Below are 52687 nucleotides of genomic sequence, written 5' to 3' on the forward strand. Positions count from 1 at the left end.
TGGGTATGGAAGTAATGCACGAGCGTAACGCTCACAACTTCCCTCTAGATTTGGCTGCTGGTGATGTTGCTCCTGTTGCTCTTACCGCTCCTGCTATCAACGGTTAATTCTGAAGCTTAGCTAAGTTGAAAGACGCTCTCCCGAAAGGGGGGGCGTTTTTGCGTTGGGTTAATTGCTACGTTAAGTCTGACACTGGACACTTTTTTGAAGTGCAAAATTAAACGGCTATAGTTGAGAACTTAGGCAATAATTATCAAAAAGTAAATTTTACGGGTAATAATTGCTAGCAGCGCAGATAATTGCCTCAAAGCTCAACTAATAAGGAGAAGCCAAGAATGATTTTACACCGTGGGCGTAGGGTAGTAGCCGCTTTCTTGCTGTCGGTAATGATACTGACAACGGCCTGTACTCCAAAGACACCTGGACGTTTTGACCAGGTGCAAAAAGAAAGCACTCAACAAAAAAAGGGTCTTGCAGTTGCTAAGAATGCAACTCAGGGTAGCGAATTTAATAAATTTTTCCCTGATGCAGGTGGTGGCTACCAGCGCGTCTATACCCAAGAGAAAAAAGGTTTTTCGGAAGCGAAGTTGAAAAAAGGCGGTAAAGAACTAGCGTTACTGTCTATTTCTGATACCACCAGCACACCTAATGCCGCAGCAAAGTTCTCAAAGAGTACCAAAAAAATTGGTGGGTATCCGGCAATAGAAGTTGGTAAAACGCAAACTGCAATTTTGGTAGGTAAGTACCAAGTAAAAGCACTTTCTCGTGATTCGTCATTTAAAGCTAGCGATCGCGCAGATTGGTTAGAGAAGTTTAATCTTAATGCTCTGGCTAACCTGAAATGAGCCAAATTACTGACATTAAAGATAATAAACCCTAAATAAGGAGATTTTTGTGAGTAAATCGATTGTTGATTTGGTTGATCAATTACCAACCGGCGGCTTGACTGTTTCTCTGTTAAAGTCCCTAGATTTTGTTGCACCTGGTGAGTGGCAAAATACCGTCGGCTTTGTCAACACTATTAAGACTGTCACTGGCGAAGACGACGAAGATTTAATTCAACAAATTGGCGAAAGAGCGATTTATCTATTCAACGACAAATCTCAAGGATACCAAACAGCTTTGTGGTTATATCAAACCGTTGATGCTACAGATAGAGCGCTTGGTGCAGCAGCTTTAGCTAACAAAGTCGGCGAGAAAATTCCTCTGTTGGGTTTTTTAAACTCTGTCACTCCCAAACCCGATAAAGCTCAAACCATCGATCTGACATTAAAATTAGTGGCTGAGTTGGTAGCCTTCTGTCAAATTAACGGCATTCCTGGAGACAGTATTGGAGATTTTGTCGCCTCTTTAGGTGAGTATAGTGGTGAGTCACTGATCCGCATGGTGGCATTAGTTTGCGTTGATGGTTTGATACCTCTGGGCCCCGACTTCATCAGCAAAGCGATATCGGGGCTTAATCAAACAAATCCACAGGAGTTAGAAAAAAACTCGACTTTCCAAAACATCAAAGATGTGATTCCAGGGAATAATTCTGCTGGAAAACTCAACTTTATCGGCGAAAGCTTTGACTCAGTTAAAGGTTGGATGAGTGGGCTAGTTAGCGCCAATAATTTAACACCACAAAAGGTTGTCCACAATTTGCAAAGTTTTGCCGATATTGCTGATGACAAGTTAGATTATCTCGCGGCGTTCCTGGATGTATCAACAAATTATTATGAACACACTGGTACGCAAACTTTAGCGCATCGCTTAATAGAACGGGCGGTAGCTGAGATTTAGGTTGATGGGGACTGGGGACTGGGGAAGAAGGAAATTTTACCCAATACCCAATCCCTATTAAGGTAAACGCAAATCTGCGGCGATCGCATATAAGTAAGGTTGAAAAATAGCCAAGTTTTCCAGTTTCTCAAATTTACCTGTTTGCGTATCTGTGTCAAATGCAGTAGTAATTACGTAAAGTTTAGTCCCATCAAAGGCAACATGACCGATATGTTGCTCTTGTACTCCGCCTTGTTGCTTAAGTCCAGTGAACCCATAGCGGATTCCCTGAAGCTTGCCAATAGGTACTGGTTGGGGTGGATAGGTTGAGAAGGTAATCTCTTTTCCATATTTACCCTGACGATCTTTTGCAAAGGCGGCGTAGTGATCTGCAACCCAAGCTTGGAGTGCTGCTAATACCTGAGTTTGGTATTTGGAACTTTGGTAGTCAACTTGAGAACCAGTTGGAATACCAGCTGCTACAAGTTTCTTTCGGAAATCCTCATTGTTGGCTAGTGGGTAAACGTTAATCTCAACTGTACCCAAACGTTTCCCGCCAGAGGAGATACACAGCAAGGGTGCATTTCCCTCACAAGGAGCAACTTGCCAGTTAGTTGGAGCAGCAGCATTTACTAAGATTTTCTGCCAGATATTTCCCTCATTAGGGTTGGGAAGTTTTGCAACAGCAGGAGGTTTTACCGCTTTGGGTGGGGGAGAAAATTGGGGGAGAACAAATTTTGCTCCCAGAGATATTGACACCAGCAAAATAGAACCTAGTAATAAATGATAAAGTCGTAACATTTTTTTGAAAATCCAGAGCCAAAGATTGCAGACTAACGATATCTACAATACTTCATGGGTATAGAGGAAGAATACATTTATATTGCTGCAAGTTTCGCGCGAAGTTGAAATCTGTTGTAAAGGAGAGGGAAGCTAGAGACAGGATGAAGTTTTGCATCTTATTTAATTCACGTTCATTAGGGACTGACAAATCAAAAAATATTCAATTAGCTCTTGTGGGGTGGGCGACACGAGAGCCATATAAACTGGGCGGGCAGACGCTCACCCTACAATATTGGACAATTTATTTCTTGGAGTTCCCTTAGTAGCGCTGAAAGCAAATACAGCGCTACTATGAACAGTGTTGTTTATCGATATATGCCTAATTACTTGCTTGTACTTTGCCGGAAGTATGGCAATGATGAAGAGATGCTGGTTAAATTTCAAATCGAAGGGCAAACTTGCTTGGACTTTTTAATTGAAGCGAGAACGTAGTGTACTTCGTAGTTCTGGTGACTATACCATGACTAACTGTTTTAAAAGCAAACAAAATTAAAAAATATTCATCTTCAAATATTCCATTAGCTCTGGTCAAACTGCGCTAAAATCTTTTCTGCTTCCTGACATAGCAATTCGTGATATTCACCATTACTAGCCAGTAAGCCTCCCCATTGATTAATATCACCAGTGTTGTACTGCAACGGAGTACCATCGAAGTGAGTAAATTTACCACCAGCTTCCGTTAAAATTAATTCTGGGGCTGCTATATCCCAATCTTTGGGCGCAGACTTACCGGAAAGAGAAATATAGATATCTGCATCTTGCTCGACAATGGTGGCGATTTTACAGCCTACACTACCCACAGATTTATGATTTTGAGAGGGTAAGTTTTGTAATAAGTGATCTAAGCGTTGGTTGCGGTGCGAGCGACTAACAACTAAGGTTAAATCTTCAACTCGTTTGCCTGACGACACTCGTAAAGGAACACATCCATCACGGGTTTCTACAAATGTACCTCTGCCTTTAGTAGCGTAATATAACTTTTGAGTCTCTGGTACTGCCACTACTGCTAATACTGGGCGTGTTTCCTTGACTAAAGCAATGTGAACTGCATAATCCCCGGTTTTTTCGATAAAGTCTCGTGTACCATCCAAAGGGTCAATGATCCATACCCAAGGAGAAAAACGTGTATCAATAGTTGATGATTGATAAGTTTCTTCACTGATATAAGCAAAATCTTCGTTACCTAAAGTTGCTTGTAGACTCTCCAAAATGTATTGACTTACGGCGACATCGGCAACGGTGACAGGCTCATTCTGCTTGTATTGTACTTCTAGGTTCGGGTCTTTTGCAGTGCCGTGATAATACGATCGCAGTATTTCTGCTGCACCCCAACCTACCTCACGAGCGATCGCTAATATTTCTTCTAAATCTTTCATTAATTTGAATCCATCCAGTGCCGTGTACCAAAAAATTTACAAGAATCAGCAGCAATATTAGCTGCTAGTCCTAATGCATTAATAAAACTTTCCCTTAAAATGTAATGACAGAAAGCACCGTGGAAAATATCTCCAGCCCCTAAGGTATCAACCGCTTGAATCTGCGGCACATCTACGATACCAGTTTTAGTGCAACTCAAGTATTCAATTGGGTTTTGTCCGTGGGTAATGGCGATGTGAGGAATGTCAAATCCACTGAGATAAGCAAAAACATCTTCTCTAGTCTGGCAGTTGGGGGGATAAAAATTAGCTGAACAGATGGCATAATCCACAAATGGCAGAATTTGCTCAAATCCAGGCTTCCAACTACCAGCATCAATTACTATTGGAATATTCTTGACTTTAGCCATTTGGACTAGAGCATAACTAACCGCTATCTGATGCCCATCAATCAGTAATATATTGACATTTTGCAAAATATCTGCTGGTATAGATGCGCTGGTAACTTGAGTTTTGACAGCATTGATGGAAATCACAGATCGTTCACCTGTGGCTTGGGTGACAATAATTGAAGATACAGGCAGGGCTAAATCAGTGGTAGGCTCAAGGTCTGCGATCGCAACTTTATAATTTGCCAAATCACCTCGAATTAGCTGCGTCATCGGGTGAGAACCCACTACACCCAAAACTGTAGCTTGATTACCTAAATGGCTGAAAGTCACAGCCGCGTTGGTAGCTGGCCCTCCTGCCGCTACAGTATAGTCAGTAGCAACAATCTTCTGGTTACTCTTAGGGGCAGACTCAGCAAGGTAAATCAAATCCAGGGTTACTAAACCCACAAATAACCCACGATCCGATTTTGGATTTTGAATTTTGGATTTTGGATTATCCATTTCTCATATATGTTCTTAATTATTTTTAACTCTTGTACAGACGCGATAAATCGCGTCTCTCCTGTCTCTCCGGCACAGACGCGATGAATCGCATCTCTACAAACTCCTAACTCTTGCTCATGCAAACCGATCCAAAACCAGGAACACTTTACGTTGTCGGCACACCAATTGGCAACCTGGAAGATATAACCTTTCGGGCGGTGCGAATTTTACAGACTGTGGATATCATTGCGGCGGAAGACACCCGTCACACAGGGAAATTGCTACAGCATTTTCAAGTTAAGACACCCCAGGTAAGTTACCACGAACACAATCGTACTAGCCGCATCCCAGAATTATTAGAGCATTTAGTTAATCATAAAGCGATCGCTCTGGTGAGCGATGCTGGGATGCCAGGTATTTCCGATCCTGGATATGAACTGGTGAAAGCCTGTATTGAGGCGGGAATTCCAGTAGTTCCCATTCCTGGCGCTAGTGCAGCAATTACCGCTTTGAGTGCAGCCGGATTACCAACGGATCGGTTTGCCTTTGAAGGCTTCCTCCCGTCTAAAAGTCAACAGAGACAGGAACATTTAGAATCTCTGCAAACAGAATCTCGCACACTAATTTTCTACGAATCGCCCCACCGCTTGCGAGATACTTTAAAAGACTTAGCAGAGGTTTGGGGAAGCGATCGCCAAATTGTGCTAGGACGGGAGTTAACTAAATTGTATGAAGAATTTTGGCGGGGGACAATTGCTGAGGCGATCGCTCACTACACCCAACGGGAACCCCAAGGTGAATATACATTAGTAGTAGCAGGAATTCCACTCAGTCAGCCCCTACTGACAGAAGAGGAGTTGATAGCCGAATTGAAACAGTTAATTAGTCAGGGAATATCGCGATCGCAAGCTAGTCGTCAGCTAGCAAAAGCTACTTTTCTTCCCCGTCGTCAACTCTATCAACTAGCTCTTTCTATAGTTTTTAGTCCTGAATCTTGAAGAAGAATTCTGACTCCTGAATTCTGTTTTGTTAACTTCCTCAAAATAAACGCACAGGTTTTATTTGCAGCTTAGAACTAATCGAGCTTACCCGATCAACAACAGAAATCATGTATTTGTAATTTGGTACTTGTCCATTGGGTACATACCCCACTTCTTGAGCTAAACCTGAAGGCGAATCACTCATCACTTTGCGGATAAACTCTTGACGGTTAAGTTCTATATTAGGCCCAATCAAGACCACGCCTAATGGTACATAGTGCGGGTCTTTAAATAGTATGCGAAATTCAGTCGGGCCCAACTGCGAACCGTAGAGACTTAATTCCGCCTCCGAAACGGCACAGGCGATCGCTTTTCCTTGAGCAACCAATTCCAGCGCGGCTTTTGGTGTGGGTGCAAATACTATGTCAGCTAGTGTTGTACCATAAAGATTGTAAAGAGGGAAATAATATCCTGTTGCTGAACCTAACTGTCCTAAAGCTACTGTTTGATTTTGTAACTGTTTCAACTCAGTTATCGGATTGTCTTTGCGAACAACGAAGATGGAACGCAAATTACTAATACCTATTAAAGGAAATAGGGGAACATATTGGTAGCGTGCGATCGCGATCGCAGCTAAACCCGGTGGAGCAAATACCAATGACCAAGCACGAGCCTCAAGGCGCTCAACCGCTCTATTTTCATTAAAAACAGGCTCTAGCTGAATATAGGCATTTGTCTTTTCACCTAAATAAGTATTGAATTTAGCATACTGGTTAATTATCTGTTCCCCTCCACCATAGTTAATCACACCAACAGTTAACGTACCTTCAAAGTCTTTGTCTTTTTTTGCTTGGCAGGCAGCAAATGTCAAACCCAGCAGATTAAACAGAAATAAACGACGAGGAAATCGCAAAAACATCACTAATTATGGTTAAGAAAAAGTAACTTGGCTTTCAGGACTAATTTAGATAACTTAGATAAGTTTGACTACTGCCTAAATAGTTTGCATTACAGTCAAAAATAAATATTTATTAATATTTATTTAGATATTGTTGAGATGCTTTCTAACAGGTTTAAATAAATAATTAAAATTAAACAAACTCAATTATCACCTTCATTGTTTAGATTATGTTAAATAAAATTACGTTAAATAACTTAAAAATAGGTGCTAAATTTAACTTACTTTTAATATTAGTTTTCATCATCAGTATTTTGGGAAGTGGCATTGCCTTATCCAGTGTACTTCAAGGGAGAGCGCAAAATGAAGTAACTTCTCAAGCGCAGATTCTCATCCAAATGGTGAACGCAGTTAGAAACTATACACAAAATCGTATAGATCCCCTATTAGAACCTAGACTAGATACTAATCCAACGTTCATGCCTGAAGTAGTACCAACTTTTTCATCTAAAGAGGTTTTTGAGAATTTTCGTAAAAAGCCTGAATTTAAAAACTTTTTTCATAAAGATGCAACACTTAATCCAACTAATTTAGCGGATAAAGCTGATAACTTTGAAACTCAACTTGTCGAACGTTTTCGCAACGAACCCAATACTCTAGAAATTACAGGCTTTCGTAAATTGTCAGAAGGCGAAGTATTTTACATTGCACGACCACTAAAGATTACACAAGAGAAATGCTTGCGATGTCATTCTACACCAGATCAGGCTCCTAAGAGTCAGTTAGTAAATTATGGCTCAGAAAATGGTTTTGGCTGGCAACTCAATCAGATTGTTTCTGCCCAAATAATCTCTGTTCCTTCTCAAGAGATTTTTGCTAATGCCAAACGGACTTGGATATTGATTATGGGACTTTTAATTACGATCTTTGCGATCGTAGTTTTCTTAATTAACTTCTTAATCAAAAAATATGTAATTCAGCGGATTAGAAGAATAGAGAAAATTGCCCAAAAAGTTAGTGTCGGTGATATGACCGCTGATTTTGAAGAAAGCTCTAATGATGAAATTGGCGGATTAGCAGAAGCATTTAATCGAATGAAAGCTAGCTTAAAAATAGCTATGGAAATGCTGAATAATCAAAGCTGATACCATTTTGGATTATGAAAGAGTCATAATTTAAAAAATCAAGAAAGTAAGCGTTGCTCAAATTGCAAAGCTTTTTGAGGTTCGGGAATTTGTGATGCTAAAACTTTCACAAATTCTGCTCGAGAAATGTGCCCAGAAGATTTAACAGCTTTTTGGACTATAAACTTAGCTATTGGGCCAATAAAATTAGCTAATTCTCGCTCGCATTGATGTACAAAACCGTCACTGATTACTTGAGGTTCTTGAATTGGTAAATTATTGGACTTAATTTCAATCTTAGTAGTAAGCTCCTGTAGGAGAGTAGGTTTCTCTAGTAGAAACATTGTTTTCTTCTTAAAATCAATTTGTTGATTTTCTCGAAGATAAAGGGCTAATTGACTAACTAATTCTTCAAAATTGGATGCTGATGCTGCAACTTGTCGTAATAATCTTGAGGCAACAGGGCCAACAAATTCCACAAGAATCGTTTCTAAGCGGTTATAATTTTCCGCAGACAGGATAGAAGCTGACGAATAACCAATTGAGTTTGGTTGAGAAAGTGAAGCTTGAGGCGGTTGTGTAAAAGATGGTGGTTGAAGTGATTTTGCTAGCACCTGTAGAACTTCAGCCGCAGACTGGTAGCGCTGTTTAAAGTGGTGTAGCACCATCTTAGATAGCACAGATGCTAACCCAAAACTGACGTTAGCTTGATGCTGCCAAGAAATTTCTCCTGTATCTGGATCTTCCTCAAAGTTTATCGGATGTACCCCCGTCAGCGATTGAATACCAATAATACCCAAGGAATAAATATCGCTGTTGGGGCGGGGCTTACCTTGGCCCTGTTCTGTAGACATATATCCTGGAGTGCCAATGATAATAGTAGCCCCGGTTTGCCCTGGAATTGTCAGCAGTTGAGTTTGGACTTGTTTAACTGCGCCAAAGTCAATCAGCACTAACTTACCGTCTTGTTGTCGTCTAATTATATTGTCCGGCTTGATATCTCGATGGATAACGTTGTGGCTGTGAATAAATTGCAGAATACCTAGAACCTGTTGGAGCAGTTGAATTACTTGATTTTCTGTCCAAGGTTGATTGGGTAATAGTTCTGCTTTCAAAGTATGCCCTTCAATGAACTCTTGCACCAAGAAAAACTCTTGGTTATCTTCAAAATAGGCTAAAAGCCGAGGAATCTGGTCATGGTTGCCCAGTTGCTCTAGTGTTTCTGCCTCACTGCTAAATAGCCGTCTAGCAGTTTCGAGAAATTCAGGGCTACGAGTGACGGGCTTAAGGTGTTTGACAACGCATTTCGGGAAACCTGGTCGATGGGTATCTTGGGCTATGTAGGTTTGACCGAATCCACCTCCACCTAGAACTTGGACGACTTGGTAACGTCCGTCTAATAATTGTCCTAACATTGTGTCACAAGCCTTAAGTCCTCAAATTAATCTTGGCACAACTACTAGCTTTGGCAAGGTTGGTTGAGACAAAAACTAGGTAATGCTAAAATTTCGAGGTTTGTTGAGGATTTTACTACAATCTCTCGGAGCCATATTACTATTGAAGCTTTAATTCTTTAGAAGTCGGCAGTATCTCAATTTTTGAAGTAGTTACTGGTTGAGAGACTATGCTAACTTCTCCTAGTGAAGTTTTATTTACAAAATAGGTGATTCCCCGAAAGCTCAATTTATAGGTTACGGGTGTTATGGGAAGTTCTGCTGATTTAGTATTTGGATCAACAAAATAGTTAACGCCACGATACATCAGATTATAAGCTGGCCCAATTTGAACAACTGGTTGAAACGGCTGTTGTGTTTTTTTGCTGCCAGTTTTGTTTGGGTCGTATTCGTAGCTCAGACCACGATAGTAAAGTTTCATATTTTTCGCCTCCTGAATAACTCTTGTTCAACAATGCCAATGAATTATCAGAGGTTAATTGAAGAGTTATGCATGAACTAATGTAAACCTACACTTTTTAAGGAACTGGTTAAAGGATTAAGCGTCTAAAGTGAAGAGTTATTGGGCATTGGGCATGGTTATTTTCCTTGTCACCCTGCTCCTCTGCCCCCTTGCTTTCTACCTCCCGTATGCTTACCCTTTTCATTCGGGGGTTACGTGGTTAACAATGGGTTGAATGTTTTTTAAATAAAAAATTCAACCTTATGGCTAGAACTGCAAATGAATATGCCGTATTCCTCCTACTGGAAAGCGGCCACCGGGAAGAAGTACGTTTTCCGACTATTCAAGAGTTTCAGAAATGGTATAGTGGCGAACTTGTGCCAAAATCTGCTTCTAATGACTTTATTAGCGTGCCGATTAAAAATATTCAAGGGGAATATATGGTAATACGCCCTTCTCGGATCGTGGCAATCCGGGTAGAACCCGTTTTTAGTTCCAGTGTTGAAAGATTCAACTAAATGATGAAAAAAACCCTTGCTTTCCTTTCCTTGAGTCTGGGAATTGCCCTTGTAAATCCTCTCTGGTCGGCTGTTGCTCAGGTTCCTAACTTACTGCCATTGCCAATACCGACTACTCCCGATTTTTCGCCTATACCAATCATTCCTGAAGTAACGCCGCCCCTAAAACCAATTGCTATCGGCAGCAATTGTACGCTGCGGCAGACTTGCTTGGGCTGGGATGAGCAACTTTGGGGTCAAAGAGGTAAAACAGGCGATCGCAATGCGTTGTTGGCTTCTATTGACAACAGTTTGCTTTACCTAACAAAAGGTGAGGCGATCGCAGCATATCAAAATTATCCAGTTAAGGAAATTACCCTCGATCGCGTCCGTCGGAGTTTGGTACGCTTCCGTCAACTGGTTGTCAGTTCTAAGTCAGCAGCGCAATTACAAGCGGCTGTCCGCCGTGAGTTTGTCTTCTACCAGTCTGTGGGTAACGATGGCAAGGGTACTGTTAAGTTCACCGCTTACTACGAACCTGTTTATACTGCTAGCCGCGTCAGGACTGCAATATATAAATATCCTCTTTATCGTCTACCACCTGATTTCAGCCAATGGTCTAAACCTCACCCAAAACGAATTGATTTGGAAGGAAAGGACGGTTTACAAGGGAATAAGAGCAAATTGCACGGTTTAGAACTGCTATGGTTCCGCGATCGCCTAGACGCATACATGGTACATATCCAAGGTTCTGCCCAAATTAAATTAACTAATGGCAAAACAACATCAGTTGGCTATGCAGGTGGAACTGATTACCCTTGGACTAGTATCGGCAAAGAAATAGCCAAAGATGGCAAACTTCCACTAAATGGATTGACGTTACCACGTATGGTTGCTTTTTTCCGGGCAAAGCCGCAGGAGTTGAGCAATTATCTACCACGTTGGGAACGATTTATTTTCTTCCAAGAAACTTCTGGTAGGGCAGCTACAGGCAGTATTCATGTGCCAGTGACAGCAGAACGTTCAATTGCTACAGATAAGTCTCTCATGCCACCGGGAGCGCTAGCGTTGATTTACAACTCATTTCCCTATCCTGCTGGACTTGGCAAACTAGAGAATCGTACCGTCAGCCGCTTTGTGCTTGACCAAGATACAGGAAGCGCCATCAAAGGCCCGGGACGGGTGGATTATTTCATCGGGTCTGGTAAACTAGCAGGCGATCGCGCTGGCATTACAGGCGGCAATGGTTCACTATATTATTTGCTGCTCAAGGAATAGGTATGGGGCATTGAAAAGAGGCAGAGGGGCAGGGAGCGGGGAGCAGAGGGGAAAGAGGTATATTATTATTCTCCCCCTTTCCCCCTGCCCCCTGCTCCCTTGCTTCTTCCCAGCCTTATCTAATACGGTGGATAAGCGAAATCATCTTCATCAGCATAAACGTAAGAGTTGGAAACTCCTGCCATTGCCAATTTAGGCGTTTCTGATTTGACAGGTTCCTTACCAAAATCTTTGTATTCTTCAAAAGTCTTACAAATCATTGCAGACTCAAGAGCATCAGAAGCAATTAAATATTGCGTTAAAGTCCCCACTGTGGGATGTTTGTAGTCTACAGTTGAGGCTACCAAAACTGTATTTGGTTCAATACCTCTTTCTTCACACTCAATGATGGGGCAAAAAATTCCGTGAGCATGGAACAAAGGCCCCTTTGGTGCTAAAGGTTGTTTACGGTGGACTGCATAAGCTCTTTCTAGTTCAGCAACAAATCCATTAACTACTTTGCCTTGTTGATATTCGCAATAGGTTTTGCTGAAACTTGCTCCGGCAGCACCATTAAGAGTTAGTTGTAGTGGTGATTCATGTAAAAACTTTTTATTCTCACCCACTATAAAAATTAAATAACGAGTAAAGGTTTTAAATTTAAGTTTGTCGGCTAAAAAAGCATCATAATTCTCTTTGAGCGTACCTAGTTTTAGACCACTTTCCCGGTCTTTGACAGATAATGGCCCCCGACGCACTATAACCAGGCGTGGAGTAGGGGTAATAAATACCGTTTCGACTCCAGAAGTAAATTCATGCTCCACTTGCTGCCAATTCTCATCTGGCACAAAGCCAACAGCATTAGCATTATCTAGCTTAATCGCCAAACCGTGGGATTGTATGCCATCTGTGCCATACCGAGGATTAATCATCTGACACCAGGGAAGGACTTGAGAAGGCGGTGCATTGAATTTCTCGTCTTCAAAGTCGAAATTAGCAGATGCTTTCATCGTTTTAGGCTATCAAAGTGTTTTATTGAACAAGTTTATCGGCAGAGTGCTGATCTGGGGAACCAGAAGCAGAGCGTTGGTACGATCTTCACTCGTTCCTGACGCGTTGCAGGAGGAAGATACCGTCAAATTAGTGTGGTAGTTTTTCTAGATTAAGACAGAACCAATCTATGTTGCAATCCCCGTTTCCTTTGTAACGACAGATCATCATCGAAGCAGTGGTGGTACTCAGCACTTATGACTCAGTATTATTTTGGAGAAACCAAAGCGGCAAGAGTCTTTAAATCAGGTACTTCTAAGTCAGGTTGACTTACTGCTGATCTTGTGATGCCAACTATATTTTGGTCTGCTCTACGGTTTACCCAGACTGTTGATATTCCTAGAGATTTGGCTGTAACGATATCATGATATAAACTAGCAGCAACGTGTAATATCTGCTCTAACGGCAAATTAATTCTTTCAATGGCAAATCTGAAATTATTTAACGAGGGTTTGTAGCTTTTTACCTGTTCTGCTGTAATTATCCGATCGAATTCCACTTCCAAGTGCTTTGCTGAAAAAGCAAAGAGATCGTCATTAACATTTGAGATAATAACCAGCTTAATTTTTTGCTTTAAAGCTCTAAGTGCCTCAACAGTATCAGGGAAAGGTAGCCAATGCTGAATCGAATCAGCAAGTGAATTTAGTTCGTCAGCAGTTGGCTCAAAGCCAAATCTTTCACCAAATTTCTGGACTATTCTCTTCAAAACTTCTCGATATTTGATATATTCCCCTTTTTCTAGTTCTGCTTCAAATTCCGCAAAAATTTCCAGAATTTGTTCGTTATCCAAATTAGTGTTGTATACCCGCAGAAGTGGCTTTAGCGCGCCTAAAATGCCGTTTTCCCAATCAATCAGGGTTCCGTAACAATCGAAAGTTAAAGCCTTATACTGATTGAAGTTTATCACCTTTTTATACTCCCAAATTTGATGAGTTGTGCTCAGTTTTCATAAACTACGATCGCTGCGCCGCATCCGCCATTATTAAAGTCTCTAAATATTTCTTCTATAGGTTCTTAACTGCTCAAAGATTGTCAAGGGAGCGTTTTTTACCCCTTATCACCTGCGCTAAAGAGCAATCATAACCAGTGTTCTATAGGTATTATCTAAAAAATTGATATTGTTAAGTTTAGTGTATGGGATAATATAACTTCACAAAGGAAATTATACCTAAGTATAGTTTGTATGGATGTTAAATCTCAGGATACACAAACGAATACCACTGAACAATTAAACTCAACTAAACTGCTATTTGATAGCAAGCCATCTGTAAGTTTTTCGGTAGCAGAGGCAGTGGTAAAAATCCTGGGAGATATGGGGGTGCAGTATGCCTTTGGTGTATCGGGAGGTGCGATCGCTCCAGTGTGGGCTGCCTTACACCAAAGTCCCATGCAGGTGTTACACTTTCGCCACGAAGCTGGAGCAGCTTTTGCAGCTATTGAGGCGTATTTTGCTAGCGATCGCCCAGTTATGGTATTCACGACTACAGGGCCGGGGATCACCAACGCTTTGACGGGCTTATTAGCTGCCCGTTGGGAGGGTGCTAAGGTGATTCTTGTGTCAGCCTCAACTCCAGCATCACAGCGGGGACGTTGGGCTATCCAGGAAACTAGTACATATACTATGCCCAGTGCAGGTATTTTTACTTCGGGGCAAATATTCGATTACGCGACGACTCTCGAATGTAGCAATGAACTTCCAGAGATTTCTCAAAGACTGGCTCTGGGATTGGCACAACCAGGAGGATTCATCGCCCATCTCAGTATCCCGACAAATATCCAGACAAGTTTACTAAAAACTTCGTTGCTACGAGTAACTTTATCTCGTGCGATCGCAACAGTAAGTGAAGAAACAATCGCAGAATGTGTCCGTTTACTCTCTGAAGGCCCTTTTGCCATCTGGGTCGGTTTCGGAGCCAGGAGTGCAGCCAAAGAGATTCGCCAACTTGCCGAGAAAACGGGGGCTGCTGTCATCTGTTCACCACGAGGTAAGGGCATCTTTCCCGAAGACCATCCTCAGTTTGTTGGTGTCACTGGCTTTGGTGGACATCAGTCAGTTTTAAAGTATATGCAGGAGCAACGTCCAAGACGCGTGCTAGTTTTAGGAACACGCCTTGGTGAATTTACCTCCTTTTGGAATCCGACAATGATTCCCTGGCAAGGCTTTCTGCATGTTGACATCGACCCAGAAATACCGGGAACTGCATATCCATCTGCCGAGACTTTCGCTATCCAGTCCGACGTGAAAATCTTCTTGAAGAACCTGTTGAAGAACTTCAGAGAAAATATCGATCCCTCAAGAATAATGCTGCCTCGATTTCAACGCGATGTCATTAAGCCACGCATGACCGGTTTAGTGCGACCAGAACTGCTGATGAATATGATTCAACAAGTGATTGTTGATGGAAGCGATGCAGTAGTAATGGCAGAGTCAGGTAACTCATTTGCTTGGGTAATTCATCTACTGCGATTTACCAGACCAAATCGTTATCGGATTAGCAACGGATTTGGTTCTATGGGGCATTTTGTCACAGGCGTAGTGGGTGCTGCTTTAGCTCAAAATGGTAAGGCTGTTGCCATTGTCGGAGATGGTGCCATGCTGATGAACAGTGAAGTAAACACAGCTGTAAAATATCAAGTTCCTGCCGTCTGGATTGTACTCAATGATGGACGCTACAACATTTGCCAACAGGGAATGGCGTATCTAGGGTTCAGTGAAGCGGATGCAACGATTCCGCAGGCGGATTTCGTCAAAATTGCTCAGGGAATGGGAGCAGAAGGTATTCGGGTGGAAAGGGAGTCTGATGTTCAGATAGCACTAGAAAAAGCGATCGCCGCAAAGGGGCCATTTGTGGTTGACGTAATCATTGACCCTACCCAGATCCCACCATCTGAGAGTCGCAATCAGAGTTTGATGTCACAAGTCGCGACAAATTATTAAAAGCTAATCATATATGATTTATTCTTCAGTAGGTATTCGCTCACTTGCTTTGAGTCTTCCCAGTATCAAACGCACAAATGACTATTACATAGAAAAATACCCTGAGCTAGTTGCTTTAGCTGAACAAAAAAGCTTTGCAAGATTCTTTTCGCTCACTGATACCCCCAGTAACGAGTTTGATCGGGAGATGTTACCTTACCTGTCAGATCCCTTTCGCGGTACTACTGAGCGATGGGTACTTGGATCTGGTGAATCTTCCCTGACACTAGAGTATCGGGCTGCGATCGATGCCCTCAATGCGGCAAAGCTTTCTCTTGAAGACGTTGAACTTATAATTGTTGCCTCAGTGTGGCCGGAACAAATTGGATTTGGCAATGCCGCTTTCCTTGCCCGCCAACTAGGTTTTCAGGGCGCTGCCTGGAATATTGATGCAACTTGTGGAAGTACTCCGGTTGCTCTTCAAACTGCCTGTGCTTTGGTAAAAGCAGGAGAATATCGCAATGTGCTAGTAGTGATTTCCTGTACGTACTCCCGCTTTTTTGACGATGATGATACATTCCGGTGGTTTACTAGTGATGGTGCTGGGGCTTTTGTTGTTGGTTCACTAGAGCCTAATCAGGGTATCCTTGGCACAAAGACCGTTCATACTGGTGCATTGTGTGAAGTTCTCTTTGCTGAACTCACACAAGACGAGCAAAAAAATCCGCAAATCCGTATGCAAACGGGTAAGGGCGCAAAAGCTTTAGGTCAAACGGCAGCAGAGTTTCTTCGTCAATGTTGTGAGGGTGCTGTTGCTGCTGCTGGTGTAACCCTCGAACAAATAGACTTTTTTCTTTTTAATACACCTACGGCTTGGATAGCAAGCTTCTGCACGCACATACTGGGTATTGACCCAAAGCGTACAATCAACCTTTACCCTCAATACGCAAATATTGGCCCAGTACTCACTGTGGCCAACTTGTATCATGCTGCACAGTTGGGCAAGATTCGTGAAAACGATCTGGTTCTCATTTATGGTTCTGGGGCAGTAGGTGTTGCCTCTGCAAATGTGATGCGCTGGGGAAATGTAGCGCTGGGTTCTGATCCCCTGAATAAAAATGACTCGACAGTAGAAGCTGCTAAAAATAAGAGCTTTCTTTCTTGTTAAAATTCTCTATTAAAGCCCAATACGCTTGGGTTAAGGGCTACTGGCAAAAAGTTTGGGTTTTTTAGACGCGATGAATCGTCGTCAAGACAAGTGTTTTGGGGTTATCTGAACTGTATTGTATTAAAGCCTAGAAAGCATCTTTAAAAGATAAAAATGAAAAAACAAATTTTAGCAACAGGAATTTTTTTATCTATCTTATTTCCGTTTAAAGTCTCGGCACAAAATTATAGTGATATTTATGTCTTCGGGGACAGCTTCTCTGATACAGGTAATGTCTTTAATGCCACGAATGGAGCTATTCCCCCAAGTCCCACCTACTTTAATGGACGTTTTTCCAACGGCCCAGTCTGGGTAGAATATCTCGCATCTGATTTAGGGTTAAGTTACAATCCCAAAACTAACTTTGCTTTTGGTGGCGCGACTACGGGAGATCAAAACATTGGACTAGCTAGTTTACCTGGATTACAACAACAGATCAACAGCTTTACGTCAGCAAATCAATTTGCCAACCCAAATGCCCTTTACATTATTTGGGCTGGTACTAATGATTATATTAATTACTTTTTCGGTACAGTTCCCAACCCTACCCAGGCGATCACAAATATATCAGAGGCAGTAAAATCGCTAGCTGATGTGGGTGCTAGAGATATTATGGTAGTTAATTTACCAAGCCTAGACAGGTTTCCAGTTACAGGTGGCAATACTCAAATTTCCAGCTTATTTAGCACTTTTACATCTGCCCATAACTCCGGCTTGGCCAACAATCTTAACTTTTTGAACCAGCAACTCAGCCCCGATATAAATATTATTCCTCTTGATGTTAATTCTCTATTCAATAGAATCATTGCCCATCCAGCAGAATTCGGATTCACGAATGTGATTGACTCTTGTGTTGGAGATTTGTCAGTGATACCTATAAATATTTCCACACAGCCAGTTACCTGTACTCCAGATAAATTTTTATTCTGGGATCAAATTCATCCAACAACAACTACTCATAAGCTAATTGGAGACTTAGCATTTTCAGTACTAAATAAATCGTCTGTACCTGAACCTTCTGTTCTATTGGGGTTATTGGCATTAGGTACTTTAAGTGCAATTTCGTCAATAAGATATAGATAGCAATTTAGAAAACACCATTTCAGACTGCTACTTCATTTTTATTCATAATTCAATAGCTCCTAAAATTTTTAGCGTAGATTTCTGAGCTTCAGTCAAACCGAATATACCAGTAATATTCATGCCCTCATAGGGACTTTCGCTTTTGAGAGTTTGCAAGCATTTAGCTGTTTTGATATCCCAAAGCTTAATAGTCTCATCTTCACTACAACTGGCTACAATTTGACCATTGTAACTAGAAACAACTGACCAGACCCACCTAGTATGTCCTTGTAAAGTTCTAAGGCATTCACCTGTGCTGACATCCCACAGCTTTACTGTTTGATCGCCACTGCTACTAGCAAGCATTTCCCCATCTGGACTAAAGGCAACTGAGTATATGCAGTTGGTATGTCCTTGTAAAGTTTTAAGACATTCACCTGTGCTAACATCCCACAGCTTGATCGTTTGGTCTCCACTACCACTAGCAACTATGCGACCATTTAGACCGAAAGCAACTGCCCAAACCCAGTCAGTATGACCCTCAAAAGTTTTGAAGCATTGACCAGTGTTGACATCCCACAGCTTTATTGTTTGGTCATGACAACCACTAGCTAGAACACCACTGTTAGAACTAAAGGAAATAGACCATATTCTACCACTATGACCCTGGAGAGTTTTGAGGCATTGACCAGTGCCGACATCCCACAACTTCACAGTTTGGTCATCACTGCCACTTGCAAGAATATGGCCATCGGGACTGAAGGCAACTGATGTAATTCTGTTACTATGCTCTTGCAAAATTTTGAGACATTTACCAGCGATCGCATCCCATAATCTTACAGTTTGATCCTCACTGCCACTTGCAATAATATGATTATCAGGATTAAATGCAACTGATGTAACCCGATTACTATGTCCTCGCAGAGTTTTGATACACTGACCAGTAGTAGTATCCCAGAGCTTCACTGTTTGGTCATTACTGCCACTAACAAGAATCTTACCGTCCAGATTGAAAGCGACTGACCACACGCCATTGTTATAACCCTGTAAAGTTTTAATGCAACGACCACTGTTAATATCCCATAGCTTAACTGTGTGGTCATCACTGCTACTAGCAAGAATATTACCATCTGGACTAAAGCTTACTGACCATATCCGATTACTATGTCCCCGTAGAGTTTTAAGGCATTTACCACTGCTAATATCCCACAGCTTTATTGTGCGATCGTCACTGCCACTAGCAAATATTTGACCATCTGAGCTAAAGGCAACTGAGTTTATTAAATTCGTGTGTTCTTGCAAGGTTTGAAGACATTTGCCAGTGCTAACATCCCACACTTTTATAGTTTGGTCATGACAACCACTGATTATAATGTGACTATTAGGACTGAAAGCAATTGAATATACCTGACGCGTGTGTTCTTGCAATGTTTGCAGGCATTGTCCAGTGCTAACATCCCAAACCTTTATCGTTTGGTCTTCACTGCTAGAAGCAAGCAACTGACTATCTACGCTAAAGGCGACTGACTGAATTCCACCAGTATGACCTTGCAGCGTCCGCAGGCAGCTTTGAATGTTGATATCCCATAGCTTTATTGTTTGGTCTTCACTGCCACTGACTAATATTCTACTATCCGCACTAAAGGCGACCGATTTAACTCCAGCATTATGACCCTGCAAAGTTTTAAGACATTGACCAGTGCTGGTATCCCATAGCTTCACTGTTTGGTCGTTGCTACCACTGGCAAGAATTTGACCATCGTGACTAAAAGCAACCGACCAAACCCAACCAGTATGACCTTCACAAGTGAGAAGTTGTTGACCATCGACAACATCATACAAGCGAATTTCTCCATTGGTATCACCCGTAGCTAAAAGCTTTCCACTAGGGCTAAAGGTTACTGAAAAAACACCACCGAAGGTTTCTACAAAAACAGACTTAGCTAAATTTGCGTGTGCAAAATTTACGTTGTGCAAATTTATATTCCGCATGTCTGCTTGTAAAACAGTTAAATTAGAAAAATCATAGTTACTTAGATCGGTCTGCATCTGACAAAGCAGATTGAAAATATTGCCCCCTGTATACCCTGGTTCTAGTGGCGATGTTTCTCTTAAATTTATTAAAATTTGAGTTAAGTGATTTTCGATATTTCTTTTGCTTCTTAAAGCAGTAATCAGCCCATTTATAACTGGTTTGATTATGAGACGAACTTGAGTATCTTTAACATAGTCTTTACCTGTTGCCTTCATCAGAGCATGACGCCTGAATAAATCAATATTCTGAGTGACAATCTCTCCATATAGTTCTTCTATCAAGCGATTAGTAACATACTCCATAACCACAGGCTGGAGCGTAAAAAGCGATCCAGTTTTTTCTGTGAGTATAGGCGTAGTCTTCTCGATTAGCGATCGCCTTCCTAAAGATTCTACAGCCTCTAGTAATTTAGCCTGGGGTATTGGTGATATAATGTCCTCTCGCAATTCTGACAGTGTAATTGACTCTCGATTAATCGCTAGCCAGTACATTATGTCCTTTTCTAAATCTGACAAACGCTCAAATTGCTGCTCTAAAATATCGCGAATTTCGCCAAAAACAGCCGTCTCTTGCTGCAAAAAGTCTGTCATATTACCATCAAAGATATCTTTAATGGTTGTAGCAACTATCTTTAGGGCTAATGGATTGCCTGCATAACGTTCAATTATGACTTTCCATTCATCCTCTGCTGCCGATAGCCCTTTGAGTTTTAAGATTTCTTGTCCTTCTGCTACCTTTAAGCCACTCAGTAGTAGTGAGCGAACAGGTAGTGCTTGTCCTTCTAGCAATGCTACTTCTTTAGGTTTTTCACGACTAGTGAGCATTAAGCAGCTTTGATGAGTTGCTTCTCCTACGCGTCTTAAAAGCTCACCATATTCCTCATATCCTTCAGGGTAAAGTCCGGCGCGGCTACCACTGCGGAGAATTGACTCTGCATTATCAAGGATCACTAAACAGCGATGATTTTGTAGATAATAGAGTATTCGTGATACGCGATCGCTAAAGCTTTCTGGTAAATTACCTTCTGTTTCCTGCTCGTCAGATAGAAATTGGATTAGATTACCTAGAATAATTTTAACAGGTGGAGCTTCTCGTAGCGATCGCCAAATCACATACTCAAAGTTGTCCTGAATCTGTTGAGCAAGCTTTACAGACAATGCCGTTTTCCCCATGCCTCCTATTCCCAAGAGTGCGACCAATTGACACTGTTCATTGAGAATCCACTCTTCTAACGTAGTAAGTTCTTCTCTACGTCCATAAAAAACTGAGTTAAATATGGCTTCTCCCCAATCTAGACGAGTATTTGAGCTTAAATAGTCACTTTTATCTATTTTTAATTGAAAAGCTGAAAACAGCTTTTCAATAGTCTGTTTATCAACTCCTCCTTCCCGATTCAATACTTTCGAGATGGTAGCGGAATATAATCCAGAGCGTACACTGATATCTTCTAGAGTGTACCTGTTTCCAAAATTTTCTTTTGCTTCTGACTGATGCTTTGCCTCCTTAATTTTTTGTAACCCCTTAGTAGTAAGTGCAACGCCACGCTTACGTCTCCAATTTTTTAAAGTCATGTATTAACTCACTGTTCGCCTAATCACCTTTAATTAAAAGGAATTATCTAATCTAATAGGTTGCTATAGATATGAGTTCAGGAGTGCCTCGGCTTAAAGTAACCCCATAGATTTATCTATGGGATTAAAGTAAGGACGCATTAAATATACCCTACGCATCTCGAAGTAAATATCCCTTTGTTTTTCCATACCGCATACAGTTGCTCTCAGACATGAGTGTGCTGTTTCAGTGATAGCTTTCTCAGTAGGGGGTAAATCCTATAAGTGATTTACTCCTTCTGCGTCCTGCCTCATTTAATACGTGTAACAGTACCTATTTATACCCTTGATTTTAAGTAATATGTTTGAGGCGTAAAGCTTAAGTTCAATATCAAAATCTCGATTTTCACTGGTAAAGAGAGTTTGTAATTGGCAATCTTGGTAAGGAAAGTTTGTATATATCTAGCCTATCAATCTAATGAATAAAGCTACTGCACTTAAATTTCCCCATTTGGCAACCTCTAATAAAAAAAGGGCGCTGAAGCGAATTACCTTGAACTTGGCATCAGATGAAGCCCAAAATCTTGAAAAGTATTGTGAACAAACAGGTAAATCAGCAATAGATGTGATTCGGGAACTAATTCAAGCCTTGCCCTGAATTTTCACAGCCTTGTCTGAAAAGTTCTTCACTCCTCACTGTGCAACTCAATCATAGTTATCATATCATCTTGTTTTCGGCGTGCTGCGATCGTTGACGGCGATCGCAGCACACTTCACTAAATTTTTACGTACCTCTCAATCATCACAAAAAATTACCACCTCTTAATTTAACACCTACAATTCAACCAAATTCTCATGCTTATATCTTGAGAATGAACCAAACTGTAAGGCTCACAAATGTGCTTTTATTTCGTCAGTGCCAAAGCTGGAATCACATCCGTTGCTGGTTTACTTGTTTGTTCACAATCACAAAGTCGCCGATGTTCACAACAAGGGTAAGGGAATTTAAATGCGCTTGGCAAAAAATATAATTTCTAAAAATATCTGTATTTTATAATATAATTTTATCATTTTAATTGTAGTTTTAGAGGTAAATATTATTAAATAAATATCAATCTTTATACTATTTAATTAAATATATGCAATCTAAAATTTGACACCTACAAATATAATTTTAAACGCGTTTTACTCACCTTAATAGCTCAGATTATATTGACATAATACCTAGTTATATCATTCTGATTAGATTCATAGTTAAAGCTTAATTGCAATCAATCTAGAATTAACAATTTTGAAGAAAGCCTTAACCTAAATTTGTACTAATTTTAACTAAACCTTTGCTTAGGCTGTATGCCTTAGGTAAGAAGATTGTGTAGTAACTATGGTAAAACACTATATTCCTATCGGATATTAGATGTATTGCTGCCATTAACCCAAAGCTAGCAATCAAATTGGAGGTTTTTACGAGTTACTGTTGAATGCATTAAGGATTGCAGATTCATGAAACTGCAACTCCAATTACATATACTCTGAGCCAAATTAACTGGAGCGTAGACATATAAGAAGCACAGATGATGCTTGCATAGCAGAAAACTAGGTGTCTACGCCCATAGGATGACATTTGCATATTTTTTGTGGAGTTTTCTCAACTATTCTTGAGGAGTACAAATGCTTGAGGCTATCGCTGTTGCTTGGTTATTACTGTTTTTTGGCGATTTTCTATCTACATTTTTTTACCACGTACCCGAGCATGTTTTTGGTAGCCTTCATTTAAAAACGCACCACTCCTGGAAGAAGGACTTCCGTCACTACGCTATTTTAACTTTTAATCCCCAGGTTCTTTTAGATGGTATCTTGGGAGCTTTGCCTTATGTACTCATAGCAGTAGTCTTGTGGTCTTTATCTCCCATTGGCGTGATTTCTGGATTACTGTTTGGTCAGTTTCATGTATGGTGGAGACACATAAGTGTATTGGGTTGGCAAACTTCAAAGCCGATAAATATTTTATGCCAAATTCTATTTATTACTACTCCTGAGAGGCACTGGTTACATCATCACAAAACTAACTTAGGTTTCGGTGATATTTTCACCTTTTTTGAACAACCTGCACAAATGTGGCTACGCTGGCTGCGATTGCTCAGACTTCGTTTTCGCGACTCTCGGATTTAACTGAAACTCTTGCTTATCTAAATACTTTTTAAATGTAAAAAAAGAAGCTGCGATCGCAGCTTCTTTTTTTACGCTAAATGAGATTATTTCACTCTCACAAATCGGCTTACCTACATACTCAAAAAAGCTAATTCCCAATTTCCAAGTAGTAGCAACAAGAGATATTAATTAACCATAGATTAAAGTCTATGCTTTTCTCTAATTATAAAACATTTATTTATAGATTTTCGAGATTTTATCAAACAGTAAGCGAGTGACAAGGGCGCAAGAATGCCTCTGACAGTGAGTTTAAAGGTATTTGCTACCGCTCAACTTCGCTGTTATATCGCTAATGTTTTTGGGAAAACTAGTCTTAATTAGTAAATTATTATATTCCTAGATTTTTATGACAATTCCTCTCTTTTCTGGAGATGCTGGGCCTAGTTTGGTTATCCGTTCGCGGAGCGTCCCGCAGGGAAGGGGTACAGATAGCTACGGTGAAGAAGGCAGGAGACAGGATGGCGCAGCGGTAGTGAGTCGTCTGCCTCCTGCCTTTGTTGATAAAATTAATCACCCAGTTTCCTTGATTAGCGAAAATTTGCAACCTGCTCTTGATGAGGTGTTTCATGCCCGCAGTTAGCCTCAGAAAGATTCTTAACAAAAAAGAGTTGCCATCTCTCCTGCATAACTTGGTCTACCAGTTCAACATTGCCATTGATATTGAATTGGTAGACGGCACGAAACTAATTAGCATTGGGGAGCAAACTGCCGAAAACCGATATCCAATCGAGGTGTCAGGAGAAATCATTGGTTGGGTTGTTGGGGGAGAACAGGCAACTCTACTTGCGACTTTGCTCTCATTTTTAGCAAAGCAGGAAGCTGAGAAGAAAGTACTTGCCAAAGAATTGCTGGAGCGATACCAAGAAATTGATTTATTTGACGATATCTCGACTCAACTCGCAACAAGTTTAGATACGCGACAAATTGGCCAACTCGTGCTTCAGGAATTGAGTCAATTGATTGAATCATCTGCGGGGATGATTTTGCTACTGAGTCCAGATGCAACTGCCTTTGAAATCATTGCCGAATTTGGAGTGTTTTTTGACCACAGTCAGCCGGAACCAGGGAAAGGAATTATTGGCAATATTGTGCAATCTAACCGGGCAGAACTGGTCAATGATGTGCAAGCCGATCCGCGATTAGATGGGCAAAAAAACGTTAGTGCCATGATTTGTGTCCCGTTGCGAGCCAAAGAGCGGGTACTGGGAGCGATCGCCATTGGCACCCAAAAAACCGACTCCTACAAGGCAGAACACCTGAAACTTGTGAGTATTTTTGCCTCTCAAACAGCGATCGCTATTGACAAAGCTGTGCTTTACGAGCAAAGCACTCAAGCAGCCCTCCAGGCAAAAGCCCAAACACAGAAACTTCAGCAAGCTCTTCATGAGTTGCAATTAGCCCAAACTCAGTTAATCCAAAGCGAAAAAATGTCCAGTTTAGGGCAACTTATTGCTGGAGTTGCCCACGAAATCAACAACCCGGTTAACTTTATTTACGGCAATTTAAAGTATGTTGCCGAATATGCTCAAGACTTGTTACACCTGTTGGCAAAGTATCAGAAATTCCTACCTGTTGCTCCTCCAGAACTGGAATCAGAGTTAGACAATATAGACCTGGAATTTATCATGCAGGATCTCCCCAAACTCCTAGATTCAATGAAACTGGGCACAAGTCGCATCGTCGAAATTGTCCAATCCCTAAAAAACTTCTCCCGCCATGACGAAGCCGAAATGAAAGCCGTCAACATCCACGATGGCATTGACGGAACACTAATGATTCTCCACCATCGCCTGAAAGCAGATGTTCGTCGTCCGGCAATTGAAATTATTAAAGACTATGCAAAACTTCCGTTCATTGAATGCTATCCCGGACAATTGAATCAGGTGTTTATGAACATCTTGGCAAATGCCATTGATGCTTTGGAAGAAAGCATGGAAAATTTGGAAGTCAAAAGTAGTTTCCAGTCCCCATTACCCCTTATCCCCAGAGGGGGCCCCACCTTCCCCAATCCCCAAATCACTATTCGTACCAAAGCCTTAGACAAAGAGTGGGTTGTAATTCGCATTGCCGATAACGGCCCAGGCATGAAAGAGGAAGTAATTCGCCGCATTTACGATCCCTTCTTCACCACGAAAGAGATTGGTAAGGGAACTGGGTTAGGCATGGCAATCAGCTATCAAATTGTTGTAGACAGACATGGGGGAATGCTCAAGTGTCGTTCTAAACCGGATGAAGGGACAGAATTTTGGATTCAGATTCCGATAAATTGTCTGTTGTCAGACGCTACTGAAGAACAGAATAGCACCTCTGCCTCACCAACTCCCACAACGAAATTATCCCCCACTGCTGATACCGACGGCTTCATTTCATCAACAACTCCAATACTGAAACCGACAGATTTGTTGATCCGCCATACTCAACTGATCCAGCGACTATCACAGCACAATCCAAATGTGGAAGGTACATCACCCGATGAAATTTACCAGATGTTTCAACGCCACCCAATTTCGTTAAAGCTTTACGCCACTTTGTTGTCTTGGTTTTGTAGTTCTAACCCTACCCAAATACATCACTAAATAAACCTTAACTATGTTTAAGCAATTTGATGAATATAACAGTCAGCTATTTGAACAATGTCCTATTGGGCTAGTACTATGCCGAACAGATGGAACGCTAATTAACATTAATTCTGCCTATGCTGCCATTTTAGGGCGCACTGTTCCAGAAACTCTGAATCTGTGCGATGATCGCCAGATTAACCCTGAAAGCTATACCGCTGTTGACCGACTTAGCCCAGAGAACCTAGAAAAAACTGGTCGCTACGGCCCCTATGAAAAGGAGTTAATCCACAAAGACGGGCATCTGGTTCCGGTGAGAATCTCTGGACTGACGATTGAGAAAAATGGAGAGCAACTAATTTGGTGTAGTGTGGAGGACATCAGCGACCTTCGACACGCCCAGCAAGAACGCCAACATACTGAACAAATTCTGAAACAAAGTGAAGCTCGATACCGCTCTCTGGTGACAGCTACCGCACAAATTGTTTGGGTAAGCACACCAGAAGGAATTTGTTTTGAACTGGCAAACTGGATAGCTTATACAGGTCAAAGTCTGGCTGAAGCGGAAAATGGTGGCTGGATTGATGCCGTTCATCCTAACGATCGCGCCTATACCGGAGAAGTCTGGAGTGCTGCGGTGGCAAACCAGAGGATGTATCAAATTGAATACCGAATTCGTGGTAGAGATGGCAACTATCGCTACTTTTGGGTCTGGGGTGCCCCCGTTCTCGAAGAAGATGGCAGCGTTCGGGAGTGGATTGGCACCTGCACCGATATTCAGGATCGCAAGCTAGCAGAAGCGGAAAATCAACGGTTGATGAATATGTTAAATCATTCCAGCGATGCCGTCATTGTACGCGACTCCACCGACAAAATCACTTACTGGAGTCAGGGGGCAGAACGGCTCTACGGCTGGAAGTGTGAAGAAGTGCAAAACCAAGACATCACTCACAACCTCCTACACACAATCTTTCCAAAACCGCTAAAGGAAATCCAAATAGAGTGTTTACAGCAGGGCACTTGGGAAGGAGAACTGCAACACCTCACCCGCGACGGTAAATATATTATTGTCCAGAGTCGCTGGACAATGCAACTGGATGCATCCGGTCAACGCTGCGCCACACTGGAAATTAATACCGATATTACTGCTCGTAAACAAGCAGAAGTCGCTCTACGGCAACTGAATCAAGAACTAGAAACCAGAGTTTTAGAGCGGACGGCTGCCCTGCAAAATACCTTAGCAGAAACACAGGGATTAAATGCCATTCTAGATAACTTAGCGGATGGTTTGTTAGTGGCAGACATGGCAGGACAAATTACTCACTTCAATCCTGCCTTTTTAGCCATGTATGAATTGACAGCTAGTGACCTCAACTGTCACTACCGAGAACTGCCGATATCTGGTTTAGCAGAACTAGTTGCACAAACTCAGTCTCATCCCAAAGAGGCGTTCTCTGCCGAAGTTGAACTGACGAAGGAACGCATTGGTCAGGCAGTAGCAACCGCCGTTTTCAAAAAGACGACAGATCGAGAACCCGCTATCTGCTTCGGTTCGGCGCTGCTGATTCGGGATGTGACAGCAGAAAAGGAGATTGACAAGATGAAGACTGACTTCATCTCCACGGTTTCCCACGAACTGCGGACACCACTGACTTCCGTTCTGGGTTTTGCGTCGATCATTAAAGAAAAGCTAGAAACCGATGTGTTCCCAATACTTCCGACTGAAGACCGCAAGCTTCAGAAAACCATCAAGCGGGTGGGTGACAATCTCAATATTATTGTGTCGGAAGCAGAACGGCTTACGTCTTTAATTAACGACGTTCTGGACATCGCTAAGATGGAAGCAGGTAAAGTGGAATGGCAGATGCAGCCCATTGATCCGAGTGAATTAGTCGATTGGGCCACCAATTCCACAGCCTCGTTATTTCAAACCAATGGCTTGCAGTTGGTGTGCGAGATTGAACCTGGACTGCCTCAGATATTAGGCGATCGCAACCGTCTACTGCAAGTTTTAATCAACCTGATTTCCAATGCCGTTAAGTTTACCGAATCTGGTTGTGTCACCTGCCGCGTCAAACAAGGAAATGATGGTGTTTGTATCAGCGTCATCGATACAGGTATTGGTATTGCACCTGATGATCAGCCGAAAGTGTTCGAGAAATTCCGCCAAGTTGGCGATACCCTCACCGATAAACCTAAAGGTACTGGTTTAGGATTGCCCATCTGTAAACAAATCGTCGATCATCACGGCGGTAGAATCTGGGTTGAGAGTGAATCAGGTCATGGCAGTACATTCTCGTTCATTATTCCTACCTACGCCAGCGATCAAAAAACCACTGCTAATCTGAATCTGGATACGCTAGTCAAACAACTCAAAGAACACGTCATCACCACAAAAACTGTGCTGAACGAAAACCGTAAAACCATTTTAGTTGTGGATGACGACGCTAACATTCGGGAACTGCTTCGTCAACAACTGGAAAACGAAGGCTACAATGTCCGGGAAGGAAAGGACGGCGTGGATGCAATTCATCAAATCAAAACAGCCCGTCCCGATCTGATTCTCTTGGACGTAATGATGCCCCAAATCAACGGCTTTGACGTGGCAGCTGTTCTCAAAAATGATCCCCAGACCGCAGACATTCCAATCATTATTCTGTCAATTATTGAAAACAAAGAACGGGGCTATCACATTGGCATCGATCGCTATCTCACTAAACCCATTGACACAGCGAAACTCCTCAACGAAATTGGCTCATTGCTTTACCAAGGTACTTCTAGTAAAAAGGTATTAGTTGTAGATAAAAATGCATCAGCTTTAAAAATCCTATCAGATGTATTACAAGCTCAGGGATACAGCGTAATTGAAGCCTCCAATCCGCAAGAATGCATCAATAAAGCCCTATCAGCCAAACCTGATATGATTATCATCGATTCTATCTTTTCTCAAGAAGCCGATTTGGTAAAAACTCTACGGTTTGAGAAGGATTTGGAAAATGTATTTTTTATTATGCTGTCTGAACAGTAATGGCTGGGATTTGGGATTTGGGACTGGGGACTGGAAAAATTTAGTGGAACCTTACTATATAATCTAATCCTCAATTCCTAATCCCCAATTCCTAATCCCCAGTCCCCAATACAACTCTTGGGGAGGCTGCGCTAACGGCTTTTCTACGAGACGCTACGCGAAAGCTCAGTGCAAGTCCCCAATTCCCAGTCCCCAATCCCCAGTCCCCAATCCTTATGACCCAGAAAATTCTAATTGTTGACGATGAACCCAATATCTTGATTTTGATGGAACAAGCTCTAGAAGCATTAGAAGACGAGGGTGTTGAACTTCTCACTGCTAGAAATGGAGAAGAAGCTCTCGAAACTATTAAAGCTGAAAAACCAAATCTAGTTTTTCTTGATGTGATGATGCCTAAAATGAACGGGCTACAAGTCTGTCATATTGTTAAACACGACCTGCAAATGACTGATGTCTACATTGTGATATTGACAGCTAAAGGACAGGAATTTGATAAACAAAAAGGAATTGAAGTTGGTGCAGATTTATATCTGACTAAACCATTTCGACCCAAAGAAGTACTTGAAAAATCAATGCAGGTATTGGGCTTTTGAAGAAAGTGCTGATAGACAATTTATAAAGTAAAAAGAAAATTACTGTCATGGCATGGCAATCTTAAAATAGCGTATTAGACGTAGGTTGGGTGGAGCAGAGCGCAACCCAACATATATCAGGATGTTGGCTTTGGCAAAGCCTCCAATGCCACTTGATTACTTTTTAAGTTGGGCGAGTAATTTCATACAAATCCTGGGTGCGGGTGTACCAGTTTCCAGACAGACGACCGATCGCATGCAATTTTGCGGCATCGATTGTATTTTGTGGTGTCAGTAAATCATCCCGAACATGCCACAGCACCGCCTCAGCAATAATTAATCCCGATTGACTACCTTCATTCCCTACATAAACTACTTGCTTCAGTACACACTCAATATTAATGGGTGATTCCGCAACTCGTGGCGGACGCACCAGTTTTGAGGGAGCAGGAGTTAGTCCCGCTACTTGAAATTCGTCTACATCTGGCGGAAAGTCGCCAGATGTGGCGTTCATCTGTTCCCCCAATTCTTCAACAACTATGTTGACTACCAGTTCACCCGACTGCTCTACATTCAATAAAGTATCTTTTTTAACACCGTGTCGCAAACCTGTGGAAATGGCTAGAGTCGGTGGGTTAGCTGTCACGCCCATAAAAAAACTGAAAGGCGCGACATTAGGCGTACCATCGCTGGCGATCGTTGACACCCAAGCGATCGGTCGAGGAACCACTGAACCAACAAGTAATTGATAGGTATTTCGTGGGTCGTTCTGGGAGGGATCGATAATCATTGAGATTTTCCTCGCTAAAAATTACAGTTTTTCAAAACTCGATCTTGCCGAAGAGAAGTTTTCCGCCTTAATTATGCGTAATTTTCATTGCCGCATCTTGCTTTTTCTCGCTATCTGTGAGATGTTCGTACTCAGTCATAAACTACGGTTAGTCTATCAAATTACTGTAGTTTTAATAGGTTAATTAATGCCAAAGCTCACCTATTGAGTCTCATTTATATCTTAGAGCTACCAGCACAAGGGTGAAGCCAGTTATGTCAGAAAAACGTTGGAAAAAAGACAGGAGCTTTCAAGATGAGACAAATACATCTAGCAGGTTTCTTACTTGCTTCACAAGTTGTTCACTCTCATGCCGTTTGGCGTCACCCCAGAACTGAGCTAGGCTTTCTCGAACCTGAATATTATCAGAATATTGCCCGTGTTCTGGAACGTGGCAAGTTTGATTTGGTGTTTTTCGCTGACTCTTTAACGATGCCCGATACATACGGTGGTAGTTTTGTCGAGAGTCTGAAATATGGCGCTCAAGGGGCACTCAGGCTAGATCCACTAGTGCTGGCAACTGCGATGGCAGTTGTTACCAAGCATATTGGTATTGGTATTACCCGTTCTACTACTTACTATCACCCCTACGATCTGGCGCGGGGATTTGCCACCCTCGACCACATTAGCCGAGGGCGGGCTGCTTGGAATGTGGTGACATCGAGTAGGGCTAGCGAAGCAGGGAATTTTGGCTTCGATGAGCATCTAGAACACGATCTCCGCTACGATCGCGCCGATGAATTTCTCGAAGTTGCCTCCAAACTTTGGGGTAGCTGGGAAGAAGGGGCATTAGTTCTAGATAAAGAAAACGGCATCTTTGCTGACCCCTCAAAGGTTAATTATGTCCATCATGTGGGGAAATGGTTAAAGTCACGGGGGCCGTTGACAGTGCCTCGCTCTCCCCAAGGTCGTCCGGTGATTATTCAAGCCGGTGCTTCTAATAAAGGTAGAGAGTTTGCTGCCAAATGGGCGGAATTGATTTTTGAAATTAGTCCCAATCCCACACTCATGAAATCTTACTACCAAGATATTAAAACCCGGATGGCTAAATATGGGCGTAACCCAGATAATTGTAAAATTCTACCTGCGGTGATGCCTTTTGTTGGTGAGACAGAAACTATTGCTAAAGAAAAGCAAGTTTTTCACAATGAATTAGTGCATCCGATGGCTGGTTTATTAACTATGTCGAATCATTTAAATATTGATTTATCGCAATATTCTTTAGATGAATCTGTGGAAAAAATTGAAGCTCAAGATTATCAAAAACTGTTATCTGTGCTTCAAAGACTGAGTTTAGATAAAACTATAACTCTGAAAGAGTTAGGCAAAATTTATGGCAGAAGTCTAGCTGTACCTCAACTGGTTGGGACTCCCATTCAAATTGCTGACAAACTAGAAGCCCTATTTCGTGAAGAGGCTGGGGATGGTTTTGTGATTTCACCTGCTTATCTTCCTGGTTCTTTTGATGAGTTTGTCGATTTAGTGATACCAGAATTACAAAAACGGGGATTATTCCGCAAAGAATATACAGGCAAGACTTTAAAGGATTCTTTAGGACTCAATTAAATAATTCGTAATTGGGATTTAAACTTCCAGAACTAGTTCATAGTTAGATCGGAATTTGTAACTAACTTGTTTATTTTACTAGGAGGTAATTATGACAGAACCACGTTATGGGATTTGGGCACCTGTTGGAGGTAATTTTGGCCCTCTCAACACACCGGAAGAACCTGTGGATGCAAGTTATGAGCGCACGCGATCGCTTATTTTAGAAGCAGAGCGTTTGGGATATGCCAGCACTTTGGTAGCACAGCACATCGCTAACCCCCGCAGTCTGGAACTGGAGCAGCTAGAAACCTGGACGGCATCTGCGGCCTTGGCTGAAGCCACAGAACGAATTGAGATTATCGCCGCCATTAAGCCTCTGCTATTCCATCCGGCAGTTTTGGCGAAAATGGCACTGGGCATTGATGCTATTAGTAATGGACGTTTTGCCATAAATTTAATCAGTGCTTGGTTCCGCCCAGAGATGGAACGGACTAATATTCCCTTCCCGCCCCACGATGAGCGTTACCGCTATTCGGGTGAGTGGCTGCGGGTTGTTAAGTCCCTGTGGAGTGGCGAGAGGGTTAACTTCCAAGGCCAATACTTCAAAATAGAGGATTTAAGTTTTCAACCCACTCCCATTGCCCAACCCCATCCTCCTATCTACCTTGGCGGAGCATCTGATCCGGCGCAAATACTAGTTGCAGAACAGGGAGATATTTACTTTATCAACGGTCAACCCATTGAGGATGTCCGCAAGGTAATTAAACAAGTTTTAAGTAGACCGAGAACCTTACCCAAACCAGTGCGCTTTGGTCTGTCGGCCTTTGTAATTGCTCGTCCCACCGATGCCGAAGCCCAAGCAGAACTTGAGCGACTTCTGGCACTCCAGAAGCAAGAAGAACACTTGAAATTAAGTGTTGCTAAAGGAGTTGATCCAGAAGCCGTAATGTTTCAACTCTTCGCCAAAAATCCTGCTGTTGGCGGCAATGGTGGCACAGCAGCCGGTCTAGTTGGTAGTTACGACACTGTGGCTACACGAGTTGCAGATTTTGTTGATGCTGGAATCGAGACTTTCATGCTGCAATTCAATCCCTTTGCCTCGGAAATGACACGCTTTGCCCAAGAAATTATGCCGCGAGTGCGCTCTTTACAACTTGTGGCTTAAAATTACAGCGCCTTTCAAGTTAGGAGACGCGATTTATCGCCGTCTCTACAGGGAATTTATCCATAAATTATTTATTGACAGACTACTACTCCCCATTACCCACTCCTGCTTGTTCAATCAAAAGGTAATTCTGGGAAACCTTAATTAGTGAGAGCGAGAGGCTTTTGCCAGAAGGAACTAGAATTAGGAAACACCTAGCTGGGTTCTTCTGACTTTTGAAATTAGGAGTGCATGTGTGCCAAAATCCCCTAAATATTTGCTGATTGGATCGACCGAGACTTACAGCGGTAAATCTGCAACTGTTCTGGGTTTGTCTCATCAGCTACAGCAAAAAGGTCTGGATATTACCTACGGTAAACCGCTCGGTACGTGTTTTAATTCGTCTAGTGGAACCGTAATTGAAGAAGATGTCCAGTTCATAGCTCTTAGCCTCAATTTGCCGGAAAACCGCGTTGCACCTACAATGCTGGCTTTGGATGAACCAAATGTGCAAAAGCGCTTGCGAGGGGAAGACAAAACCAATTATCAGCAGTCCCTAATACAACAATATTTACATAAATCTCAAGGAGATTTGGTTTTATTGGAAGGGCCTGGTGATTTGTCCGAAGGCAATTTGTTTGACTTGTCTTTACTTCAAATGGCTGAAGTATTGGATGCTGCTGTGCTGTTAGTAACCCGCTATAAATCGTTGCTTTCGGTTGAGTCCCTATTGGCTGCAAAACAGCGTGTAGGCGATCGCTTGATTGGAGTTGTGATAAATGATATCCCTGTCACCCAACTAGAAGCGGTTGACACTATCTTGCGCCCATTTTTGGAACAGCAGGGGATTCCGGTGCTAGCAACGCTGCCAAACAGCGATTTGCTCCGCAGTGTGAGTGTTGGCGAACTAGTCAAACAGTTAAAGGCTGATGTTCTCTGTCGCAACGATCGCATGGATTTATTGGTAGAAAGTCTGGCAATTGGAGCGATGAATGTCAACTCCGCTGTGAAATATTTCCGCAAACGCCGGAATATGGCAGTGGTGACAGGAGGCGATCGCGTGGAAATTCAGCAAGCGGCTTTAGAAACTTCTACCCAATGTTTAATTCTCACCGGGCAACTACCACCCCCACCTTTCATTCTCAGTCGCGCTGAAGAACTAGAAATACCCATTTTGTCTGTTGACTTAGATACCCTAACTACTGTCGGAATTGTTGACCGCACTTTTGGTCAAGTCCGTGTCCACGAGCCAATTAAGGTTCAGTATATTCATCAGTTGATGTCCGAGCATTTTGACCTTGACCGCTTGTTCTCCAAATTAGGTTTAACTCCCGCAGCGGCATTGTCTTAGATTTATCAACTGATTTATCAACTCAAACTATTAAGAGCATTAATGCTCAGTTATCAGTTAGGAGGCTGTATTGCTGGTGAGGGTACAGCAGGTTCGCCGTCACCTCCCAGGCGCCGGCGTGCTGTCTCCCTCCGCCCCATAGCTGGGACGTGCTTAGTTGCAGCAGCTAATCCAAAGACGGGCATATTGCCGTAAACTGCCTCATACCTTCCCGGTTCTATTAAATAAGTTTCGTGCCAAATACCAACACTGCCATCAGCACCAACGGCTTGATTAAACCTTTGCCAAGCTTTTAGATGTGCATCGGCTGGATTTCTGGCAAAACGCTCCAAATCCTCGAACGATCGCCAATACTGAATCAGTCCTACCCCTCGCGGATAGATAAACCCTTCTCCTCCTAAAAACCCTTTTTCGGGATTCTGCTTTAGGCTTCGTAGCATGGGTGACATTGCCCTGACTGTGGGAATCCATTTGGAAAAAGCGAATAATTTATTAATTCGCATCCCAATTAAAAACACAACAAAAGGTTCATCAATCTCGGCTGTCAATCTTCCTGGTATTACTTGAGACATCTCTCACTCCTTGTTGTTTAAGTTAATATGCAACTAATTGCATATAACTATCTTTATGCAATTAGTTGCATAAGTCAAGTGGTGAATTAAAAATTATGGCATTAGCGCACGCAATATTAGCGGCTCTGGTTGACGCATCCTGTAGTGGGTATGATTTAGCAAAACGATTCGATGGTTCTGTAGGCTTTTTCTGGTCAGCAAGTCACCAGCAGATTTATCGGGAGTTGGCGAAGCTAGAAGAGCAAGGCTGGATCAGTTCTGAGTCAATTCTTCAAGCAGGACGGCCAGATAAAAGGCTCTACAGCGTTACAGACTTGGGAGAACAGTACCTCAAAGAGTGGATTGCTCAACCTTGTGAACCCACACCGATTAAAGATGATTTACTGGTTAAAATTTTTGCTGGCAATATTGTTCCTAAGGAAATTATCTTGGCAGAGCTAGAAAATCACCAAAAAGCCCATCAAAAAAAATTGTCTACGTACCATAACTTAGAACAGCATTACTTTCAGAATCCGCAAGAACTGCCAGAATCAGGCAAATTTCAGTATTTAACTCTCCTAAATGGCATTAGTTATGAAACACATTGCCTAGCCTGGTGTAACCAAGTAATGGAGTTACTGAACCAAAGAATCGAAAAATAGTCGCAATGTCTAACTTAAGTTTTCTTCGCATCTACACGCTGTTTGGTAAAATATCTGGGTCGTTTAGTCTGATTATCTCCATCTTTGAGCCAATCAACAGACCTTATTAACCTCGATACATTAGCCCAAGAATTGGCGACAATCCAGCAAACAGGTTCTAAAAGAATTGCCTTGCTGGGTTCTCGCCACGTCCCGATAACGCATCAGAATCTTATTGAAATGATGACTTATGCCCTAGTTTTATCGGGTAATCGAATCATTACTTCTGGTGCTACAGGGACAAATTCAGCGGCCATCAAGGGAGCAACCCGGGCTGATGCAAATTTGTTGACGGTGATTCTACCCCAAAGCCTGGAACGCCAGCCTTTAGAATCACGCCAGCAACTAGAACAGGTAATGCATCTAGTCGAAAATCCCAGTAATGATACTCTGTCTCTTGCGGAAGCTAGTTACCTGTGCAATAAGGAAATTGTCTCCCGTTGCCAGCAACTAATCTGCTTTGCGTTTCACGACAGTCGCACCCTGTTACAAACTTGTCAGGATGCAGAAGAGCAAAGAAAAGTGGTGACGCTTTTCTACTTTGATTAGTCATTTGTCATTTGTCTTTTGTCATTTGCATTTGACTTATGACTAATGACTGATGACTGATGACTAATTACCAATGACTAATAAGTAATGATAATTTTTTTGTACTCGATTGCTGCTGCTGCTGTTCTCATTTATGTGCCATTTTTGCTAGTAGCTTATGCCCGTGCGAGTATTGGGCCTGAAATGCTTTCTAATCCTCGCGCCCTGTTTGATAAATTGCCACCTTATGCCCAACGGGCTACTTGGGCACATCAGAACACCTTTGAAGCCTTTATGATATTTGCCGCAGCCGCATTGATGGCTTATGTAACTGGTGTAAATTCTTTTACAGCCCAAGTGGCTGCGATCGCCTTTGTGGTGGCCCGTTTGCTATACTCAATTTTTTATATTTTGAATATACCCCTTTTGCGATCGCTGATGTTTGTCATTGGCATCTCTAGCTCTGCCACTCTCATCTTTTTGAGCATCATCCAAGCTACTAGTTAATTGGGGACTGGGGAGTGGGGAAGGTGCGGCCCCTCTGGGGATAAGGGGTAATGGGGACTGGGGAAAACTTTACCCAATCCAAAATCCAAAATCTAAAATCTAAAATGTTTTATGGCTTCTACTTTTTCCTTTGACATTGTGAGCGACTTTGACCGACAAGAGTTGGTTAACGCTGTCGATCAAGTTATCCGAGATATCAAAGGTCGTTACGACCTCAAAGACACTGAAACTACTGTCGAGTTAGTCGAAGAAAGTATTAACGTTAGCACTGACAGCGAATTTACCTTAGATTCTGTACACACCATTCTGCGAGAAAAAGCCGCCAAGCGTAACCTCTCACAGAAAATCTTTGATTTTGGCAAGGTTGAATCAGCCAGTGGTAATCGCGTGCGTCAAGAAATCAAACTCAAAAAAGGCATCAGCCAGGAAATCGCCAAACAAATTTCCAAATTGATTCGGGACGAATTCAAAAAGGTACAAGCTTCAATCCAAGGTGATGCTGTGCGGGTTTCTGCCAAATCTAAAGATGACTTGCAAGTTGTCATGCAGCGACTAAAACAAGAAGACTACCCAGTTGCCTTGCAATTTACAAATTATCGTTAAAAAATTCGTAATTCGTAGTTAAAAATTCAATTACGAATTACGTTAGTGCAGCGTTAGCGAGGCAAAAGCGTCATTACGAATTATTTTAAGCCCGTCCGCCAATACTTCTTTGAAATGCCGGACGCTCAGATAATTGCTTGATATAGTTCAACACGGCTGGATAGGGGCTGAGGTCTAGCTTCAGTATCGTAGGAATATAATTCAGAATAGACCCCACTGCCACATCAACAACAGTGAACTCATTGCCAAGTAAAAAAGGTTGATTACTGAAAATTTCATTTAATGGAGTCAACAAGCGGGGCATTTCGCGCTCCCGAGTTGCTTCTACAAAAATCCCTGGAGCAAGGGTAGCATTGGCAAACAACACCCATTGGGAAAATACAGCGCGTTCCTCTAGTGAAAGTGGAGTTTTACTGTACTTATCGGTAAGATACAGCAAACTTGCCCCAGATTCCCAAAGCTGAAAATCCCCATCCACAATAGCTGGAACTTTACCAAATGGGTTAATTGCCAAATATTCAGGCTTGAGATGTTCACCCGCCTGCATATCAAGCTTGATGAATTCGTAGGGAATTCCTAATTCTTCTAAATACCAGTGGACAATTGACGCTCGACTCCGAACGCCGCCGTAAAGTTTTACCATAATTACTTAAAGAACTTTGTGAGTGTGAGAATGCTGTTTAACGTTGTCTTCTTTGGTGACAACTCTAGCGGCGTTTAATACCCGCTTACGCTCAATGGAATACTTAAAATCAGCGTAGTTTGTACCTAAGGGAATTAAAGATTTTGCAGATTCACGACGCTTGTAGGTACGAGCTGCTGCAAATGCCCGTGGCACAAATTCCTCTCCAAACTGAGCCGACTCTGGAAAGCCATCTGGGAGCAGTGGTGAATCGCCATCCAGCACAGATCCCAAAGTTGTGGCATGAGCCAGCTTATAGGAGGTAGGAATGCCCTTTAACAGCGCTTCTAAAGCCGCAGAAGGTATTGGTTCTATAACTTCGATTTGATAAACTTCTCCATCTTCTTTGACGAAGCAGGTTGCCAAGCCGATGACAATATAATCATCGGTTGCTAAATCAGGGGCATTGGGATAAGAAGTTGCGGTTGTCATCAGGAAATTTCTCAAAAAAATTGAATATCGGGAATGGGGAATGGGGCATTGGGCATTGGGTATTAATTATTTTCCCCTTGCTTCTCCTGCTTCCTCATCTCCCTCTTTAACGAACAGCTTGTTGGCATTCTACCAATTTGTCGCTCTCACTACTTGACTAGGGAACTCCAAGAAATAAATTATCCAATATTGTGGGGTGGGCAACATGAGCGCCCAGTCCATAATATGGCTCTCGTGTCGCCCACCCCACAAGAAGAGTTAATTGAATATTTTTTTATTTGCAAGTCTCCTAGTCTTTGAGATTCACGTCTGCTGTTTCTGGAATTCACCTTCAGGATCGAGTATCCATAATTAGGTTTGAGGAGCAATTGTTTATTTAGGGCGTAGATTTCTACTAGTGTGGGTAGTTAAGTTCAGTCTTGAGATGGCTTCCAAGTAACCATCAATACCTTAAAAATAGACACAGTGGTAAAACCATTAACAGTAAAAACTAGACTTTTATTTCAAAAAGCAGGGCTTTAATGTAGGTAAAGATGAATATTCACTCATTTTTAGCTGACGATAACCAGCAAAGTAAGCAATATAAGTATGTTTTAGATACTACAAACAAACTTCAAGACCGGGGGAGGAGCGATCGCACCGAATCTATTTTCGGGGATAGCGATTTACGCTCTTGTGCTTTGAGGTTGGCTCAACAAGGAGATTATACCGAAGCGATCGCACTTTTAACTCAACTAATCTGCCGCCACCCACGCAATGCCGTTGATTACAACAATCGCGGGCTGATTTATTTTCAAAGTGCCGAAAGACAAAAAGCGCTTTACGACTATAACACCGCCCTGAAACTCGATCCCTATTTGGCTAGTGCTTATAATAACCGAGCAAATTACTATGCGACTTGTGGAGAATTAGCACTAGCACTTGCCGACTACGATCAAGCGATTAATTTGAATCCACGCCATATCCGAGCGCGGATTAACCGAGGCATTACCTGGCGCGATTTGGGGCAATACGAGGAGGCAATTGAGAATTTTGAGGTAGCACTGCTTTTCGGTCAACTAGAAGGTCATATCTGGGCTGAACGCGGCAAGACTTACCATCTTTGGGGCGACTGGAATTGTGCGATCGCAGATTATCGTCGCGCCCTCACTCAACTGCCCTCTCTCGATAATAGTAATGATATTACTGGTTATCGCTTGCGTTTACAACTCGAAAATCGGCTCAATGAGTTGCTATCTGAATCAGCGTCCTAATTGGTAGATTACTTCTTTTTGCAAATTCAAGGTTCAAAAAGTAGATTCTTCATTTTGAATTTTGAATTGGAGCGGAGCGACGCTGTATCGCTAATGACTAATACATGATAACTACATAGCTATTCAAAAATTAGCTATTAACCATTATTTATTAGCAATAATATAAATTAACACCCGGTTTATACATAGCTAGAATCACAAGAAACCTAAATAATTCTAAATTCGCTATTTGTCTTAGGGTAATGACTTTGTTTGTTCATCTTCTCGGCGATCTTGATTCATCAACACCACCTGACGCTGGCTGGGATCAAATCGGTATCCTTGCTGTTGTCTAATACTTTTAGCTTGTTGCGGATCGAAGTTACGGCTAAATTCCGCCTGCAAACCATTGACATGCCCTTCCATCTGCTTAAGTTCAGTACTGATTTCTCGCAACTTTTCTTGCTGTAACCAATGATAAGGCAAAAGTTGTGCTAACGCAGATGCGGCAACGGCTGTAATGACGAAATTAACTGCTATTTTGGCTGTGCTTTCCAGTCCCATCACCTGGTAAGAACGTTGACGAAGATGCCGCTTTGGTCGAGGAATGATCCGACGTTTTTGTATCGGTTGTGACGGTGGTCTGGACGGTTGAATTGCGTTCATGATGCTAAAAGATAACCTCGCTTAGTGTAGGAAGCACTATCAAGAGTGCTGAGTTATGAGTGCTGTTAGCGGATAGCTAAGGTTTAGTCCGTGCTGAGTGTCAAAAGTTTTTCAAAACTCAGTAATTGCTACTTAGAACTGAATTAGAACTTAGCATCAAATCAGTTCAGAGTCGCTAGTGCCTCGGCTTAAAGTGGGAAGATTCAAAAGTACTACTTCTTACTCATTACTTCTTCCTGTCCACTCAGCACTCAGAGATTAGCACTCCTGAATGCTTGATTTAGCTGTCATATTACTTCATTTTTTTGAAATAGCTACAAGTGTCGCACTAGTTAAAAAATAACCTGGCTTACGTAAGTGCAAGGTTTCTAGCCACTTGTGGCATAAAACCACAAGTTTCTGGAAATTGCACCCCGTACTGCCAGGATTATTAGCTTTTTAACTGTGTCACATCGGAGCGTTATTTGTAAAGTTCTGTGGCTAATCGCCAAGCAAGAACTCCTGGAATCAGCGCCACAACTAGAGCGATGTAGACTTGAGTATCTGAGAGAGAAGACACCTGAGCAATGTACAGAGTATCTAAGATAGGCATGGCTAAAAACCTCCTAACCTGAATAGATTTTGAACAGTTCGTTTACTACTTTTCCTTGTTTTGCCAAGATTGTGGAATATCTTGTTACAAGATGCAACAAAAGCAGTTATTAGTCAGTAGTCCTTATTTATTCTCCATTAAAAAAATTTATAAAAATATGAATTTATATTTGGGTATTGACTTCGGCACATCTGGCGCGCGCGGCGTGGTGATTGACGAGGAAGCTTCTTATATTCAGGCTAAAGTGCGATATCCTTTCCAGGACTCACTAGCCGCCGTTACGCCAAAAATTTGGCAGGAGGCATTGTTTGCGTTGGTGGAACAAATACCTGACCAATTGCGGCGAGAAATTAAAGCGATCGCAATCAATGGGACTTCTTCCACTGTCTTGCTAGTCGATGTTGTTGGCAATCCTGTAGATGCACCACTTTTGTACAACGATACGCGGGGATCATCTGTCCTAAAGCATTTGAGGAATATCGCACCCCCCAATCATACCGTGTTGAGTGCCACCTCTAGCCTAGCCAAACTTTTGTGGATGAGGCAACAACCCTCTTTTAGTAAAGCTAGATATTTCCTGCATCAAGCAGATTGGCTGGCGTTTCTCCTACATGGACAGTTGGGGGTTAGCGATTACCATAATGCTTTAAAGCTGGGTTATGACGTGGAAGAGTTGAAATACCCAGAATGGCTAGAATTGTTACAAATATCGATTCAGCTACCCAAAGTTTTATCACCTGGTACTCCCATTGGAGAATTGCGTCCTGAGATTGCGGATAAGTTCGGTTTCCACCGTGATTGTCTGGTGTGTGCTGGTACAACTGATAGTATTGCCGCTTTTCTCGCCAGTGGGGCAAAATTACCAGGTGAAGGCGTAACTTCTCTTGGTTCAACGTTGGTACTAAAGTTGTTAAGTCATACCCGTGTAGAAGATGCCAGATATGGGATTTACAGCCATCGATTGGGTGATTTATGGCTGACTGGGGGTGCTTCTAATACTGGGGGTGCAGTACTAAAGAAATTTTTCACAAACGTTGAGTTAGAAAGCCTTAGCCGGGAGATTGATGCTTCAATTGCCAGCGAGTTAGATTATTATCCATTGTTGAAGGTAGGCGATCGCTTTCCGATTAACGATCCCAATCTACCCCCACGTTTGGAACCACGCCCAGAGAATCCAGTGGAATTTCTGCATGGGTTGTTAGAAAGCATTGCCCGCATAGAAGCACGAGGGTATGAATTATTACAGACAATGGGAGCAGACAAATTGAGCCGTGTTTATACTGCTGGTGGTGGTGCAGCAAATCATACTTGGACTGCAATTAGAGCGCGTAATTTGCAGATTCCTGTAGTAGCGTCAGTTTACACAGAAGCAGCTTACGGTACAGCGCTGTTGGCGATGGGAGAGAGAAAAAGGGGTTAATCAACACCGCATCTTTTAGTAGATATCTTCTAAATCAGTATCTATCCCAGTGACAATCCATATATCTCGGACGATACTTGGATGATTAGATACCGGACTATAGATTCCAGGTTCATCATCTGGGCAGCTATTCGGGGATGGGTGCTTCGCAGCAAGCGAATGTCATCTGTCCCCTTTTCTAATTATTGGTGTGGATTCTAAAGGGATTACGAGAAAAAGGTTTTTTAAGAAAGTTTGATCTGCACGATCGAGATTATCATCTAGGGAAAAGGTGAGGCTGCGGACTCGGATTTTATCACTTTTAATATCTAGTGGCTGTGTCAAGTCTTTGGGGTATATCAAAAAGGCTTGCTCGCATTTTGTTGTATTGGCGTAGCTGATCATTTGATGAATATCTATATATCCTGCCAGTTCTAGGGCTTTATACTTTGTATCCAAAACTGCTATTGTTTTGCCAGTAGCAGTATTACACAGTAATATATCTATACTGAAATACCGATTTGGACTAATTTCTATTGGATGTTGCTGTTTGAAAAAATAGCCTTGTGGCGTGTTTTTCTTAAGCCATTCGGCAACAAAAAGCTCATATAAATGTGCCATATCGACGAGAAATGGTAAGGTTTTGTAATTTCCCCTCTCATGACTTGGACTACTATTTTCTAAAAAGAATCGACATAAATTATGTAATAGTTCATAGTCGGGATTGAGGCGATTGTACTGTCTGGCGATACAATCTTCTGCACTACAAGGTTGCAGCGTTACTAATCCTTGTAGAGCGTGATAAGCTTTTCGTATTGTTGGTGATACTCTTTCTGAACATAAACTGCTACGACCAATGATATAAAGTGTCCATGCTAAAATTTGATTTTCTTTAATATCAGCCGTATGTTCTTCGTAATCGCATTTCAGTTTAACATCCCACGGCTTTTGAATTATGTGTTGCACATCTAGCCTTCCCCGCACATAAGAAAGCTGCTGTGTTTTAGGCAAATAAGTACGATATAATCCTTTGCGACACCGTTCTAAAACTTTATCGGCTAAGATATGAGCCAGATTATTATAAAAATTCTCTAGAGATTCACAATCCATTAGCCCTTCGAGAAAGCGAAAACCTTTTAAATTGTAGGCATATTCCAGCATTCCGAAGAGGTTTTTGATAGGCACTTTCGGATTTATTTTTATATGCAATTCAGGAGTGACCGGAATGTAACCTACCCATCCTTTAGCTTTGAGTTTCCAATGTTGTCTCGTCGTATAGCTAGGAAATTCTATATCTAGTTGTGTTTTGTATTTTTCATATAACTCGACTGCGGCTGAATCGGGTATTTCATTACGCTGAAATGATTTATTTTCGTATTCTGTAAATTCAATAATTCTTGGTTCTACTGGGTTTATATGCATAGTTTATTCTTGATTCCATCCCAGCGAAACTTATCTACTTTTTCTAGCTGGTTAAAAAAGTACTCTTCTAAATATGGCTCAATTTCCATACGCCATATATCTTCTATGTCTTCCTTTAATTTATCTGTTAGGAAAAATGAAATACTAATTTCGTAGTTTTTATCTGCGATCGCCTGATTTAATTGCTGTAAAATGTTAATTAATTCCTCTACTGCAAAACCTCTTTTAATTCTATATATAATAATGAAAATATATCTAAGTACTTATGTAAACTTATTTTGTAAGGAGATACTAATATAGCAATATCTATGTCAATTAATTTATCCGATGTTATTTCATAAAAATTATTGGCAGCAATTTCACATGGTATCTGTTGATATAGTAAGTAGCAAAAATTCATAAAAGGTTGCTTGACTGTGTTTTGAAAATCTTTATGTTCTTGAGAACTATAAATATTATTATCCTTGCCCTTATGCTTATTTTTATATTGTTTAACTACTTCAAAGGGATTACAAGAAAAAATTGTTTTTAAATTTTGATTATTATCCATAAAAAATCCCAATATTAAAAATAAAAATTTTTACTAGTTTATCTCACTAGTAATTTCATCGTACTGAGTTTAATAAATAAAATGCTATCGTACAAACACGTAAAGATATGATACGTGGTTGCTTAGTAGTTAAAAGCGGGCAAGACGCTCACCCTATAAAATTGAATAATTTATTTGTTGAAAGTCCTTTACTGTAGATGTAGCTTTTACTGAGTGTATTAAGGCGATCGCAACAAACTTTCACTGGTAAAATAACGCCAAATTGTGGGTCGAAAGTAACCGGATGCTGCGGCGCTATGGTGTAGAAGCTAATGACAGCAAGCGTAACACGGGGACAAAAAGTGCAAATCACTAAGCGCAACGTTGAGTTAAGAGTAGATGGCAGCTTAATGCGTGTTTATGTAGCGGCTCCCAAAGCAGCAGGTAAATACCCTGGTATTGTGTTCTATAGTGATATTTATCAGTTAGGTGATGCAATGATTCGTCTAGCTAACTACTTAGCAGGATACGGCTATGTAGTAGCAGCCCCAGAAATTTTTCACCGAATAGAGCCTGTTGGTTTAGTAATTGAACCAGACGATCTGGGAAGGATGCGGGGAAATGACGATGCGCGTCGAACCTCTGTAGCTGATTATGATGCCGATTGCCTTGCTGTGATTGAATTTCTGAAAACAGAGAGTGCGGTTTCTCCAAATCAAATAGGCACTCTTGGCTTTTGTATTGGTGGACATTTAGCATTCCGCGCCGCATTTCAAAGCGAAATTCGGGCTGCCGTTTGCTGTTACCCGACTGGGATTCCTAGTGGTAAACTGGGTAAAGAGGTAGCCGATACAATCCAGAGGGTAAATGAAATTCAAGGCGAGATGCTAATGGTATTTGGTACTCTTGATCCTCATATACCAGATAGCGATCGCAAAACCATAATAAAAGCAATTGAGAATGCTAACATTTCTCACCAAGTTTTCTTGTATGAAGCAGAGCATACATTTATGCGCGACGACGGTTATCGTTATGATTCTAGTGCTACCACCGCAGCTTGGTCTGAAATAGTAACTTTTTTGGGGCGTATATTTGCAGACTGAAAACTTATATTATTGCTTTCTTCGCGTCAATTTTGAGTTGTCTGTAACGCTAACAAACTAGCACCATAAGCAGGCTCATATCTCGGAAAAATCACATTTACATTAGGAAACTTCTTAACAAGAGACGCTACAAATCTTTCATGGATATTGCATCTACCGCGCCACACACTTCCTGTTGTGACGACTTCTAAAGCCGAGTCAGCAGTAAAAATTGTATCAATTACTGTAGATGTAGCTTTTACTAACTCTTTTACAGCATCATCAATTATGATATTCGCTACTATATCATCTGATGCGGCTGCAAAATCTACAACTGGTGCTAAAGCAGCTATCTGTTTAACTCCCCATTCTCGGCGATATATTACTTCTATTAAATCTTCTATATTTTTTAAGTCAAGGTGCTGTTTGAAAGCCTCTACTAAACTCGTTGACATTTCCCATCCATCATAAGATTTGAATGCTGCGTTCATGCCTGCGATCGCAATTTTATAGGCACTACCTTCATCTCCTAAAATATACCCCCAGCCGCCGACTCGCTTCGTATCTCCCTGATGATTTCGTCCAAAAACTATCGAGCCAGTACCGGCTGCAACTACAATTCCTACAGGCTGACCAATTCCACCAACTAAAGCAATTAAAGCATCGTTACAAATTACAATATTCGCTAGCTGTAATGCCCAGTTAATGGGCAGAGATTTGTTATTCTGCAACTCATCAACTAAATCTTTTACTACTTCTATATCTGCTGCACGACCTACACCAGCTAAACCCAGACATATTGCATCAATATTCACAATATTTGTAATGGTTGCTGCTTCAACCGCATTATAAATTGCTGATTGAATAGATTGTAAAGTTGCTTCGATACCTATAGTTTGATAATTAGATGGCCCTGCTTCACCACGACCTAGCACTTGACGCGAATCATCCATCAAGATACAAACAGTCTTGCTACCACCGCCATCTATTCCCAAAACATGACTCATGAACTGTAATAATGCTAATTATTTTGACGCTTTGCTTCTTCTTTTAAAGGTATAAAAAAGAGAGCAATCATCCCAGGAATGGTCAGCAAACAAACCAAGATAAAAAATAATGGATAGCCAAAAGTTTTTTGTAGATAACCGCTAATTAAACCTGGTAACATCATTCCTAAAGCCATAAAGCCAGTGGAGATAGCAAAATGAGAAGTTTTATATTCACCTTTGCAGATATACATTAAATAAACACTAAAAGCTGTAAATCCAAAACCATACCCAAATTGCTCCAAAGAAACCAACGGATACACTAATGTTAGCGAAGGCTTGGTGTAAGCCATATACACATAAAATACATCAGGTAAATTCAAAGCTAAAGCCATAGGAAACAAACACTTTTTTAATCCATATTTTGAAATTAACAAACCTCCTAAAATTCCTCCACAGATTAGGGATATTACCCCAAATGTTCCGTAAACTAACCCCACATCTGATGTTGATAGCCCTAAACCACCTACTTCTGGTTTATCCAATAAAAATAAAGAGGCTATTTTCACAAGCATTGCTTCGCCAAGTCTGTAAAGTAAGATAAATGCCAAAATATTGATAATTTTATCCTGAGCAAAATATGAGCTAATGATTGCCCAAAAAGGTATATTTTCCCTAGCTTGTATTTGTCGTTGGTTGTCTGATTCGGGTAAGGGTAAAATTAGGCGATGGTAAATAAACAAAATTGCTAAAATTAAAGCTGAGAAGCCAATGGCTATAGTCCAGCTTAAAGGAATATTATTGAGAGATACTTCAAGCTGACCTGCTAAGACTACTAATATTCCAGAACCAAAAATGACAGCCATTCTATAAAATAGTGAGCGAATGCCGACAAAAAAGGCTTGTTGTTCTGGAGATAAAGCCAGCAGATAGAAGCCGTCTGTAGCAATGTCATAAGTTGCAGAAATAAATGCTCCTATTGTTAATGTTGCGAGGGAGATGAAAAAGAAATTTGGCAGTTGTAAGGAGAATGCTATCAAACCCAAACAGCAGAACATGGCAAATTGGGTATAAAGTATCCATTTGCGTTTGCTAGAGTAAATATCGACAATTGGGCCCCAAAACATTTTGATGACCCAAGGTAGATAGAGAAAACTTGTCCAAAGGGCAATTTGGGCGTTATCGATTCCGAGTTTTTTGTAAAAGATTACGGAAACTGTGTTGATGATGACGTAAGGTATGCCGGAGGTGAAATATAGGGTGGGTATGTATGTCCAGGGCGAAGGGGTGGTGGTTTGAGGTTTCATGTTTGCCTCTAATTATCGATGCTATTAAAATTAGCATCCAATAGGACACCAATAGGATAAGTTATCTGTAATTTCCCCTTCAGAAAGACGCATTCCTACACCTCCAGATATAAACTTGTCATTACCATTGTTATATAGCCATGCTCCCCAAACCTGAGTCATTGACTTACCATCAATTTCTAGTTTAGGAAACTCTAGTAACTCTTGATACACATAATTTTGTTGTGTATACCAAGGGTCATTATTACTACCACGCGCAGAGATATTTCCTGAGTTAACTGCAAATCCTCCTTCACCTTCTCTTCCTAAAATAGGTTTAGCAAAGTATGAATTACCTATTCCTGTTGCACTCAGTGATGTTTTAGGAAAATATTCCCAAACTGTCCCAGCATCTTTCTCAGCAAAAAAGTCATATCCCAAATCTGTAATTAGGGCAAATACACTCTTTGGTTGTAGTGCAAAGGCAGAACCAAAGTTCACAATCACAATTTTATTCTCAAAAATTAGTTGTTCTAGAGCCGGCCATAATCTTTCACCTTTTTCATCAGTATCATGGATTAACCATTCCACTGGATACCACATAAAGAGGATATCTATTGGTTTTTTTGTTCTCTGGTCAAATAGATATTCACCATCTTTTATGCCAAGATATTCTAAGGGTAAAATGGCACTTTTGAACTCCAAATTCTTGCTCAACCATCGCATAGTTCCTAAATCTTCGGCATTATTCAAAGCTGTAAATGCCACACGACAGTCTGTAATTGGTTTACCCAAATTTAAGGCGGCTCTATTTATATGCTGATTGAGTGTTCTTTTTAAGATTTTTTGAGCATCTAAATCTGGTTGTTGCAATCCAAAATGTTGGGCAACTTTGTTATTGCCGTCCGTACACTCAAACCAAAAACTAGGAGTTTGGGGATTAGTTTCTACTACTTTTTTTATCCCCGTTTCTAGATTCCAGCACCAGTCAAGACGCATACAAAATGGTGCGAGGAAGTCATATTTAACTAACTTGATGGTATCTTCAGGAAATCCATAGTAAAGTAGTGTATCCTCATCAAGAGTGCGGATAATTCCCCACGCTTGGGTTAAAACACTACCGACTAATTCCGATGCTTGCCGGATTTCTTGTATCGTCTGCGGTAAAACTTGATGGCAATAATAAAGAGCGTAGGGTGTTTCTTGGTCAGTTAGAGGTATACCTGTTCCTTCTTCAATAGGAGCAAAGTTGTACCAACCCATTTTCATGGACTGAAATAGACGCTTTCGTTGAGGACTGTTGAAAATATTCATAACTCTCTTATCCACCCGCATGACCACCGCGACCAAAACTACCAAAACCACTACGACCCTTGGAAGAACTGCTGGAAGTACCGACCTCTGATGAATCACCAAAACTGCTTCTTCTAATGCTACTGCCACCAGAGTAACCACTTGTGCCGCGACTATTGTTACTGCCACCGGAGTAACCGCTTGTGCCGCTACTATTAGTAGATGAGGGTGAACAGTTATTGGGTTGTTGTTTAGGGTTCGGCGAAGTTTTGGAGATGCAATCTGACTGTTTTGCTTCTGGGGTTGTCGCACAAGATGCAAGTAACGATACAGTCATAACGAACACGATGAGTTGAAATAAACCTGGTTTCAATTTCATGAGTCTTTCTGAGCGAATATTACAGATGTCAGCTACGGAATTTACCAAGATAGCTACAAGGGTTAAGAATAGATTTCGCATTTCCAGATTTTTTAAGGGGTACACCCACGATTTCGAGAATTGCTAAACAAACCAGCTTCCAACCCTGTGGCAAAATTTATTAGAGTCCTTCCTTAGTTTTCCCGCATGACCGCAACTATTCCCAATCTCCCCAGTCTTTACGACCCTTTTTCCACTGAAGCCAAGTGGCAAAAATTCTGGGAAGACAACCAAGTTTACAAAGCTGACCCCAACAAAGGCGGCGAACCCTACTGCATCGTCATTCCACCGCCGAATGTCACCGGTAACTTACATATAGGTCACGCTTTTGAAAGTGCGTTGATTGATACCCTCGTGCGCTACCACCGGATGCAGGGGCGCAATACCCTGTGGCTACCCGGAACTGACCACGCCAGCATTGCTGTGCATAGTATGCTGGAAAATCAACTCAAAAAAGAGGGTAAGACTCGCTACGAGTTGGGGCGCGAGAAATTCCTAGAACGCGCTTGGCAATGGAAGGCGGAGTCTGAAGGAACGATTCTTAATCAGCTACGACGCTTAGGTGTCTCGGTGGATTGGTCGCGGGAAAGGTTTACTCTGGATGAGGGTTTATCCAAAGCTGTTGTCGAGGCGTTTACTCGTCTTTACGAGGAAGGCCTAATTTATCGTGGTGAATATTTAGTTAACTGGTGTCCCGCTTCTCAGTCGGCTGTGTCTGATGTGGAAGTGGAAAATCAAGAGGTGAATGGAAATCTCTGGCATTTCCGTTATCCTTTCACCGATGGTTCCGGTTTTGTAGAGGTGGCGACAACTCGACCAGAAACAATGCTGGGCGATACGGCTGTAGCTGTTAATCCCAATGACGATCGCTACAAACATCTCATTGGTAAAACTCTAACTCTGCCAATTCTACAACGAGAAATTCCGATCATTGGCGATGAATATGTTGATCCCACTTTCGGTACGGGTTGCGTAAAGATAACTCCCGCCCATGACCCGAACGATTTTGACATGGGTAAGCGTCACAATCTGCCGTTTATCAACATTATGAACAAAGACGGCACTCTCAACGCCAACGCTGGGGAGTTTCAAGGACAAGACCGCTTTGTTGCTAGAAAAAATGTGGTTTCTCGCTTAGAGGCAGATGGCTTTTTGGTGAAGGTAGAAGATTATAAGCATACCGTTCCCTACAGCGATCGCGGTAAAGTACCTATTGAACCTCTCCTCTCAACTCAGTGGTTCGTCAAAATTCGCCCCTTAGCTGACAACACTCTCGAATTCCTCGACCAGCAAACTTCCCCAGAGTTTGTCCCCCAACGCTGGACAAAAGTCTATCGTGATTGGCTAGTAAAACTCACTGATTGGTGTATCTCTCGGCAATTATGGTGGGGACACCAAATTCCGGCTTGGTACGCTATCAGTGAAACGGGTGGGCAAATTACCGATAACACGCCGTTTGTAGTAGCGAAATCGGAAACTGAAGCTTGGGAGAAAGCCAAATCACAATTTGGTGAAAATGTCAATTTAGAACAAGACCCAGATGTGCTAGATACTTGGTTTTCTTCTGGACTCTGGCCGTTTTCAACTTTAGGCTGGCCAGAACAAACTCAGGATTTAGCAACTTACTACCCGACTACGACTTTGGTGACAGGCTTTGATATCATTTTTTTCTGGGTAGCCAGAATGACTATGATGGCTGGGCATCTTACTGGGCAAATGCCTTTCCAAACAGTTTACATCCACGGCTTGGTGCTGGATGAAAAAGGTCAGAAGATGTCAAAGACCAAAGGTAATGGTATTGATCCGCTGTTATTAATTGACAAATATGGTACTGATGCCCTGCGCTATACCCTAATTAGGGAAGTGGCTGGCGCTGGTCAAGATATCCGCTTAGGATACGATCGCAAAAAGGATGAATCGGCATCGGTAGAGGCATCCCGCAACTTTGCTAACAAGTTGTGGAATGCAGCCCGGTTTGTGATGATGAATTTGGATGGACAAACGCCGCAACAATTGGGGAATCCAGTAGCTAACGAATTGAGCGATCGCTGGATCATCTCGCGGTATCATCAAGTTGTTAAACAAACCACTAATTACATCGATAATTATGGTTTAGGGGAAGCAGCCAAGGGATTGTACGAATTCATCTGGGGTGATTTCTGCGATCAGTATATTGAACTGGTGAAATCCAGATTGCAAGCAGATGCCGACCCAGTATCGCGGCGGGTAGCACAGCAAACTCTTGGTTACGTTCTGGAAGGAATTTTAAAACTGCTTCATCCCTTCATGCCTCATATTACCGAAGAAATTTGGCAGACTCTCACGCAACAATCAGCAGATTCACCTCAAACTTTACCATTGCAACTCTATCCCCAGGTAGATGCAAACTTAATCGATCGAGCTTTAGAAGAACAGTTTGAATTACTGATTGATACTATCCGCACAATTCGGAATTTGCGGGCTGAGGCGGATATTAAGCCAGGGGTAAAAGTAATAGCGAATTTGCAAACTGAAAGCCAGAAAGAGCGGGAAATTCTCACTTCTGGACAGTCTTATATTAAAGATTTGGCGAAGGTTGAGACTTTAACCATTACTGACAAACAAGAAAACCAAACTGTTGCTGCTAAAAAACCTCAAAGGGGTTTGAAGACAATTGGCTTAATTATTGTGGCCATTATCTTTAGTAGATTGGGTTTAGCTGCGGGGTATGCCATTGATGAAATTCCCATCATCGGAACTTTCTTTGAACTAGTTGGTTTTGGTTACACAGCTTGGTTTGTTAGCCAAAATTTCCTAACTGCTCAAGCGAGACTTAGGATATGGAGCCGATTTTTTCCGCAGAGAGAACTAGAACAACCACAAGAACCAGAAAATGCGATCGCAGGTGTAATTGGTACAATACAAGTGCTAATTTCTCTCAGCGGTGTGGTAGATATTGAGGTTGTGCGTGCCAAGCTAGAAAAAAGCTTGAGCAAAGCTGAAGCTGAAGTTCAATCCCTAAGTACCAGATTAAACAATCCTAGTTTCGTAGATAGAGCTAGGGCTGACGTGGTACAGGGCGCGCGGGAAGCCTTAGCAGAAGCACAGAAGCAAGCTGAAATTTTGCGCGTACGCCTTAAGGGGTTGTCGTAGCGATCGCCTGCATGACTTAGGATTATAGGACTTACGCATTGACAGAATAACAAAATAGTGAATTCATAAATAAGGGTCGT

Annotated in this window: 47 protein-coding genes and 1 pseudogene; 27 read left to right on the plus strand and 21 right to left on the minus strand. The window is 41.8% G+C overall.

Features of this window, described 5'->3' with window-relative positions:
• The 3 genes and pseudogenes from HWQ39_RS26035 to HWQ39_RS26045 all read left to right on the plus strand — a co-directional run.
• Nucleotides 1-107, plus strand: a pseudogene (locus tag HWQ39_RS26035) (photosystem II protein D1); the annotation flags it as partial.
• Between the two features lie 228 nt (nucleotides 108-335).
• Entirely contained in the window at nucleotides 336-845 is a 510-nt protein-coding gene (locus HWQ39_RS26040; RefSeq protein ID WP_292851606.1) for a hypothetical protein, read from the plus strand.
• Nucleotides 846-894: 49 nt separating this feature from the next.
• Nucleotides 895-1782, plus strand: a complete 888-nt coding sequence (locus HWQ39_RS26045; protein WP_292851609.1) for a hypothetical protein — start codon at nucleotides 895-897, stop codon at nucleotides 1780-1782.
• 57 nt (nucleotides 1783-1839) lie between these two features.
• Here HWQ39_RS26045 and HWQ39_RS26050 read toward each other — a convergent pair whose 3' ends face one another.
• From HWQ39_RS26050 to HWQ39_RS26060, 3 genes are all read right to left on the minus strand, one after another.
• The gene (locus HWQ39_RS26050; protein WP_292851612.1) at nucleotides 1840-2562 is read right to left on the minus strand and encodes a hypothetical protein; all 723 of its coding nucleotides are present in this window, start codon (nucleotides 2560-2562) and stop codon (nucleotides 1840-1842) included.
• Between the two features lie 560 nt (nucleotides 2563-3122).
• Entirely contained in the window at nucleotides 3123-3980 is an 858-nt protein-coding gene (locus HWQ39_RS26055) for a 3'(2'),5'-bisphosphate nucleotidase CysQ (RefSeq protein WP_292851615.1), read from the minus strand.
• Nucleotides 3980-4873 carry a sugar kinase gene (locus HWQ39_RS26060; protein ID WP_292851618.1) on the minus strand — a complete coding sequence of 298 codons (894 nt, stop codon included), beginning with the start codon at nucleotides 4871-4873 and terminating at the stop codon, nucleotides 3980-3982. The genes HWQ39_RS26055 and HWQ39_RS26060 overlap by 1 nt, the downstream gene beginning before the upstream one ends.
• A 119-nt stretch (nucleotides 4874-4992) precedes the next feature.
• Here HWQ39_RS26060 and rsmI point away from each other — a divergent pair, with 119 nt between their 5' ends.
• Nucleotides 4993-5853 carry a 16S rRNA (cytidine(1402)-2'-O)-methyltransferase gene (gene rsmI, locus HWQ39_RS26065; RefSeq protein WP_292851621.1) on the plus strand — a complete coding sequence of 287 codons (861 nt, stop codon included), beginning with the start codon at nucleotides 4993-4995 and terminating at the stop codon, nucleotides 5851-5853.
• A 40-nt stretch (nucleotides 5854-5893) separates the two neighbouring features.
• On the opposite strand, the gene HWQ39_RS26070 is transcribed toward rsmI, so the two are convergent.
• Nucleotides 5894-6754, minus strand: coding sequence for a PhnD/SsuA/transferrin family substrate-binding protein (locus tag HWQ39_RS26070; RefSeq protein WP_292851624.1), 861 nt, complete (start codon nucleotides 6752-6754; stop codon nucleotides 5894-5896).
• Nucleotides 6755-6963: 209 nt separating this feature from the next.
• Here HWQ39_RS26070 and HWQ39_RS26075 point away from each other — a divergent pair, with 209 nt between their 5' ends.
• Nucleotides 6964-7878, plus strand: coding sequence for a DUF3365 domain-containing protein (locus HWQ39_RS26075; protein WP_292851627.1), 915 nt, complete (start codon nucleotides 6964-6966; stop codon nucleotides 7876-7878).
• Between the two features lie 38 nt (nucleotides 7879-7916).
• Here the strand turns inward: HWQ39_RS26075 and HWQ39_RS26080 are convergent, their stop codons facing one another.
• Complete coding sequence (locus HWQ39_RS26080) at nucleotides 7917-9272, minus strand: serine/threonine-protein kinase (protein WP_292851629.1); 1356 nt, start codon at nucleotides 9270-9272, stop codon at nucleotides 7917-7919.
• A gap of 139 nt (nucleotides 9273-9411) precedes the next feature.
• Entirely contained in the window at nucleotides 9412-9732 is a 321-nt protein-coding gene (locus HWQ39_RS26085) for a DUF4278 domain-containing protein (protein ID WP_292851632.1), read from the minus strand.
• 284 nt (nucleotides 9733-10016) lie between these two features.
• On the opposite strand from HWQ39_RS26085, the gene HWQ39_RS26090 reads away from it, so the two are divergent.
• Nucleotides 10017-10271: a hypothetical protein gene (locus HWQ39_RS26090; protein ID WP_179066232.1), complete on the plus strand. Its 255-nt coding sequence runs from the start codon at nucleotides 10017-10019 to the stop codon at nucleotides 10269-10271.
• Nucleotides 10272-10274: 3 nt separating this feature from the next.
• Nucleotides 10275-11528: a murein transglycosylase A gene (locus HWQ39_RS26095; RefSeq protein ID WP_292851730.1), complete on the plus strand. Its 1254-nt coding sequence runs from the start codon at nucleotides 10275-10277 to the stop codon at nucleotides 11526-11528.
• A gap of 119 nt (nucleotides 11529-11647) precedes the next feature.
• Here HWQ39_RS26095 and HWQ39_RS26100 read toward each other — a convergent pair whose 3' ends face one another.
• On the minus strand, nucleotides 11648-12517 hold the full coding sequence (locus HWQ39_RS26100) for a DUF5895 domain-containing protein (protein WP_292851635.1): 870 nt from the start codon (nucleotides 12515-12517) through the stop codon (nucleotides 11648-11650).
• Nucleotides 12518-12765: 248 nt separating this feature from the next.
• Nucleotides 12766-13464 (minus strand): haloacid dehalogenase type II, encoded by a 699-nt coding sequence (locus HWQ39_RS26105; protein WP_292851638.1) that lies wholly within the window; start codon nucleotides 13462-13464, stop codon nucleotides 12766-12768.
• Between the two features lie 276 nt (nucleotides 13465-13740).
• Here HWQ39_RS26105 and HWQ39_RS26110 point away from each other — a divergent pair, with 276 nt between their 5' ends.
• From HWQ39_RS26110 to HWQ39_RS26120, 3 genes are all read left to right on the plus strand, one after another.
• Nucleotides 13741-15495, plus strand: coding sequence for a ScyA-related TPP-binding enzyme (locus tag HWQ39_RS26110; RefSeq protein ID WP_292851641.1), 1755 nt, complete (start codon nucleotides 13741-13743; stop codon nucleotides 15493-15495).
• 13 nt (nucleotides 15496-15508) lie between these two features.
• The gene (locus HWQ39_RS26115) at nucleotides 15509-16642 is read left to right on the plus strand and encodes a 3-oxoacyl-[acyl-carrier-protein] synthase III C-terminal domain-containing protein (protein WP_292851643.1); all 1134 of its coding nucleotides are present in this window, start codon (nucleotides 15509-15511) and stop codon (nucleotides 16640-16642) included.
• A 153-nt stretch (nucleotides 16643-16795) separates the two neighbouring features.
• Entirely contained in the window at nucleotides 16796-17764 is a 969-nt protein-coding gene (locus tag HWQ39_RS26120; protein WP_292851646.1) for an SGNH/GDSL hydrolase family protein, read from the plus strand.
• 42 nt (nucleotides 17765-17806) lie between these two features.
• Here the strand turns inward: HWQ39_RS26120 and HWQ39_RS26125 are convergent, their stop codons facing one another.
• Nucleotides 17807-21349 carry an NB-ARC domain-containing protein gene (locus tag HWQ39_RS26125; protein WP_292851649.1) on the minus strand — a complete coding sequence of 1181 codons (3543 nt, stop codon included), beginning with the start codon at nucleotides 21347-21349 and terminating at the stop codon, nucleotides 17807-17809.
• A gap of 457 nt (nucleotides 21350-21806) precedes the next feature.
• Here HWQ39_RS26125 and HWQ39_RS26130 point away from each other — a divergent pair, with 457 nt between their 5' ends.
• The 6 genes from HWQ39_RS26130 (at nucleotide 21807) to HWQ39_RS26155 (ending at nucleotide 29715) form a co-directional block, all read left to right on the plus strand.
• A complete protein-coding gene (locus HWQ39_RS26130) occupies nucleotides 21807-21986 on the plus strand; it encodes a CopG family transcriptional regulator (RefSeq protein ID WP_292851652.1) in 180 nt (59 codons plus the stop codon).
• A 1010-nt stretch (nucleotides 21987-22996) separates the two neighbouring features.
• Entirely contained in the window at nucleotides 22997-23497 is a 501-nt protein-coding gene (locus tag HWQ39_RS26135; RefSeq protein ID WP_292851655.1) for a fatty acid hydroxylase, read from the plus strand.
• A 385-nt stretch (nucleotides 23498-23882) separates the two neighbouring features.
• Nucleotides 23883-24116: a hypothetical protein gene (locus HWQ39_RS26140; RefSeq protein ID WP_292851658.1), complete on the plus strand. Its 234-nt coding sequence runs from the start codon at nucleotides 23883-23885 to the stop codon at nucleotides 24114-24116.
• Nucleotides 24103-26112, plus strand: coding sequence for an ATP-binding protein (locus HWQ39_RS26145; RefSeq protein ID WP_292851661.1), 2010 nt, complete (start codon nucleotides 24103-24105; stop codon nucleotides 26110-26112). Before HWQ39_RS26140 ends, HWQ39_RS26145 begins: the two co-directional genes overlap by 14 nt.
• Nucleotides 26113-26125: 13 nt before the next feature.
• Nucleotides 26126-29122, plus strand: a complete 2997-nt coding sequence (locus HWQ39_RS26150; protein ID WP_292851664.1) for a PAS domain S-box protein — start codon at nucleotides 26126-26128, stop codon at nucleotides 29120-29122.
• Between the two features lie 215 nt (nucleotides 29123-29337).
• The gene (locus tag HWQ39_RS26155; RefSeq protein WP_094332837.1) at nucleotides 29338-29715 is read left to right on the plus strand and encodes a response regulator; all 378 of its coding nucleotides are present in this window, start codon (nucleotides 29338-29340) and stop codon (nucleotides 29713-29715) included.
• Nucleotides 29716-29878: 163 nt separating this feature from the next.
• On the opposite strand, the gene HWQ39_RS26160 is transcribed toward HWQ39_RS26155, so the two are convergent.
• On the minus strand, nucleotides 29879-30484 hold the full coding sequence (locus tag HWQ39_RS26160; RefSeq protein WP_292851668.1) for a flavin reductase family protein: 606 nt from the start codon (nucleotides 30482-30484) through the stop codon (nucleotides 29879-29881).
• A 294-nt stretch (nucleotides 30485-30778) separates the two neighbouring features.
• On the opposite strand from HWQ39_RS26160, the gene HWQ39_RS26165 reads away from it, so the two are divergent.
• The 3 genes from HWQ39_RS26165 (at nucleotide 30779) to HWQ39_RS26175 (ending at nucleotide 34566) form a co-directional block, all read left to right on the plus strand.
• Nucleotides 30779-32089 (plus strand): LLM class flavin-dependent oxidoreductase, encoded by a 1311-nt coding sequence (locus HWQ39_RS26165; protein ID WP_292851671.1) that lies wholly within the window; start codon nucleotides 30779-30781, stop codon nucleotides 32087-32089.
• A 91-nt stretch (nucleotides 32090-32180) separates the two neighbouring features.
• A complete protein-coding gene (locus tag HWQ39_RS26170) occupies nucleotides 32181-33236 on the plus strand; it encodes an LLM class flavin-dependent oxidoreductase (RefSeq protein WP_292851674.1) in 1056 nt (351 codons plus the stop codon).
• Nucleotides 33237-33471: 235 nt separating this feature from the next.
• The gene (locus HWQ39_RS26175) at nucleotides 33472-34566 is read left to right on the plus strand and encodes a phosphotransacetylase family protein (protein WP_292851677.1); all 1095 of its coding nucleotides are present in this window, start codon (nucleotides 33472-33474) and stop codon (nucleotides 34564-34566) included.
• Between the two features lie 53 nt (nucleotides 34567-34619).
• Here the strand turns inward: HWQ39_RS26175 and HWQ39_RS26180 are convergent, their stop codons facing one another.
• Entirely contained in the window at nucleotides 34620-35138 is a 519-nt protein-coding gene (locus tag HWQ39_RS26180) for a DUF4188 domain-containing protein (protein ID WP_292851680.1), read from the minus strand.
• 95 nt (nucleotides 35139-35233) lie between these two features.
• On the opposite strand from HWQ39_RS26180, the gene HWQ39_RS26185 reads away from it, so the two are divergent.
• The 4 genes from HWQ39_RS26185 to HWQ39_RS26200 all read left to right on the plus strand — a co-directional run bounded on the left by HWQ39_RS26185 (nucleotide 35234) and on the right by HWQ39_RS26200 (nucleotide 37456).
• The gene (locus HWQ39_RS26185; protein ID WP_292851683.1) at nucleotides 35234-35779 is read left to right on the plus strand and encodes a PadR family transcriptional regulator; all 546 of its coding nucleotides are present in this window, start codon (nucleotides 35234-35236) and stop codon (nucleotides 35777-35779) included.
• A gap of 84 nt (nucleotides 35780-35863) precedes the next feature.
• Nucleotides 35864-36367, plus strand: a complete 504-nt coding sequence (locus HWQ39_RS26190; protein WP_100902618.1) for a DNA recombination-mediator protein A — start codon at nucleotides 35864-35866, stop codon at nucleotides 36365-36367.
• Between the two features lie 87 nt (nucleotides 36368-36454).
• On the plus strand, nucleotides 36455-36853 hold the full coding sequence (locus HWQ39_RS26195; protein ID WP_292851686.1) for an MAPEG family protein: 399 nt from the start codon (nucleotides 36455-36457) through the stop codon (nucleotides 36851-36853).
• 111 nt (nucleotides 36854-36964) lie between these two features.
• Complete coding sequence (locus HWQ39_RS26200; RefSeq protein WP_012411046.1) at nucleotides 36965-37456, plus strand: YajQ family cyclic di-GMP-binding protein; 492 nt, start codon at nucleotides 36965-36967, stop codon at nucleotides 37454-37456.
• Nucleotides 37457-37541: 85 nt separating this feature from the next.
• On the opposite strand, the gene HWQ39_RS26205 is transcribed toward HWQ39_RS26200, so the two are convergent.
• Nucleotides 37542-38099: a glutathione S-transferase family protein gene (locus tag HWQ39_RS26205; protein WP_292851689.1), complete on the minus strand. Its 558-nt coding sequence runs from the start codon at nucleotides 38097-38099 to the stop codon at nucleotides 37542-37544.
• A 6-nt stretch (nucleotides 38100-38105) separates the two neighbouring features.
• A complete protein-coding gene (locus HWQ39_RS26210; protein ID WP_292851692.1) occupies nucleotides 38106-38570 on the minus strand; it encodes a hypothetical protein in 465 nt (154 codons plus the stop codon).
• 533 nt (nucleotides 38571-39103) lie between these two features.
• Between HWQ39_RS26210 and HWQ39_RS26215 the strand changes: the two genes are divergently transcribed.
• Complete coding sequence (locus HWQ39_RS26215) at nucleotides 39104-39823, plus strand: tetratricopeptide repeat protein (protein ID WP_292851695.1); 720 nt, start codon at nucleotides 39104-39106, stop codon at nucleotides 39821-39823.
• Between the two features lie 234 nt (nucleotides 39824-40057).
• On the opposite strand, the gene HWQ39_RS26220 is transcribed toward HWQ39_RS26215, so the two are convergent.
• Together HWQ39_RS26220 and psaM are read right to left on the minus strand one after the other, a co-directional pair.
• Nucleotides 40058-40468, minus strand: a complete 411-nt coding sequence (locus tag HWQ39_RS26220) for a hypothetical protein (RefSeq protein WP_292851698.1) — start codon at nucleotides 40466-40468, stop codon at nucleotides 40058-40060.
• A gap of 460 nt (nucleotides 40469-40928) precedes the next feature.
• Nucleotides 40929-41060, minus strand: coding sequence for a photosystem I reaction center subunit XII (gene psaM, locus HWQ39_RS26225; protein ID WP_073641916.1), 132 nt, complete (start codon nucleotides 41058-41060; stop codon nucleotides 40929-40931).
• Nucleotides 41061-41217: 157 nt separating this feature from the next.
• Here psaM and HWQ39_RS26230 point away from each other — a divergent pair, with 157 nt between their 5' ends.
• Nucleotides 41218-42480 carry an FGGY-family carbohydrate kinase gene (locus tag HWQ39_RS26230; protein WP_292851707.1) on the plus strand — a complete coding sequence of 421 codons (1263 nt, stop codon included), beginning with the start codon at nucleotides 41218-41220 and terminating at the stop codon, nucleotides 42478-42480.
• Between the two features lie 162 nt (nucleotides 42481-42642).
• Here the strand turns inward: HWQ39_RS26230 and HWQ39_RS26235 are convergent, their stop codons facing one another.
• A complete protein-coding gene (locus tag HWQ39_RS26235; protein ID WP_292851710.1) occupies nucleotides 42643-43881 on the minus strand; it encodes a restriction endonuclease in 1239 nt (412 codons plus the stop codon).
• Between the two features lie 208 nt (nucleotides 43882-44089).
• Nucleotides 44090-44431: a hypothetical protein gene (locus HWQ39_RS26240; protein WP_292851713.1), complete on the minus strand. Its 342-nt coding sequence runs from the start codon at nucleotides 44429-44431 to the stop codon at nucleotides 44090-44092.
• Nucleotides 44432-44772: 341 nt separating this feature from the next.
• On the opposite strand from HWQ39_RS26240, the gene HWQ39_RS26245 reads away from it, so the two are divergent.
• Nucleotides 44773-45513, plus strand: coding sequence for a dienelactone hydrolase family protein (locus tag HWQ39_RS26245; protein WP_292851733.1), 741 nt, complete (start codon nucleotides 44773-44775; stop codon nucleotides 45511-45513).
• Between the two features lie 26 nt (nucleotides 45514-45539).
• On the opposite strand, the gene HWQ39_RS26250 is transcribed toward HWQ39_RS26245, so the two are convergent.
• The 4 genes from HWQ39_RS26250 to HWQ39_RS26265 are packed head-to-tail and all read right to left on the minus strand — an operon-like array spanning nucleotide 45540 to nucleotide 49436.
• Nucleotides 45540-46499, minus strand: coding sequence for an N-acetylglucosamine kinase (locus HWQ39_RS26250; protein ID WP_292851716.1), 960 nt, complete (start codon nucleotides 46497-46499; stop codon nucleotides 45540-45542).
• Between the two features lie 14 nt (nucleotides 46500-46513).
• The gene (locus HWQ39_RS26255; protein WP_292851719.1) at nucleotides 46514-47785 is read right to left on the minus strand and encodes an MFS transporter; all 1272 of its coding nucleotides are present in this window, start codon (nucleotides 47783-47785) and stop codon (nucleotides 46514-46516) included.
• Nucleotides 47786-47815: 30 nt separating this feature from the next.
• Nucleotides 47816-49078 (minus strand): glutathionylspermidine synthase family protein, encoded by a 1263-nt coding sequence (locus HWQ39_RS26260; protein WP_292851722.1) that lies wholly within the window; start codon nucleotides 49076-49078, stop codon nucleotides 47816-47818.
• Between the two features lie 7 nt (nucleotides 49079-49085).
• Nucleotides 49086-49436: a hypothetical protein gene (locus HWQ39_RS26265; protein ID WP_292851725.1), complete on the minus strand. Its 351-nt coding sequence runs from the start codon at nucleotides 49434-49436 to the stop codon at nucleotides 49086-49088.
• A 186-nt stretch (nucleotides 49437-49622) separates the two neighbouring features.
• On the opposite strand from HWQ39_RS26265, the gene HWQ39_RS26270 reads away from it, so the two are divergent.
• On the plus strand, nucleotides 49623-52607 hold the full coding sequence (locus HWQ39_RS26270; protein WP_292851727.1) for a valine--tRNA ligase: 2985 nt from the start codon (nucleotides 49623-49625) through the stop codon (nucleotides 52605-52607).
• The last annotated feature ends 80 nt before the right edge of the window (nucleotides 52608-52687 follow it).

It is taken from the genome of Nostoc sp. NMS8 (assembly GCF_017115045.1).
Lineage (GTDB): Bacteria > Cyanobacteriota > Cyanobacteriia > Cyanobacteriales > Nostocaceae > Nostoc.

What these genes read in the sequence shown, in the direction of transcription:
- HWQ39_RS26040 (WP_292851606.1), top strand. Translation starts at nt 336, where the DNA reads ATGATTTTACACCGTGGGCGTAGGGTAGTAGCCGCTTTCTTGCTGTCG.
- HWQ39_RS26050 (WP_292851612.1), bottom strand. Translation starts at nt 2,562, where the DNA reads ATGTTACGACTTTATCATTTATTACTAGGTTCTATTTTGCTGGTGTCA.
- HWQ39_RS26055 (WP_292851615.1), bottom strand. Translation starts at nt 3,980, where the DNA reads ATGAAAGATTTAGAAGAAATATTAGCGATCGCTCGTGAGGTAGGTTGG.
- HWQ39_RS26060 (WP_292851618.1), bottom strand. Translation starts at nt 4,873, where the DNA reads ATGGATAATCCAAAATCCAAAATTCAAAATCCAAAATCGGATCGTGGG.
- rsmI (WP_292851621.1), top strand. Translation starts at nt 4,993, where the DNA reads ATGCAAACCGATCCAAAACCAGGAACACTTTACGTTGTCGGCACACCA.
- HWQ39_RS26070 (WP_292851624.1), bottom strand. Translation starts at nt 6,754, where the DNA reads ATGTTTTTGCGATTTCCTCGTCGTTTATTTCTGTTTAATCTGCTGGGT.
- HWQ39_RS26075 (WP_292851627.1), top strand. Translation starts at nt 6,964, where the DNA reads ATGTTAAATAAAATTACGTTAAATAACTTAAAAATAGGTGCTAAATTT.
- HWQ39_RS26080 (WP_292851629.1), bottom strand. Translation starts at nt 9,272, where the DNA reads ATGTTAGGACAATTATTAGACGGACGTTACCAAGTCGTCCAAGTTCTA.
- HWQ39_RS26085 (WP_292851632.1), bottom strand. Translation starts at nt 9,732, where the DNA reads ATGAAACTTTACTATCGTGGTCTGAGCTACGAATACGACCCAAACAAA.
- HWQ39_RS26090 (WP_179066232.1), top strand. Translation starts at nt 10,017, where the DNA reads ATGGCTAGAACTGCAAATGAATATGCCGTATTCCTCCTACTGGAAAGC.
- HWQ39_RS26095 (WP_292851730.1), top strand. Translation starts at nt 10,275, where the DNA reads ATGAAAAAAACCCTTGCTTTCCTTTCCTTGAGTCTGGGAATTGCCCTT.
- HWQ39_RS26100 (WP_292851635.1), bottom strand. Translation starts at nt 12,517, where the DNA reads ATGAAAGCATCTGCTAATTTCGACTTTGAAGACGAGAAATTCAATGCA.
- HWQ39_RS26110 (WP_292851641.1), top strand. Translation starts at nt 13,741, where the DNA reads ATGGATGTTAAATCTCAGGATACACAAACGAATACCACTGAACAATTA.
- HWQ39_RS26115 (WP_292851643.1), top strand. Translation starts at nt 15,509, where the DNA reads ATGATTTATTCTTCAGTAGGTATTCGCTCACTTGCTTTGAGTCTTCCC.
- HWQ39_RS26120 (WP_292851646.1), top strand. Translation starts at nt 16,796, where the DNA reads ATGAAAAAACAAATTTTAGCAACAGGAATTTTTTTATCTATCTTATTT.
- HWQ39_RS26125 (WP_292851649.1), bottom strand. Translation starts at nt 21,349, where the DNA reads ATGACTTTAAAAAATTGGAGACGTAAGCGTGGCGTTGCACTTACTACT.
- HWQ39_RS26130 (WP_292851652.1), top strand. Translation starts at nt 21,807, where the DNA reads ATGAATAAAGCTACTGCACTTAAATTTCCCCATTTGGCAACCTCTAAT.
- HWQ39_RS26135 (WP_292851655.1), top strand. Translation starts at nt 22,997, where the DNA reads ATGCTTGAGGCTATCGCTGTTGCTTGGTTATTACTGTTTTTTGGCGAT.
- HWQ39_RS26140 (WP_292851658.1), top strand. Translation starts at nt 23,883, where the DNA reads ATGACAATTCCTCTCTTTTCTGGAGATGCTGGGCCTAGTTTGGTTATC.
- HWQ39_RS26145 (WP_292851661.1), top strand. Translation starts at nt 24,103, where the DNA reads ATGCCCGCAGTTAGCCTCAGAAAGATTCTTAACAAAAAAGAGTTGCCA.
- HWQ39_RS26150 (WP_292851664.1), top strand. Translation starts at nt 26,126, where the DNA reads ATGTTTAAGCAATTTGATGAATATAACAGTCAGCTATTTGAACAATGT.
- HWQ39_RS26155 (WP_094332837.1), top strand. Translation starts at nt 29,338, where the DNA reads ATGACCCAGAAAATTCTAATTGTTGACGATGAACCCAATATCTTGATT.
- HWQ39_RS26160 (WP_292851668.1), bottom strand. Translation starts at nt 30,484, where the DNA reads ATGATTATCGATCCCTCCCAGAACGACCCACGAAATACCTATCAATTA.
- HWQ39_RS26165 (WP_292851671.1), top strand. Translation starts at nt 30,779, where the DNA reads ATGAGACAAATACATCTAGCAGGTTTCTTACTTGCTTCACAAGTTGTT.
- HWQ39_RS26170 (WP_292851674.1), top strand. Translation starts at nt 32,181, where the DNA reads ATGACAGAACCACGTTATGGGATTTGGGCACCTGTTGGAGGTAATTTT.
- HWQ39_RS26180 (WP_292851680.1), bottom strand. Translation starts at nt 35,138, where the DNA reads ATGTCTCAAGTAATACCAGGAAGATTGACAGCCGAGATTGATGAACCT.
- HWQ39_RS26185 (WP_292851683.1), top strand. Translation starts at nt 35,234, where the DNA reads ATGGCATTAGCGCACGCAATATTAGCGGCTCTGGTTGACGCATCCTGT.
- HWQ39_RS26195 (WP_292851686.1), top strand. Translation starts at nt 36,455, where the DNA reads ATGATAATTTTTTTGTACTCGATTGCTGCTGCTGCTGTTCTCATTTAT.
- HWQ39_RS26200 (WP_012411046.1), top strand. Translation starts at nt 36,965, where the DNA reads ATGGCTTCTACTTTTTCCTTTGACATTGTGAGCGACTTTGACCGACAA.
- HWQ39_RS26205 (WP_292851689.1), bottom strand. Translation starts at nt 38,099, where the DNA reads ATGGTAAAACTTTACGGCGGCGTTCGGAGTCGAGCGTCAATTGTCCAC.
- HWQ39_RS26210 (WP_292851692.1), bottom strand. Translation starts at nt 38,570, where the DNA reads ATGACAACCGCAACTTCTTATCCCAATGCCCCTGATTTAGCAACCGAT.
- HWQ39_RS26215 (WP_292851695.1), top strand. Translation starts at nt 39,104, where the DNA reads ATGAATATTCACTCATTTTTAGCTGACGATAACCAGCAAAGTAAGCAA.
- HWQ39_RS26220 (WP_292851698.1), bottom strand. Translation starts at nt 40,468, where the DNA reads ATGAACGCAATTCAACCGTCCAGACCACCGTCACAACCGATACAAAAA.
- psaM (WP_073641916.1), bottom strand. Translation starts at nt 41,060, where the DNA reads ATGCCTATCTTAGATACTCTGTACATTGCTCAGGTGTCTTCTCTCTCA.
- HWQ39_RS26230 (WP_292851707.1), top strand. Translation starts at nt 41,218, where the DNA reads ATGAATTTATATTTGGGTATTGACTTCGGCACATCTGGCGCGCGCGGC.
- HWQ39_RS26235 (WP_292851710.1), bottom strand. Translation starts at nt 43,881, where the DNA reads ATGCATATAAACCCAGTAGAACCAAGAATTATTGAATTTACAGAATAC.
- HWQ39_RS26240 (WP_292851713.1), bottom strand. Translation starts at nt 44,431, where the DNA reads ATGGATAATAATCAAAATTTAAAAACAATTTTTTCTTGTAATCCCTTT.
- HWQ39_RS26250 (WP_292851716.1), bottom strand. Translation starts at nt 46,499, where the DNA reads ATGAGTCATGTTTTGGGAATAGATGGCGGTGGTAGCAAGACTGTTTGT.
- HWQ39_RS26255 (WP_292851719.1), bottom strand. Translation starts at nt 47,785, where the DNA reads ATGAAACCTCAAACCACCACCCCTTCGCCCTGGACATACATACCCACC.
- HWQ39_RS26260 (WP_292851722.1), bottom strand. Translation starts at nt 49,078, where the DNA reads ATGAATATTTTCAACAGTCCTCAACGAAAGCGTCTATTTCAGTCCATG.
- HWQ39_RS26265 (WP_292851725.1), bottom strand. Translation starts at nt 49,436, where the DNA reads ATGAAATTGAAACCAGGTTTATTTCAACTCATCGTGTTCGTTATGACT.
- HWQ39_RS26270 (WP_292851727.1), top strand. Translation starts at nt 49,623, where the DNA reads ATGACCGCAACTATTCCCAATCTCCCCAGTCTTTACGACCCTTTTTCC.